63 protein-coding genes and 2 riboswitches (2 of these 65 only partly in view) are annotated in these 54,734 nt (G+C 77.5%); of the genes, 35 read left to right on the plus strand and 28 right to left on the minus strand.

Annotation, left to right across the window (positions count from 1 at the left end; genetic code table 11):
* Positions 1-1,134, plus strand: partial view of a DEAD/DEAH box helicase gene (locus ACI79E_RS01695; RefSeq protein WP_456930810.1) — the 3' portion only. Its footprint begins 1,455 nt before the window's first position; the window shows 1,134 of its 2,589 coding nt (coding positions 1,456-2,589); its start codon lies beyond the left edge, outside the window; its stop codon occupies positions 1,132-1,134.
* A gap of 124 nt (positions 1,135-1,258) precedes the next feature.
* Here ACI79E_RS01695 and ACI79E_RS01700 read toward each other — a convergent pair whose 3' ends face one another.
* The 7 genes from ACI79E_RS01700 to ssd all read right to left on the minus strand — a co-directional run bounded on the left by ACI79E_RS01700 (position 1,259) and on the right by ssd (position 6,235).
* Entirely contained in the window at positions 1,259-1,645 is a 387-nt protein-coding gene (locus tag ACI79E_RS01700) for an Rv3654c family TadE-like protein (RefSeq protein ID WP_456930811.1), read from the minus strand.
* Positions 1,642-2,070: a TadE family type IV pilus minor pilin gene (locus tag ACI79E_RS01705; protein ID WP_456930812.1), complete on the minus strand. Its 429-nt coding sequence runs from the start codon at positions 2,068-2,070 to the stop codon at positions 1,642-1,644. The genes ACI79E_RS01700 and ACI79E_RS01705 overlap by 4 nt, the downstream gene beginning before the upstream one ends.
* A gap of 2 nt (positions 2,071-2,072) precedes the next feature.
* Positions 2,073-2,351, minus strand: a complete 279-nt coding sequence (locus tag ACI79E_RS01710) for a DUF4244 domain-containing protein (protein WP_456930813.1) — start codon at positions 2,349-2,351, stop codon at positions 2,073-2,075.
* 128 nt (positions 2,352-2,479) lie between these two features.
* Positions 2,480-3,028: a type II secretion system F family protein gene (locus ACI79E_RS01715; RefSeq protein WP_456930814.1), complete on the minus strand. Its 549-nt coding sequence runs from the start codon at positions 3,026-3,028 to the stop codon at positions 2,480-2,482.
* Positions 3,029-3,192: 164 nt separating this feature from the next.
* The gene (locus ACI79E_RS01720; RefSeq protein WP_456930815.1) at positions 3,193-3,993 is read right to left on the minus strand and encodes a type II secretion system F family protein; all 801 of its coding nucleotides are present in this window, start codon (positions 3,991-3,993) and stop codon (positions 3,193-3,195) included.
* Positions 3,990-5,141, minus strand: a complete 1,152-nt coding sequence (locus tag ACI79E_RS01725; RefSeq protein WP_456930816.1) for a TadA family conjugal transfer-associated ATPase — start codon at positions 5,139-5,141, stop codon at positions 3,990-3,992. The genes ACI79E_RS01720 and ACI79E_RS01725 overlap by 4 nt, the downstream gene beginning before the upstream one ends.
* Positions 5,138-6,235 carry a septum site-determining protein Ssd gene (gene ssd / locus ACI79E_RS01730; protein ID WP_456930817.1) on the minus strand — a complete coding sequence of 366 codons (1,098 nt, stop codon included), beginning with the start codon at positions 6,233-6,235 and terminating at the stop codon, positions 5,138-5,140. Before ssd ends, ACI79E_RS01725 begins: the two co-directional genes overlap by 4 nt.
* A gap of 127 nt (positions 6,236-6,362) precedes the next feature.
* Here ssd and ACI79E_RS01735 point away from each other — a divergent pair, with 127 nt between their 5' ends.
* Positions 6,363-7,211 (plus strand): HAD family hydrolase, encoded by an 849-nt coding sequence (locus tag ACI79E_RS01735; RefSeq protein WP_456930818.1) that lies wholly within the window; start codon positions 6,363-6,365, stop codon positions 7,209-7,211.
* A 17-nt stretch (positions 7,212-7,228) separates the two neighbouring features.
* Here the strand turns inward: ACI79E_RS01735 and ACI79E_RS01740 are convergent, their stop codons facing one another.
* Positions 7,229-8,197 carry an aldo/keto reductase gene (locus tag ACI79E_RS01740; protein ID WP_456930819.1) on the minus strand — a complete coding sequence of 323 codons (969 nt, stop codon included), beginning with the start codon at positions 8,195-8,197 and terminating at the stop codon, positions 7,229-7,231.
* A gap of 90 nt (positions 8,198-8,287) precedes the next feature.
* A complete protein-coding gene (locus ACI79E_RS01745; protein ID WP_456930820.1) occupies positions 8,288-9,076 on the minus strand; it encodes an oxidoreductase in 789 nt (262 codons plus the stop codon).
* 135 nt (positions 9,077-9,211) lie between these two features.
* Here ACI79E_RS01745 and ACI79E_RS01750 point away from each other — a divergent pair, with 135 nt between their 5' ends.
* The 3 genes from ACI79E_RS01750 to ACI79E_RS01760 are packed head-to-tail and all read left to right on the plus strand — an operon-like array spanning position 9,212 to position 11,065.
* Positions 9,212-9,763 (plus strand): histidine phosphatase family protein, encoded by a 552-nt coding sequence (locus ACI79E_RS01750; protein ID WP_456930821.1) that lies wholly within the window; start codon positions 9,212-9,214, stop codon positions 9,761-9,763.
* A gap of 28 nt (positions 9,764-9,791) precedes the next feature.
* Entirely contained in the window at positions 9,792-10,313 is a 522-nt protein-coding gene (cobU, locus tag ACI79E_RS01755) for a bifunctional adenosylcobinamide kinase/adenosylcobinamide-phosphate guanylyltransferase (RefSeq protein WP_456930822.1), read from the plus strand.
* A complete protein-coding gene (locus ACI79E_RS01760; protein WP_456930823.1) occupies positions 10,310-11,065 on the plus strand; it encodes an adenosylcobinamide-GDP ribazoletransferase in 756 nt (251 codons plus the stop codon). The genes cobU and ACI79E_RS01760 overlap by 4 nt, the downstream gene beginning before the upstream one ends.
* 63 nt (positions 11,066-11,128) lie before the next feature.
* Here the strand turns inward: ACI79E_RS01760 and ACI79E_RS01765 are convergent, their stop codons facing one another.
* Positions 11,129-11,368, minus strand: coding sequence for a hypothetical protein (locus ACI79E_RS01765; RefSeq protein ID WP_456930824.1), 240 nt, complete (start codon positions 11,366-11,368; stop codon positions 11,129-11,131).
* A gap of 41 nt (positions 11,369-11,409) precedes the next feature.
* Positions 11,410-15,015 carry a cobaltochelatase subunit CobN gene (gene cobN, locus ACI79E_RS01770; RefSeq protein ID WP_456930825.1) on the minus strand — a complete coding sequence of 1,202 codons (3,606 nt, stop codon included), beginning with the start codon at positions 15,013-15,015 and terminating at the stop codon, positions 11,410-11,412.
* 54 nt (positions 15,016-15,069) lie between these two features.
* A riboswitch (cobalamin riboswitch) is annotated at positions 15,070-15,133 on the minus strand.
* Between the two features lie 133 nt (positions 15,134-15,266).
* Here cobN and ACI79E_RS01775 point away from each other — a divergent pair.
* Positions 15,267-15,437, plus strand: coding sequence for a hypothetical protein (locus ACI79E_RS01775; protein WP_456930826.1), 171 nt, complete (start codon positions 15,267-15,269; stop codon positions 15,435-15,437).
* A gap of 105 nt (positions 15,438-15,542) precedes the next feature.
* The gene (locus ACI79E_RS01780) at positions 15,543-16,325 is read left to right on the plus strand and encodes a PIG-L deacetylase family protein (RefSeq protein WP_456930827.1); all 783 of its coding nucleotides are present in this window, start codon (positions 15,543-15,545) and stop codon (positions 16,323-16,325) included.
* A 1-nt stretch (position 16,326) separates the two neighbouring features.
* Here the strand turns inward: ACI79E_RS01780 and ACI79E_RS01785 are convergent, their stop codons facing one another.
* The 3 genes from ACI79E_RS01785 to ACI79E_RS01795 are packed head-to-tail and all read right to left on the minus strand — an operon-like array spanning position 16,327 to position 17,868.
* Positions 16,327-16,713 carry a YunG family protein gene (locus tag ACI79E_RS01785; RefSeq protein ID WP_456930828.1) on the minus strand — a complete coding sequence of 129 codons (387 nt, stop codon included), beginning with the start codon at positions 16,711-16,713 and terminating at the stop codon, positions 16,327-16,329.
* Between the two features lie 29 nt (positions 16,714-16,742).
* Entirely contained in the window at positions 16,743-17,591 is an 849-nt protein-coding gene (locus ACI79E_RS01790) for a TIGR04222 domain-containing membrane protein (protein ID WP_456930829.1), read from the minus strand.
* Positions 17,539-17,868, minus strand: coding sequence for a tetratricopeptide repeat protein (locus tag ACI79E_RS01795; RefSeq protein ID WP_456930830.1), 330 nt, complete (start codon positions 17,866-17,868; stop codon positions 17,539-17,541). The genes ACI79E_RS01790 and ACI79E_RS01795 overlap by 53 nt, the downstream gene beginning before the upstream one ends.
* Positions 17,869-18,005: 137 nt before the next feature.
* Between ACI79E_RS01795 and ACI79E_RS01800 the strand changes: the two genes are divergently transcribed.
* The 6 genes from ACI79E_RS01800 (at position 18,006) to ACI79E_RS01825 (ending at position 24,683) form a co-directional block, all read left to right on the plus strand.
* A complete protein-coding gene (locus tag ACI79E_RS01800; RefSeq protein WP_456930831.1) occupies positions 18,006-18,704 on the plus strand; it encodes a DUF4383 domain-containing protein in 699 nt (232 codons plus the stop codon).
* Positions 18,705-18,740: 36 nt separating this feature from the next.
* Positions 18,741-19,898, plus strand: a complete 1,158-nt coding sequence (locus tag ACI79E_RS01805; RefSeq protein WP_456930832.1) for a precorrin-3B synthase — start codon at positions 18,741-18,743, stop codon at positions 19,896-19,898.
* Positions 19,898-20,536: a precorrin-8X methylmutase gene (locus ACI79E_RS01810; protein ID WP_456930833.1), complete on the plus strand. Its 639-nt coding sequence runs from the start codon at positions 19,898-19,900 to the stop codon at positions 20,534-20,536. The genes ACI79E_RS01805 and ACI79E_RS01810 overlap by 1 nt, the downstream gene beginning before the upstream one ends.
* Positions 20,537-20,592: 56 nt before the next feature.
* Positions 20,593-22,098, plus strand: coding sequence for a precorrin-2 C(20)-methyltransferase (locus ACI79E_RS01815; RefSeq protein WP_456930834.1), 1,506 nt, complete (start codon positions 20,593-20,595; stop codon positions 22,096-22,098).
* Positions 22,099-22,227: 129 nt separating this feature from the next.
* Positions 22,228-23,397 carry a pre-mycofactocin synthase MftD gene (mftD, locus tag ACI79E_RS01820; RefSeq protein ID WP_456930835.1) on the plus strand — a complete coding sequence of 390 codons (1,170 nt, stop codon included), beginning with the start codon at positions 22,228-22,230 and terminating at the stop codon, positions 23,395-23,397.
* A 59-nt stretch (positions 23,398-23,456) separates the two neighbouring features.
* Positions 23,457-24,683 carry an MFS transporter gene (locus ACI79E_RS01825; RefSeq protein ID WP_456930836.1) on the plus strand — a complete coding sequence of 409 codons (1,227 nt, stop codon included), beginning with the start codon at positions 23,457-23,459 and terminating at the stop codon, positions 24,681-24,683.
* An 85-nt stretch (positions 24,684-24,768) separates the two neighbouring features.
* On the opposite strand, the gene ACI79E_RS01830 is transcribed toward ACI79E_RS01825, so the two are convergent.
* On the minus strand, positions 24,769-25,260 hold the full coding sequence (locus tag ACI79E_RS01830) for an FBP domain-containing protein (RefSeq protein ID WP_456930837.1): 492 nt from the start codon (positions 25,258-25,260) through the stop codon (positions 24,769-24,771).
* A gap of 62 nt (positions 25,261-25,322) precedes the next feature.
* Positions 25,323-25,973 (minus strand): HAD hydrolase-like protein, encoded by a 651-nt coding sequence (locus ACI79E_RS01835; RefSeq protein WP_456930838.1) that lies wholly within the window; start codon positions 25,971-25,973, stop codon positions 25,323-25,325.
* A 93-nt stretch (positions 25,974-26,066) separates the two neighbouring features.
* Between ACI79E_RS01835 and ACI79E_RS01840 the strand changes: the two genes are divergently transcribed.
* On the plus strand, positions 26,067-26,459 hold the full coding sequence (locus ACI79E_RS01840) for a hypothetical protein (protein WP_456930839.1): 393 nt from the start codon (positions 26,067-26,069) through the stop codon (positions 26,457-26,459).
* Between the two features lies 1 nt (position 26,460).
* Here ACI79E_RS01840 and ACI79E_RS01845 read toward each other — a convergent pair whose 3' ends face one another.
* Positions 26,461-27,186, minus strand: a complete 726-nt coding sequence (locus tag ACI79E_RS01845) for a cobalt-precorrin-6A reductase (RefSeq protein ID WP_456930840.1) — start codon at positions 27,184-27,186, stop codon at positions 26,461-26,463.
* Positions 27,187-27,212: 26 nt separating this feature from the next.
* Here ACI79E_RS01845 and ACI79E_RS01850 point away from each other — a divergent pair, with 26 nt between their 5' ends.
* The gene (locus ACI79E_RS01850) at positions 27,213-28,304 is read left to right on the plus strand and encodes a cobalt-precorrin-5B (C(1))-methyltransferase (protein ID WP_456930841.1); all 1,092 of its coding nucleotides are present in this window, start codon (positions 27,213-27,215) and stop codon (positions 28,302-28,304) included.
* Positions 28,305-28,375: 71 nt separating this feature from the next.
* Here ACI79E_RS01850 and cobM read toward each other — a convergent pair whose 3' ends face one another.
* The 3 genes from cobM to def are packed head-to-tail and all read right to left on the minus strand — an operon-like array spanning position 28,376 to position 30,887.
* Positions 28,376-29,116: a precorrin-4 C(11)-methyltransferase gene (gene cobM, locus ACI79E_RS01855; RefSeq protein WP_456930842.1), complete on the minus strand. Its 741-nt coding sequence runs from the start codon at positions 29,114-29,116 to the stop codon at positions 28,376-28,378.
* Positions 29,113-30,333: a precorrin-6y C5,15-methyltransferase (decarboxylating) subunit CbiE gene (gene cbiE / locus ACI79E_RS01860; RefSeq protein ID WP_456930843.1), complete on the minus strand. Its 1,221-nt coding sequence runs from the start codon at positions 30,331-30,333 to the stop codon at positions 29,113-29,115. Before cbiE ends, cobM begins: the two co-directional genes overlap by 4 nt.
* Positions 30,330-30,887 carry a peptide deformylase gene (gene def, locus ACI79E_RS01865; protein WP_456930844.1) on the minus strand — a complete coding sequence of 186 codons (558 nt, stop codon included), beginning with the start codon at positions 30,885-30,887 and terminating at the stop codon, positions 30,330-30,332. Before def ends, cbiE begins: the two co-directional genes overlap by 4 nt.
* A gap of 52 nt (positions 30,888-30,939) precedes the next feature.
* On the opposite strand from def, the gene ACI79E_RS01870 reads away from it, so the two are divergent.
* The 5 genes from ACI79E_RS01870 (at position 30,940) to ACI79E_RS01890 (ending at position 36,826) form a co-directional block, all read left to right on the plus strand.
* Entirely contained in the window at positions 30,940-31,902 is a 963-nt protein-coding gene (locus ACI79E_RS01870) for a cobalamin biosynthesis protein (RefSeq protein ID WP_456930845.1), read from the plus strand.
* Between the two features lie 249 nt (positions 31,903-32,151).
* Entirely contained in the window at positions 32,152-33,603 is a 1,452-nt protein-coding gene (gene yczR, locus ACI79E_RS01875; protein WP_456930846.1) for a MocR-like transcription factor YczR, read from the plus strand.
* A gap of 209 nt (positions 33,604-33,812) precedes the next feature.
* Positions 33,813-34,568: an ANTAR domain-containing protein gene (locus ACI79E_RS01880; RefSeq protein ID WP_456930847.1), complete on the plus strand. Its 756-nt coding sequence runs from the start codon at positions 33,813-33,815 to the stop codon at positions 34,566-34,568.
* Positions 34,569-34,667: 99 nt separating this feature from the next.
* Positions 34,668-35,333, plus strand: coding sequence for a lysophospholipid acyltransferase family protein (locus tag ACI79E_RS01885; RefSeq protein WP_456930848.1), 666 nt, complete (start codon positions 34,668-34,670; stop codon positions 35,331-35,333).
* Entirely contained in the window at positions 35,330-36,826 is a 1,497-nt protein-coding gene (locus tag ACI79E_RS01890; protein WP_456930849.1) for a cobyric acid synthase, read from the plus strand. Before ACI79E_RS01885 ends, ACI79E_RS01890 begins: the two co-directional genes overlap by 4 nt.
* Here the strand turns inward: ACI79E_RS01890 and ACI79E_RS01895 are convergent.
* Entirely contained in the window at positions 36,823-37,212 is a 390-nt protein-coding gene (locus ACI79E_RS01895) for an acyl-CoA thioesterase (protein ID WP_456930850.1), read from the minus strand. The genes ACI79E_RS01890 and ACI79E_RS01895 overlap by 4 nt on opposite strands.
* A 34-nt stretch (positions 37,213-37,246) precedes the next feature.
* Between ACI79E_RS01895 and ACI79E_RS01900 the strand changes: the two genes are divergently transcribed.
* Positions 37,247-37,837 carry an MSMEG_1061 family FMN-dependent PPOX-type flavoprotein gene (locus ACI79E_RS01900; RefSeq protein WP_456930851.1) on the plus strand — a complete coding sequence of 197 codons (591 nt, stop codon included), beginning with the start codon at positions 37,247-37,249 and terminating at the stop codon, positions 37,835-37,837.
* A 31-nt stretch (positions 37,838-37,868) separates the two neighbouring features.
* Positions 37,869-38,294 (plus strand): VOC family protein, encoded by a 426-nt coding sequence (locus ACI79E_RS01905; protein ID WP_456930852.1) that lies wholly within the window; start codon positions 37,869-37,871, stop codon positions 38,292-38,294.
* Between the two features lie 34 nt (positions 38,295-38,328).
* Here ACI79E_RS01905 and ACI79E_RS01910 read toward each other — a convergent pair whose 3' ends face one another.
* Positions 38,329-38,523: a hypothetical protein gene (locus ACI79E_RS01910; RefSeq protein ID WP_456930853.1), complete on the minus strand. Its 195-nt coding sequence runs from the start codon at positions 38,521-38,523 to the stop codon at positions 38,329-38,331.
* A 188-nt stretch (positions 38,524-38,711) separates the two neighbouring features.
* Between ACI79E_RS01910 and ACI79E_RS01915 the strand changes: the two genes are divergently transcribed.
* Both ACI79E_RS01915 and ACI79E_RS01920 read left to right on the plus strand, forming a co-directional pair.
* Positions 38,712-39,332: a type II toxin-antitoxin system PemK/MazF family toxin gene (locus tag ACI79E_RS01915; protein ID WP_456930854.1), complete on the plus strand. Its 621-nt coding sequence runs from the start codon at positions 38,712-38,714 to the stop codon at positions 39,330-39,332.
* A 211-nt stretch (positions 39,333-39,543) separates the two neighbouring features.
* Positions 39,544-40,275 (plus strand): class I SAM-dependent methyltransferase, encoded by a 732-nt coding sequence (locus ACI79E_RS01920; RefSeq protein WP_456930855.1) that lies wholly within the window; start codon positions 39,544-39,546, stop codon positions 40,273-40,275.
* A gap of 103 nt (positions 40,276-40,378) precedes the next feature.
* Here ACI79E_RS01920 and ACI79E_RS01925 read toward each other — a convergent pair whose 3' ends face one another.
* The 5 genes from ACI79E_RS01925 to ACI79E_RS01945 all read right to left on the minus strand — a co-directional run bounded on the left by ACI79E_RS01925 (position 40,379) and on the right by ACI79E_RS01945 (position 43,701).
* Positions 40,379-40,630, minus strand: coding sequence for a hypothetical protein (locus ACI79E_RS01925; RefSeq protein ID WP_456930856.1), 252 nt, complete (start codon positions 40,628-40,630; stop codon positions 40,379-40,381).
* 64 nt (positions 40,631-40,694) lie between these two features.
* Positions 40,695-41,741: an LLM class flavin-dependent oxidoreductase gene (locus ACI79E_RS01930; RefSeq protein ID WP_456930857.1), complete on the minus strand. Its 1,047-nt coding sequence runs from the start codon at positions 41,739-41,741 to the stop codon at positions 40,695-40,697.
* 30 nt (positions 41,742-41,771) lie between these two features.
* On the minus strand, positions 41,772-42,857 hold the full coding sequence (locus ACI79E_RS01935) for an AbrB family transcriptional regulator (RefSeq protein WP_456930858.1): 1,086 nt from the start codon (positions 42,855-42,857) through the stop codon (positions 41,772-41,774).
* Positions 42,858-42,964: 107 nt separating this feature from the next.
* Complete coding sequence (locus tag ACI79E_RS01940) at positions 42,965-43,258, minus strand: transcriptional regulator (RefSeq protein ID WP_456930859.1); 294 nt, start codon at positions 43,256-43,258, stop codon at positions 42,965-42,967.
* A complete protein-coding gene (locus ACI79E_RS01945; RefSeq protein ID WP_456930860.1) occupies positions 43,255-43,701 on the minus strand; it encodes a hypothetical protein in 447 nt (148 codons plus the stop codon). Before ACI79E_RS01945 ends, ACI79E_RS01940 begins: the two co-directional genes overlap by 4 nt.
* Before the next feature lie 105 nt (positions 43,702-43,806).
* Positions 43,807-43,933: riboswitch (cobalamin riboswitch) on the plus strand.
* 73 nt (positions 43,934-44,006) lie between these two features.
* On the opposite strand from ACI79E_RS01945, the gene ACI79E_RS01950 reads away from it, so the two are divergent.
* Genes ACI79E_RS01950 through cobA form a run of 11 tightly spaced genes read left to right on the plus strand, consistent with a single transcriptional unit; the run spans position 44,007 to position 54,428 of the window.
* Positions 44,007-46,019 carry a putative cobaltochelatase gene (locus ACI79E_RS01950; RefSeq protein WP_456930861.1) on the plus strand — a complete coding sequence of 671 codons (2,013 nt, stop codon included), beginning with the start codon at positions 44,007-44,009 and terminating at the stop codon, positions 46,017-46,019.
* Complete coding sequence (cobO, locus tag ACI79E_RS01955) at positions 46,019-46,633, plus strand: cob(I)yrinic acid a,c-diamide adenosyltransferase (RefSeq protein ID WP_456930862.1); 615 nt, start codon at positions 46,019-46,021, stop codon at positions 46,631-46,633. The genes ACI79E_RS01950 and cobO overlap by 1 nt, the downstream gene beginning before the upstream one ends.
* The gene (locus tag ACI79E_RS01960) at positions 46,630-48,018 is read left to right on the plus strand and encodes a cobyrinate a,c-diamide synthase (protein ID WP_456930863.1); all 1,389 of its coding nucleotides are present in this window, start codon (positions 46,630-46,632) and stop codon (positions 48,016-48,018) included. The genes cobO and ACI79E_RS01960 overlap by 4 nt, the downstream gene beginning before the upstream one ends.
* Positions 48,005-48,697, plus strand: a complete 693-nt coding sequence (locus ACI79E_RS01965) for an energy-coupling factor ABC transporter permease (RefSeq protein ID WP_456930864.1) — start codon at positions 48,005-48,007, stop codon at positions 48,695-48,697. Before ACI79E_RS01960 ends, ACI79E_RS01965 begins: the two co-directional genes overlap by 14 nt.
* Positions 48,694-49,095, plus strand: a complete 402-nt coding sequence (locus ACI79E_RS01970) for an energy-coupling factor ABC transporter substrate-binding protein (protein ID WP_456930865.1) — start codon at positions 48,694-48,696, stop codon at positions 49,093-49,095. Before ACI79E_RS01965 ends, ACI79E_RS01970 begins: the two co-directional genes overlap by 4 nt.
* Positions 49,092-49,826 (plus strand): cobalt ECF transporter T component CbiQ, encoded by a 735-nt coding sequence (cbiQ, locus tag ACI79E_RS01975; protein ID WP_456930866.1) that lies wholly within the window; start codon positions 49,092-49,094, stop codon positions 49,824-49,826. Before ACI79E_RS01970 ends, cbiQ begins: the two co-directional genes overlap by 4 nt.
* Positions 49,823-50,662 carry an energy-coupling factor ABC transporter ATP-binding protein gene (locus ACI79E_RS01980; RefSeq protein ID WP_456930867.1) on the plus strand — a complete coding sequence of 280 codons (840 nt, stop codon included), beginning with the start codon at positions 49,823-49,825 and terminating at the stop codon, positions 50,660-50,662. Before cbiQ ends, ACI79E_RS01980 begins: the two co-directional genes overlap by 4 nt.
* 26 nt (positions 50,663-50,688) lie before the next feature.
* Positions 50,689-51,003 (plus strand): cobalamin biosynthesis protein, encoded by a 315-nt coding sequence (locus ACI79E_RS01985; RefSeq protein ID WP_456930868.1) that lies wholly within the window; start codon positions 50,689-50,691, stop codon positions 51,001-51,003.
* Entirely contained in the window at positions 50,996-52,075 is a 1,080-nt protein-coding gene (gene cobC / locus ACI79E_RS01990) for an Rv2231c family pyridoxal phosphate-dependent protein CobC (RefSeq protein WP_456930869.1), read from the plus strand. Before ACI79E_RS01985 ends, cobC begins: the two co-directional genes overlap by 8 nt.
* Before the next feature lie 44 nt (positions 52,076-52,119).
* Positions 52,120-53,172: a nicotinate-nucleotide--dimethylbenzimidazole phosphoribosyltransferase gene (gene cobT, locus ACI79E_RS01995; protein WP_456930895.1), complete on the plus strand. Its 1,053-nt coding sequence runs from the start codon at positions 52,120-52,122 to the stop codon at positions 53,170-53,172.
* Entirely contained in the window at positions 53,169-54,428 is a 1,260-nt protein-coding gene (gene cobA / locus ACI79E_RS02000) for a uroporphyrinogen-III C-methyltransferase (protein ID WP_456930870.1), read from the plus strand. The genes cobT and cobA overlap by 4 nt, the downstream gene beginning before the upstream one ends.
* Positions 54,429-54,441: 13 nt before the next feature.
* On the opposite strand, the gene arr is transcribed toward cobA, so the two are convergent.
* Positions 54,442-54,734 carry the 3' portion of an NAD(+)--rifampin ADP-ribosyltransferase gene (gene arr / locus ACI79E_RS02005; protein WP_456930896.1) on the minus strand. 139 nt of this gene lie beyond the right edge of the window, so 293 of the gene's 432 nt are visible here — the last part of the coding sequence; the start codon falls outside the window, past its right edge; the stop codon is at positions 54,442-54,444.

Raw genomic sequence — 54,734 nt, forward strand, 5'->3', positions numbered from 1 at the left:
GCCGCGGAGGCGCGGGTCGAGGAGCTGGTCGCCGAGGGCCTGCTCCGACGCCGTCCCACCGGCTGGTACTGGGCCGGCCGTGGCCGGCCCGACGTCGACATCCGGGGCAGCGGCCTCGAGCCGGTCACGATCATCGAGGGGGCGACCGGCCGGCTGCTGGGCACCGTCGACGGGGACGCGGCACACGCGACGGTGCACGCCGGCGCCCTGTACGTCCACCGCGGGGAGACCTACGTCGTCGACGAGTTCAGCGTCGACGAAGCCATCGCCGTCGTGCACGCGGAGAGCCCGGAGTGGACGACCGTCGCCCGGGACGTCACAGACCTGTCGATCGTCTCCACCGACCGCTCGCGTCGGCTGCGCACGGTCACCGCGCACACCGGGGTGGTCGACGTGACCAACCAGGTGGTCGCCTACCAGCGCCGCCGGCTGGGGACCGGTGAGGTGCTGGCGGAGTTCCCGCTCGACCTGCCCGCCCGCCAGCTGCGCACCCGGGCCGTCTGGCTCACCCTCGACGACCGGGCCGTCGCGCGGGCCGAGGTGGACGACGTCGGCCTGCCCGGGTCGTTGCACGCCGCCGAGCACGCCGCCATCGGGATCCTCCCGCTCCTGGCCACCTGTGACCGCTGGGACCTCGGCGGCGTCTCCACCGCGCTGCACCCGGACACCGGCGCGGCCACGATCGTCGTCTACGACGGCCATCCCGGCGGTGCGGGCTTCGCCGAACGCGGCTTCGCCGTGCTGCGGCGCTGGCTGCAGGCCACCCGCGCCACCGTCGCCAGCTGCGAGTGCGAGAGCGGGTGCCCCTCCTGCGTCCAGTCGCCCAAGTGCGGCAACGGCAACGACCCGCTGGACAAGGACGGCGCGGTGCGCGTGCTCGACGTCGTCCTCGACGAGCTGGCCGCCGCCGAGGCGCGGGACGAGCAGCCCGTGACCGGCGGGGTCCCGGCCGACCCCGCGAGCCCCGCGGCCGTGGAGGACGCGGAGGACGAGGAGGCACCGGCGCCGCCCGCTGCGGCGGCCTCGACGCCTCCAGAACCGGCACCCCGGGAGCCGGTCGCCGCGGCGCCGCGGCGCGACCAGCGCGCGCGGGACGAGCCCCCGGCGGCCGCAGCGGACGACCTGGTCTTCTGACGGGCCATCGACCGGGACCGCGACGTCCCCGACCCCAGGGGCCGAGGGGCCGCGGCCGCTGAGGGGCCACGGGACCGTGGGCGCTGGGACCGTGGGCGCTGGGGGCGCAGCGCCGAGGGCCCAGTCACGGCGGCGCCGTCGGGGCGTACGTGACCGGCCCGGCCCGCGCACGGGCGGTGGCCTGCCGGACCCCCAGGGGGCCCAGGCGCACCGGGACGCTGACGGCGACCTCGACCACCGCGGCGCCGTCCACCCCGCAGCTGGTGAGCCGCGCCGTGTTGGCCGCCGCCACCCGGGCGGCCACCGAGCAGGCATCGGGCCGGCCACGGACGGCCTGCTCGGCCGCCGCCAGGGCGGCCAGGTCCGCGGCACCGGTCGCGCGGTGCCGGCCCACCACCGCCGCGCCCACCAGCACGGCCGCCACCCCGACCGCGGCCAGCACCCCGGCGAGCGCGACCACCCACACGGTGGCCGAACCGCGCTGCCCGGTCAGTCGTCCCCCGCCGCTCACCCGCCGCCGCCCGGCACCGTTGCGCCCACGTTCCCGTCGGGCTCGCGCTGGGCGACGGCCGTCGCCGCCACCCGGACCCGGAACGGCACGGGCCCGAGCGGGGCCACCTGCGCCGCCACGGTGACCGCCACTGCCGGCCCGTCCTGGGCGATCGTGGCCCGGGCGCCGTCCGGAGCAGCGCGGGCGGCGAGGGCGACGACCACCGCGGCGTCCTCGCCGCGGGCCGCGGCCCGAGCTCCCTCGCGAGCGGCGTCGACGCACCGCAGCTGTGCCCCCACGACCGTCACCGCCGCCACCGCACCGGCGAGGACGAGCAGCAGCACGGGCAGGACGACGGCCGTCTCGGCGGTCACCATGCCCGCCTCCCGCCGCTCCGCCGACCGCAGCCGGACCGCGCGGCGCCGGTACCCCGCCAGGACGGACACGGTCAGGACAGGGTGGCCAGCGCCGAGGAGACCAGCTCCCCGAGCGCGTCGACGACCGAGCCGCCGGTCACCACCCGGTACAGGACCGCGGCGAAGGCGCAGGCCGCGACGGTGCCGACCGCGTACTCGGCGGTGCTCATACCGGCGTCCCCGGAGGCGCGGACCCGGCTCCAGCGCCCCCTCAGCCCGCGGCTCCCGGGGGCGACCTCCTCGGCGGTGGGTTCCGCCTCCTCCCCACCCGGGTCGACCGGGTCGGGACGTGCTGCCGGGCTGTCGTTCACGGGGACCTCCTTCGTGCGGCCCGCCGTCCGGACCGCTGCGTCGACGCTCGCAGCGCGCCCGGGCCGGTCCCAGGGACGGCGGCGATCTGTGGAGGGCGGCACTCCCTGTGGACGACGGCCACCACCGCTCACCCGAAGACGTCCGCGGCGATGCCGAGGACGAGGGGTGCCACGCCGAGGCAGACGAAGGCCGGCAGGAAGCACGCGCCCAGCGGCGCGAGGACCCACACCCCGGCCCGCCGCACGGCCGCGTCGGCGCGGCTGCGCGCCTCCGCGCGGGTGTCGGCGGCCAGTGTCTGCAGCGCGGGGACCACCGCCGAGCCCGACTCCCCCGCCCGGACCAGCACCCGGCCCAGGCCGGCCAGCTCTCCGGGGACACCGGCCCACGCCCGCCGCGGGGACGCGCCGAGCCGGTGCAGTGCGGCCACCTCGTGCAGTGCGGGCCCCAGGGGCGCGGGCAGGGTGGCGGCCACCGCCGCCAGTGCGCCGGCCAGGGGGAGCCCGGCGGCCAGGCAGACGGCGAGCAGGTCGCAGGCGATCGGCAGATCGCCGGCGAGGGCCGGGCCCGCCCGCGCGGCCCGGCCCTCGGCCCGGCGCAGGAGCCTCTCGGCCACCCCCGCGACCAGCACCGCCACGGCGACGCCCGGGAGGCCGCCCACGAGCAGTCCGGCGGCCACCCCGGCTCCGCCAGCCAGGAGCCACGAGCGACGGGCGCCGGCAGCGGGAGGAGGTGCCGGCGCGGTCCGGTCGGCGGACAGCGCCCGCACGCGGGCCACCACGTCAGAGCGCCCGGGTGACCCGACCAGCAGTGCGGCCGCCAGCAGCCCCACGACGAGCGCCGTCACCGGACCGCCCGCCGCACCAGTCGGGCCGACCACGCCACCCCGGCGCCCTCCAGCGACACGCCCAGGACGAGCAGCACCTGCCCGCTGGCGGTGGTGGTGAGCACCCGCCACGGGTCGGCGCCGATGCCGCTGCCCATGGCCAGGGCGAGCAGGGGGAGCCCGGCCAGCAGGGCGGCGCTGGCCCGGGGCCCGGCGGTGGCCGACCGGAGATCCCGCCGCTGACGGGAGCGGCCGCGCAGGTCGTCCTCGACCGCGCCGAGCACCGCCGCCAGCGAGCACCCCGTGCGCCGGCTCAGGCCCGCGGCAGCCGACACGCGCTGCAACGCGTCCTCGACCTCCGGGCCGGCCGGCACCCCGGCAGAGGAGCCGGCGCCCTCCGCCCCCACCACTGCCCGCGCCAGCGCCCGACCGCTCTCCTCGTCCGCGCAGGCGTCACCAGCCGCGGCGGTGGCCTCCGTCAGGGACCGCCCGCTGCGCAGTTCGGCCGCCAGGGCGGCCAGCGCCTCGGCCAGCGCGGCCAGCCGCAGCTCCTCCCGGGCCCCCGTGCGGCGGCGGTCGGCGGCTCGGGCGGCGAGCGTCGCCACCGCCCCGGCCAGGACGGCGACCAACGGGGTGCTCAGCAGGGCCGCGCCGGCCGCGGCTGCGGCGCCCCACAGGGCCGGTCGGGGCAGCGACGTCACCGTGGTCAGCAGGCGCACCCGGGGACCGGTCGATGCCACCCACCTCGCCCGCCGGCCCGCGGCGCTCGCCGGCCACAGCAGCAGGGCGGCGCCGAGCAGGAGCAGCGTGCCGGTCACCGTGGGACCCCGCCGGCCGGCCCGAGGAGTTCCTCCAGCCGGGCAGCGCCGGGGCACGGCCCGCCGTCGGCCCGCCAGCCGGCCTCGACGACGACGAGATCGCCGGCGCGGCGCACCACGCCGATCTCCGCCACGTGCCGCCCGGACGGCGACCGGCGCAGGTGCACGACCGCGGCGAGGGCGGCGGCGGTCTGGCTGTGCACCGCCAGCCGGTCGAGGCCTGCGGCGACGCCGAGCGCCTCCAGCCGGGCCGGCACCTCGGCCGGGCGGTTCGCGTGCAGGGTGCCCGAGCTCCCCTCGTGACCGGTGTTGAGGGCGGCCAGCAGGTCGGTGACCTCGGCACCGCGCACCTCCCCGACGACCAGTCGGTCCGGGCGCATCCGGAGCGCCTGCCGGACGAGGTCGCGCAGGGTGACCTCGCCGACCGCCTCGACGTTCGGCGGCCGGGTCGCCAGCCGGACGACGTGCGGATGGGCCGGCCGCAGCTCGGGGGCGTCCTCGCAGAGCACCAGCCGCTCGCCGGAGGGGACGAGGCCGAGCAGCCCCGACAGCAGGGTGGTCTTCCCCGAGCCGGTGCCCCCGGTGACGAGGAAGGCCAGGCGCCGGGTGACCAGCGCGCCCAGCAGGCCGGCGGACCGGCCGGGGAACGTGCCGCGGGCGGCCAGGTCGTCGAAGGTCAGCGAGGCCCGGCGCAGCACCCGCAGCGACAGGCAGGTGCCGCTGCCGGACACCGGTGGCAGCACGGCGTGCAGCCGGGTGCCGTCGGGCAGGCCGACGTCCACCCACGGGGCGGCGTCGTCCAGGCGGCGGCCCGCGGCGGCGGCGAGCCGCACCGCCAGCCGGCGGACGGCGTCCTCGTCGGGGAACCGCACGCCGGACCGCTCGAGCCCGCCGCCACGGTCCACCCACACCTCGTCGGGGCCGTTGACCAGCACGTCGGTGACCCCGGGCGAGCGGAGGAGGGGCTCGAGCGGCCCCGCCCCGGCGAGCTCGTCCACCGCCTCGCGGACCGCGCGCAGCACGTCGTCGTCGCCGAGCAGGCCACCGGACTCCTCCCGCACCAGCGCGGCGACCGTCGCGCGCGTCGGGGCGTCCGGTTCCAGCGCGAGACGGGCCCGCACCCGGTCGACCAGCGCTCCCCCGCTCACGCCGCCACCCCCGCCGGCCGCGGCAGCTCGACCAGCACCCGGCGGGCGAAGACGCCCAGCGGCGAGCGCGCGGTCACCAGGGGCGGCTGCCCCCGTTCCCCGCGGGGCACCGCGCTGCGGTCGGGACCGAGCTCGGCCAGCACCGGGCGACCCACGACGTCGGCGACCTCCCGCGTCGACAGGCCGCCGGTCACCCGGCGCACCACGGGGCGAGCCGCCGACCAGGGGGACGGGCGCCCGCCGGGACCGTGCTCGACCAGCAGGCGCGCCGCCGAGGCCGCCCGGAGCCGGGCCGGCACGACCAGCACCGCGAGGTCGGCCTCGGCCAGCAGCGACTCGGCCACCTCCGGGCCCGCGCCGCGGGCGAGGTCGACGACCACCGGCCAGCCCCCGGCACGGGCGGCCTCCACGACTGCCGCGAGCGCCTCGGCCGGGACCTCACCGGGCGACTGGCGCGAGGCCGCGAGCACCGAGACGCCCGCGACCTCGGGGAGGGCCGCCATGAGGGCGTCACCGGCGACCCGGCCCCGCAGCCCGACGAGCTCCGGCCAGCGCAGCCCCTCGGCCCGCTCGGCCCCGAGCAGGAGGTCCACCCCGCCGCCCCAGCCGTCGGCGTCGACCAGCAGCGCGCCGTCGGCGTCGCCCACCGCGGTGAGGGCGAGTGCGGCAGCGACCGTGCTCACCCCCGCGCCGCCGCAGCTGCCGCCGACCGCCACCAGGGACCCACGCTCGACCGGCCGGCGCAGGGCCGACGCCATCCGGGACAGCAGCCAGCTCTCGTCGGCGGGCAGCACCGCCACCCGCTCGGCGCCGAGCTCCACCGCTGCCGCCCACGCGGCGGCCGGCGGCTCGCCGGGGGCCACGACGACGACGCCGGGGCGGCGCGGCAGACCGCGCACCGGCCCCGTCGCGAGCACGTCGGCGCCGAGGACGACCAGCGGCGCCTCCCGGTGGGCCCGCCGCAGCGCCGGGCCGCCGGTGGCGACCTCCGGCTCGGCGCCGGCCGCGGCCAGCAGCCGGAGCAGGTCGTCGAGGAGGGTCTCGTCGCTGCTCACGACGAGGGGGCGGGCGGGCGCGGCGCGGAGGGCAGGCACGCCGCCGAGCCCAGTGGAAGAGGTACGGGGTGCGGGAGGTGTGCCTGGGATCTGTGGATGACCCGAAGGGGTGTGGACGGCGCGCGATCCCCGTCACGGTCGGCAGGTCCACTTACAGTCGTGAACCGTGACCCGCGCAGCGGCGTTCTTCGACCTGGACAAGACGGTCATCGCCAAGTCCAGCACCCTGGCGTTCGGCCGTCCGTTCTTCCAGGGCGGGCTGATCAACCGCCGGGCGGTGCTCAAGGGCGCCTACGCCCAGTTCGTCTTCTCCCTCTCCGGCGCCGACGCGCAGCAGATGGAGCGCATGCGGGCGCAGATCACCCAGATGTGCACCGGCTGGGACGTCGCCACGGTTCACGAGATCGTCCGGGAGACCATCCACGAGATCGTCGACCCGCTGGTCTACGCCGAGGCCGCCGACCTGATCGAGGAGCACCGGGCCGCCGGCCGGGAGATCGTCATCGTCTCGAGCAGCGGTGCGGAGATGGTGGAGCCGATCGGGCAGATGCTGGGAGCCGACCGGGTGGTGGCCACCCGGATGGTCACCGTCGAGGGCCGCTACACCGGCGAGATCGAGTTCTACGCCTACGGCGAGAACAAGGCCGTCGCCGTCCGCCAGGTCGCCGCGGAGAACGGCTACGACCTGGCCGACTGCTACGCCTACAGCGACTCGGTCACCGACCTGCCGATGCTGTCGGAGGTCGGGCACCCCACCGCGGTGAACCCCGACCGCGCCCTGCGCAAGGCGGCGGCCGAGCGCGGCTGGCCCGTGCTGGAGTTCAGCCGCCCGGTGTCCATGCGGTCGCGCTTCCCGGTGCCCACGACGCCGGTGGTGACCGGGGCGGCCATGGGCGTCGGCGCCGCGGTGGTCGGGCTGGCCTGGTACGCCCGGCGTCGGTCCCTGCGCGAGGTCACCGCCCGTCCGTCGGCGCCCGCTCCCCTGTCCGGCCGCCGGCGCCGTCGGGGCGCCTGACGGCGGACCCCGGGGGATCAGAGGGGCAGTCGCTCCCGCACCCGCTCGAGCAGGGTCTGCGCGGCGGACACGGGGGAGAACGCCCGCGCTGCCGCGGTGAGCGCCGCCTGCTCGTCCGGTCGGAGGCTGATCTCCGCGGCGGCGGCGTTGGCCTCGACCTGCGCGACGCTCGACGCGCCGGGGATCACCACCACCCGCGGCAGGCCGATCAGCCACGCCAGCGCGATCTGCGCCGGCGTGACGTCGTGGGCGGCCGCGACCTCACGGAGGACGCCGAGCAGCGGTTCCACCCGGCGCAGGTTCTCCGTGCCGAACAACGGGTTGGCCGCACGCACGCCCCCGGGCCGGTTCGCCACGCCGTAGCGGCCGCCGAGCAGGCCCTGGGCCAGCGGGCTGTAGGCCATCACCATGCGGTTCTCCCGTTCGGCGAACGGGACGAGGTCCTCGAGCGCGCCGGGCGCGGCCAGCGAGAAGTGCACCTGGTTGCTGACCACGGGGCGGCCCAGCGCGGCGTCGGCCGCCTGCCAGCGCTGGAGCGAGTAGTTGGAGACGCCGACGGCACCGATGCGGCCGGCGTCGAGCAGCGCCCGCATGCCGGGCATGATCACCGAGTCGGGAACCAGCGGGTTGGGCTGGTGCACCTGGTACAGCGGCACCCGGTGCAGCCTCAGCCGCCGGGCGCTGCCGGCCAGCCGGTTGCGGACCACCGGGGGGAACGGGGCGACGGGGAAGACCTTCGTCGCGACGACGACGCCGGCCCGATCGGCCCCCAGGGCGTCTCCGAGGATCCGCTCGCTGCGGCCGAAGCCGTAGACCTCCGCGGTGTCGAACAGCGTGATGCCGAGCTCACGCGCGCGCCGGACGATCGCCGCGGCCTCCCCGGAGGCGTAGGCGTCGCCGTACCCCCACTCGCGCGAGCCGAACTGCCAGGTGCCGAGGCCCACGCGGCTGACCGCGCCGAGCCCGTCGACGTCGAGGGTGCGCACGACCGCCAGTCTCGTCGCCCCCCGGGGACGGCGCAGGTGGACGACCGGTGCCGGTCACGGGCACGAGGCCGGCCGAGCGGGCAGCCCGCGTCAGCCGCGCAGCATGCTCTCGGCGATCGCGAGGCCCTCCAGGGCCCCGTGCTCGGTGGCGCGGCAGCAGTGCACCAGCCACGCCGCCACGCCCTCGGGCCGCCCCGAGGCGTAGCCGGCCACGGCCTGGGCGTACTCGTCGCGGCCGAGCTCGACGAAGCCGACCTCCGGCACCGACACCGCCTTGGGGTCCAGGCCGCGGGTGATGCCGGTCAGCCGGGCGGCCGCGCGGGCCACCACGCCGTCGGCGGTCCCGAAGGGAGCCAGGGCGGCCAGCTCCCCGTGGACCACCGCGGCGACGAGGACCGCCGGCACCGTGGACGGGCCGGTGACCAGTGCGAACAGCCCGCCCAGGCGGGGACCGGCGTGCGCCCCCGGCCGGCCGAGCTCGGCGCGGTCGACGAGGTCGGCGGCGGCCAGCACGTGCAGCCGCGCGAGCACCTGTCCGGGAGCACGCGACCAGGTGTCCTGCATCGACCCGAGGGCTGCCGAGGTGCGCAGCGAGCCCTGGACGACCGGGTCGTCCACCCGCCCGGCCCGCAGGTCGGCCAGCGGCACGTCGACACCGTCGAGGGCGGCCGAGGCCCGGGCGCCGCGCAGCGCCGACTCGGTGCTCACCTCGGCCGACCGGTTGCGCATGAGCCGGTGCCGCAGCAACCGGTCGATGCCCGACCGGGCGGCGTCGGCGGCCTCCCGCACGCCCGGCAGCTCCAGGAGCGGGGCCAGCGGATCGGGCCCGGACGGTCGGCCGACGGGCCGGGGCGCGCCGGGGCGGACGGGGATGGTCACGAGATCCTCCTGGGGAACGCTCGTCGGTCCCGTGACCAACGGTGCCATGGACGGGCCCGCCGGCCCGCCCACCGGGTCGACGGTACGAGGGAGCGTCCAGGGGCCTGCGGACGCCTGGCTACGCTGCCTCCCACCATGGCTCAGCCGCTGACCCTCCTCCTCGTCCGTCACGGGCAGAGCGAGTGGAACGCCGCCGGACTGATGCAGGGGCAGACGGCGCACGTGCCACTCACCGAGCTCGGGCACGCCCAGGCCGCCGCAGCGGCCCGGGAGCTGGCCGGCCTGCGGCCCGGTGCGCTGGTCTCCAGCGACCTGCAGCGCGCGGTCCAGACCGCCGAGCACTGCGCCGGCGCCACCGGCCTGCCGTTCACCACCACGCCGGCGCTGCGCGAGCAGGGCTACGGGGTGCTGGAGGGCCGGCCGTCCCGCGAGCTGTGGGACGTCGTCGACTGGACCGACCCCCACTGGGCCGCCGAGGGCGGGGAGAGCCTCGACGAGCTGCACGCGCGGGTGGGCGCGTTCCTCAAGCACCTCGCCGCCGAACCGCCCGCCGAGGTCATCGCCCTGGTGACGCACGGAGACACGATCCGGGCCGCCCAGGCCGTCGCCGCGGGCCTGGGTGCCGACGCGCTGCCCTCGATCACCCCCCACAACGGCACGGTGACCCGCCTCGAGCTCCTGCTGTGAACGGGCGGCACACGCCGACGGGGCCCGGGTGAGCAGGGTGCTGGTGCTGGGCGGCGCGCGGTCGGGGAAGTCCGCCCACGCCGAGGCGCTGGTGGCCGACGCCGCGGAGGTCACCTACCTGGCCACCTCTCCCCCGGTCCCGGACGACGCCGAGTGGGCGCAGCGGGTGGCCGCCCACCGGGCGCGGCGGCCGGTCGGCTGGACGACGGTGGAGACCACGGCCCCCAGTGACCTGCTGCGGCGCGGATCGGTCCTGGTCGACAGCGTCACCACCTGGGTGTCCGCCCTCATGGACGAGACCGGGGTGTGGGCCGACGAGCCCGGCGCCGCCGAGCGGCTGGCCGCCCGCTGTGACGCGCTGGTGAACGCGTGGGCCATGACACCGGCGCACGTGGTGGCGGTCTCCGACGAGGTGGGCCTGGGCGTGGTGCCCGAGACCCGCTCGGGCCGGCTCTTCCGCGACACCCTCGGCTCGGTCAACCAGCGGCTGGCCGGCACCGCCGACGAGGTGTGGTTCGTGGTGGCCGGGCTGCCCCAGCGGCTGCGATGAGGTGGACGGGGCCGTTCGAGTCGCTGGCGCTGCTCACCGTGGTGCGGGTCCCGGCCCCGGCGGCCGCGAGCACCCGCGGCGTCCTCCCGTGGGCGCCGCTGGTCGGCCTCCTGCTGGGCGGTGTCGCCACCGGGGTCGCCGTCGCCGGCACCCGGTTGGTCTCCCCGCTGACCGGCGCGGTCCTCGCGGTCGCGGTCCTGGCCGCGCTGACCCGCGGCCTGCACCTGGACGGGCTGGCCGACACCGCCGACGGGCTGGGCCCGCTGCGCGGACGGGAGCGCGCCCTGCAGGTGATGCACCAGGGCGACGTCGGCCCGTTCGGGGTCGTGACGCTCCTGCTCACCGTCCTGCTGCAGGTGGCGTGCGCGGCCGCCCTCCTCGCCGGCGACGCCGGGTGGGCGGCCCTCTGGACGGCGGTCGTCACCGCGCGGCTGGCCATGGCCCGGACCGGGCTGCCCGGCGTCCCGACGGCCGAGGGCTCGTCGCTGGGGCGGGCGGTCGCGGGCACGGTGTCGCGGCGGTGGCTGGGGGCGTGCGTCCTCGCCGCGGCGGCGTTGGTGGTCGCCGCCGCGGGCGGGGACCTCGTCCGGGCCGGTCAGCTCGCCGGGAGCGCCGCCGTGGGGCTGGTCGCGGCCGAGGTGCTGCTGCGCCGGGCCCGCGCCCGACTGGGCGGCGTCACCGGCGACGTCATGGGCGCGCTGGGCGAGACCGCGGCCGCGGCCACCCTGCTGGTGGCCGCGGCCCTGGCCTGAGGCGCCATCCCGTCCGGGGGTCCGCCGCGCGCCTGCGAGCGGTGAGCAGGACGGGGCCCTTCCTCAGTGCCGGCCCAGCAGACCGCCCATCAGCCGGCTGAGCCCGCCGGAGGCGGCGGTGGTCGGCCGGCCCCGGCCGGTGGTCCGTGCCGTCGTCCGGCCCATGCCGCGACCGGTCGTCGCGCGGCCCATCCCGCGGCTCATGCCGCGGCCGGCCGCCCCGCGGCCGGTGGCCCGACCCCCGCGGGCCGCGGTGCGCGCAGTGTTCTCTGCCGTGCCCATCAGTCGTCCGAGGATGCTCATGTCCCAGGTGTACCCCCGCGCGGCCGCGGTGATGCGTGGGTTCAGCTCCCGGCGCCCTGCTGGGCCGGGGTCTCCCCGCCCTCCAGGTCACCCTCGGTGTCGAGGTAGGCCTGCTGCAGCTCGGCCAGCAGCGCCGGGTCCGGCGCGGCCCACAGCTGCCGGTCGGCGGCCTCCAGCAGCCGTTCCGCGATGCCGTGCAGCGCCCACGGGTTGGCCCGTTCCAGGAACTCGCGGTTCTCCGGGTCCAGCACGTAGGTCTGGGTGAGCTTCTCGTACATCCAGTCGGCGACCACGCCGGTCGTGGCGTCGTAGCCGAACAGGTAGTCGACGGTCGCGGCCAGCTCGAACGCGCCCTTGTAGCCGTGCCGGCGCATCGCCGCCAGCCACTTCGGGTTCACCACGCGGGCGCGGAAGACCCGGGCGGTCTCCTCGGTCAGGGAGCGGGTGCGCACCGACTCCGGCCGGGTGGAGTCCCCGATGTAGGCGCGCGGCGACGAGCCGGTCAGCGCGCGCACCGTCGCGACCATCCCGCCGTGGTACTGGAAGTAGTCGTCGGAGTCGGCGATGTCGTGCTCGCGGGTGTCGACGTTCTTGGCCGCCACCGCGATCCGCCGGTAGGCCGACTCCATGTCCGGCCGGGCGGCGACGCCGTCCAGCCCGCGCCCGTAGGCGTAGCCGCCCCACACCGCGTAGACCTCGGCCAGGTCCGCGTCCCCGCGCCAGTCGCGCGAGTCGATCAGCGGCAGCAGGCCCGCCCCGTAGGCGCCGGGCTTGGAGCCGAACACCCGCGTGGTGGCCCGCCGGCGGTCGCCGTGCGTGGCCAGGTCGGCGTCCACGTGCGCCCGCACGAAGTTGTCGGACGCGGGCTCGTCCAGCGAGGCCACCAGGGTCACCGCGTCGTCCAGCATGGTCACCACGTGCGGGAAGGCGTCCCGGAAGAAGCCGGAGATCCGCACCGTGACGTCGATCCGCGGCCGGCCCAGCTCCGCCAGCGGCACCGGCTCCAGCCCGGTCACCCGCCGCGACGCGTCGTCCCACACCGGGCGGACGCCGAGCAGCGCGAGCACCTCCCCGACGTCGTCCCCGGAGGTGCGCATGGCCGAGGTCCCCCACACCGACAGCCCGACGGACGGCGGGTACGTGCCGGTGTCGGCCAGGTAGCGCGACACCAGCGACTCGGCCATCGCCTGCCCGGTCTCCCAGGCCAGCCGCGAGGGGATCGCGCGCGGGTCGACCGAGTAGAAGTTCCGCCCGGTCGGCAGCACGTTGACCAGCCCGCGCAGCGGCGAGCCGGAGGGCCCGGCGGGCACGTAGCCGCCGCCGAGGGCGTGCAGGACGGCGTCCATCTCGTCGGTGGTGCGCTCCAGCCGGGGCACGACCTCGTCGACGGCGAACCGCAGCACGGCCTCGACCGGCTCCGACGGCCCGCCGAGGACGGAGGCGACGACCGACGGCACCGCCGACGCCGTCCAGCCGGCGGCCTCCATGCCCGACACCAGCGCGTGCGCCCGCGCCTCGACGGCGTCGGTCTCCGCGCGGGAGGCCCCCTCGGCCAGGCCCAGGGCCTCCCGCAGCCCGGGCAGCGCCACCGTGCCGCCCCAGATCTGCCGGGCCCGCAGCATCGCCAGCACGAGGTCGACGCGGTCGGCGCCGGCCGGCGGGCTGCCGAGGACGTGCAGCCCGTCGCGGATCTGGGAGTCCTTGATCTCGCAGAGCCAGCCGTCGACGTGCAGGATCATCTCGTCGAAGTGGTCGTCCTCCGGGCGCTCGGTGAGCCCGAGGTCGGAGTCCAGGCGGGCCGCCTGCAGCAGCGTCCAGATCTGCGCCCGGACGGCGGGCAGCTTCGCCGGGTCCATCGCCGCGACGTTGGCGTGCTCGTCGAGCAGCTGCTCCAGCCGGGCGATGTCGCCGTAGGTCTCCGCGCGGGCCATCGGCGGCACCATGTGGTCGACGAGCGTGGCGTGCGCCCGCCGCTTGGCCTGCGAGCCCTCGCCGGGGTCGTTGACCAGGAACGGGTAGACCAGCGGCAGGTCCCCGATCGCGGCGTCCGGCGCGCAGGAGGCCGAGAGCCCTACGGTCTTGCCGGGCAGCCACTCCAGGTTGCCGTGCTTGCCGACGTGCACCAGGGCGTGCGCGCCGAAGACCGACCGCAGCCACCAGTAGGCGGCCAGGTAGTGGTGGGACGGCGGCAGGTCCGGGTCGTGGTAGATCGCGATCGGGTTCTCCCCGAAGCCGCGGGGCGGCTGCACCATCACCACGACGTTGCCCGCCCGGAGCGCGGCGAAGACGATCTCGTCGCGGTCCACGAACAGCCCACCCGGCGGCTCACCCCAGTGCGCCACCATCGCGTCGCGCAGGTCGGCCGGGAGCGTGTCGAAGTACGCCCGGTAGTCCGCCGCGGGGATGCGCACCGGGTTGCCCGACAGCTGCTCGGCGGTCAGCCAGTCGGCGTCCTGCCCACCGGCCGCGATCAGCGCGTGCACGAGCGCGTCGCCGTCCAGGTCGGCGACGCCGGGCAGCGCCGCCGGCCCGTCGAACGGGCCGATGTCGTAGCCCGCGCCCGCCAGCGCGGCGAGCAGGCGGACGACGGACGCCGGGGTGTCCAGCCCGACGGCGTTGCCGATCCGGGCGTGCTTGGTCGGGTAGGCCGACAGCATCACGACGACCCGGCGGTCGGCCGGCGCCACGTGCCGCAGCCGCGCGTGGGCCACCGCGGTGCCGGCCACGCGGGCGGCCCGCTCGGGGTCGGCGACGTAGGTGGTGAGCCCGTCGGCGTCGGTCTCCTTGAACGAGAACGGCACGCTGACCAGCCGCCCGTCGAACTCCGGGATCGCCACCTGGTTGCCGACGTCCAGCGGCGAGAGCCCGTCGTCGCTGGCCAGCCAGTCATCGCGGCCGGAGGTCAGGCACAGGCCCTGGAGCACCGGCACGTCGAGGGTGGCCAGCGCGCCGACGTCCCACGCGCCGTCGTCCCCTCCCGCGGAGACGGTCGCCGGGCGCGAGCCGCCCGCGGCGAGCACGGTGACCACGAGGGCGTCCGCGCCGCGCAGCGTCTCCAGCAGCTCCGGCGCCACCGAGCGCAGGGTGGAGGTGAACACCGGCAGCGCCCGCCCCCCGGCGTCCTCGATCGCGGTGCACAGGGACTCGACGAACGCGGTGTTCCCGGACAGGTGGTGCGCCCGGTAGTAGAGGACGGCGACGGTGGGGCCACTCCCCCGGCTCGGCCGCTCCAGCAGGCCCCAGTCCGGCGCGACCGACGGCGGCTCGAACCCCTCGCCGGTGAGCAGGACGGTGTCGGAGAGGAAGCGGTGCAGCTGGACGAGGTTGCCTGGCCCACCCTGCGCCAGGTAGCCGTGCGCCTCGGTGGCCACGCCCATCGGGACGGTGGACAGCGCCATCAGCTCGGCGTCGGGCAGCAGCTCGCCACCGAGGACGACGACCGGTGCCGGGCCGGCCAGCAGCGGCGCGAGCAGCTCCTCGAACTGGCGGCGCACGCCGAGCAGGCGGACGACGACCAGCTCGGCACCCTCGACCAGGGCCGTGACCCCGTCGGCGTCGAGGCGGGCCGGGTTGCCCAGCCGCCAGCCGGCGCCGCTGGCGCGGGCGGAGAGCAGGTCGGTGTCGCTGGTGGAGAGCAGGGTGAACACGGGACAGGTCCTCACTCGGGGTCCGCGCCCCGGGTCGTCGGGCACGGCAGCCGCGGTGTCTGGCTCGCCCCGGAGGGCTCACAGTGGCGGGACCGCGCCGGACTCGCACCGGCTTCCCTGCAGCACTGCCGTGATGCGGAGGGGACGCTACCGGCGCCCGTCGTCGCCCGGCACGGCAGCAGCCGGTCGAGGGCGTACCGCCGCCCGGTGGGGGTGGCCACCTTCGGGGACGTCGGGCAGGCTCGGTCGCCGTGGCCGACCCCGCCCTGCGCCCCGGGGCGTGCGACATCGCCGCCGACCGCGCCGCGACGCCCGGGCTGGTCGCGGACCTCGCCGCGGCCGGGGTGGCGGCGGAGGTGCGGGACGTCGGCCACGAGTTCCAGCGCGGCGCCCGCTCGCTGCTGCAGCCGACCCGGGGCTGACGGCGTCCACCCGGCCGGCTCCTGCGGGTGGCGACGCTCCGGCCCCCGTCGCTCCCGGGCGGTGCAGCGGCCGTCGGCGGCCGGGCCGGCCCTACCCTCCCGCGCATGGGTCCGCCCCCGGTGGCACCGTTCCCCCCGGACGCGTTCTCGCGCGTCCTCTGCGTGGTCGCCCACCCCGACGACGTCGAGTACGGCACGTCCTCGGCGGTCGCGGCCTGGACCGCCCAGGGGGTCGACGTCGCCTACCTGCTCCTCACCCGGGGCGAGGCCGGCATGGACGCCCTGCGGCCGGAGGAGACCGCGCGGTTGCGGACGGCGGAACAGGTCGCGGCGGCGGACGTGGTCGGCGTCAGCGACGTCCGGTTCCTCGACCACCCCGACGGCGTCCTGGAGTACGGGCTGGACCTGCGCCGCGACATCGCGCGGGTCATCCGCGGGTACCGGCCCGACGCGCTGCTCGTGGGGTCGTGGGAGGTCGAGTTCGTCGCCGGCCTCAACCAGGCCGACCACCGGGTGGCCGGCCTCGCGGCGCTGGACGCGCTGCGGGACGCCGGCAACCGCTGGGTCTTCCCCGAACTGCTCGACGAGGGGCTGGAGCCCTGGCCGGTGCGGTGGCTGCTGGTGGGTGGCGACCCCCGGCCGACGCACGGCGTCGACGTCACCGGCGAGCCGCTGGCCCGCGGCGTCGCCTCGCTGGAGGCCCACGGCCAGTACCTGGCGGGCATCCCGGGGCACCCCCCGCCGCGGGTGATGATCCCCGGGATCACTGCGCTGCAGGGCCCGGCCCTGGGCGTCGAGCACGCGGTGCTGTTCCGGGCCCACGACTTCTCCGCGCCGCCGCCGATCGCGCAGCAGGCGATGCGGGCGGCCGCCGAGCGGGTCGGCTGACTCAGCGCGCCAGCGCGGCGCAGACCCGCGCCCGCAGCCGCAGGTACTGGTCCGCGCAGCGCCGCGGGGGGCCGGGCGGGCGGACGACGACCCGCGGGGCCTGCACCACCTCGTGCGGCGCGAACTGCTCGCGGGTGAGGTCGACCTCCTCGCCGCCGGGCAGCCGGTTCCACCAGTGCACCCCCTGCCGGGACCCGTCCGGCCGCAGCACCTCGGCGATCAGCAGCTCCCCGCCCAGGAGGTCCTGCACCGTCAGGGCCGTCGCCCCGCACTGGCCGCGGGCCGGGTCCTGCTCGGACCAGTCGGCCGCGTCCACGTCGTCACAGGTCTCGCGGCACCACGCGGCCCGCACCGCGGGGACGACGTCGGCCAGGCTCAGCTCGCGCACGGGCGCATCCTGCCCGACCCCGCCGACGGTCAGCAGCCGCCGCCGTCGCCACCTCCGCCGGCCCCGCAGTCGCCGCCGAAACCGCCGCCGAGACCACCACCGCCGCCGTAGCCGTAGCCGCCGGCGTGGCCCGCGAAGCCGGCGCCACTGCCGAGGTACAGCCCGCCGCCGCGGACGCCGGTGGAGGGCGCGCCACCGCTCCCGGGGACCGGGGGGAGCGCCGGGCGGGGTGGGTCGACGAGCACGGCGCGCAGCTCCCGGTCCGGCACCGCAGCCGGCCCGGACAGCGCCACGAGCACGGCGGTGGTGCCGCCGGCGACGAGGCCGGCCGGCAGGTCGCGGCGCACGTCCCGCAGCGCGCGGCGTCCCGCCCGGGTCCGGGCCGGCATCCACGACCACCGGCGGCCGGCGGGGTCCCCCGCCCCGGGTGCCAGCAGGCCCGCGTCCTCCAGCTGCTGGCCGCAGGTCGCGAGGCGGCCGTCGGAGACCACCCGCCAGTACACCCCGTCGACCGACCGGCGCCCGCGGCCGGCGGCGTCCAGCACCGCCGCCTCCACCGGGTGGCGGGGGCGGTGGGACACGACGTGCAGCTCGCCGACGGGCTGGGCGACGCGCAGGCGGCCGCTCTCGACGAGCGCGACGACGGCGGTCTCGACGACCCGGCGCGGCCCGCCGGCCAGCCAGCCGATGCCGTACACGTCGAGGGCGAGGGCGGGGGTGCGCACACCGGTCATGTCGGCGTCCTCTCGCAGGGTGCGGCGCCCGTGGCGGCCCCGGGGAGGAACGGTCGCACGGACCGGGCGGGCCCGGCCAGTGCCCGCCGCGTCAGTCGGCGCCGAGGGCGTCGGCCATCCGGTGGTGCGGCACGGCCTCGTCACCGCGGCTCTGCCGCTCGAGCGTGCGCGCCAGGGCGCGGCGGGCCCACCCGTTGGCCGGCGCCGACTCGACCAGCCGGGTCAGCGCCTCCTCGGCGCGGCCGAGCTGCGCCGAGCCGAAGTAGGCCCGCGCCAGCAGCTCCAGCGCCGCCTGGTTGTCCGGCTCCGCCTCGACGACGGGCACCAGGACCCTCGCGGCCTCGATCGGCTGCCCCATGGAGAGGAACAGGTCGGCGCGGAGGAACTCGGAGTGCAGGTCGATCTCGAACGGACGGCTCATGCCCGGGTCAACCGCACGGCCGCCCCCGGGCTTCCCGGGGCGGCCCGGCCGGCGGAGGACGAGAGGACTCCCGACCGCATCCAGACCCGCACCGGAGGCGAAGAATGGACACCGTCCCTCGTCTCCCGGAGCCGACCATGGCACTGCGACTGCACCTCCCGCACCGCACGGACCACTCCACCGAGGACCGCCCGGGCCCCGGCGCCCGTGTCTTCGCCGTCCAACGCACCGGCGCCGTCCTCGTGGCGCTGTTCCTCCTGGTCTTCGGCGTCCTCGGCTTCGCCGGCGGCCTGGACTTCTTCTCCACCGACGGCGAGCGCATCCTCGGCCTGTCGTCCAACGGCCTGCTGTCGACGATCTCGGTCGTCGTGGCGGGGGTCCTGCTGCTCGCCGCGGCCCGCAGCCCGCGCACCGCCTCGACGGTGATGATCGTCGTCGGCGCGCTGTTCCTGCTCTCCGGCCTGGTCAACCTGGCGGTGCTGCGGACGTCGTTCAACATCCTCGCCTTCGAGTTCGAGAACGTCGCCTTCTCCTTCGTCGTCGGCCTGCTCCTGCTGGTGCTCGGGGCCTACGGCCGCATCGGCGGGCACCTGCCCGACGACAGCCCCTACGCCCGCCCGCACCCGGCGGTGGACCTGGTCGACGAACAGCCCTCCACCCCCGCGGAGTTCGAGGCCGAGCGGGCGATGCGCGACGCAGAGGTGGCCGTCGTCCAGCACGTGGCCACCGAGGACCAGCGGCGCCGGGTCGAGGCGATGGCCCGGGTGCACTCGCGGGTCGACCGCCGGCGGGTGTGGATGTCCTTCGACGAGGCCGGCGGACGCCGACTGCGCTGAGTCCGAGCGGGGGCGGGCCGTAACCTCGCCAGCGCCATGACCACCGCCCCCGCTCCCCGCCTCCGGGCCGACGCCTGCCCGGGGGCGCTGCAGACCCACGCCGCGGCCGACGGCGCGCTGGCCCGCGTGCGGGTCCCCGGCGGGCTGCTCACCGCCGGCCAGCTGCGGGTCCTGGCCGGGGCGGCCCGCGACCTGGGCGACGGCGCCCTGGAGCTGACCAGCCGGGGCAACGTGCAGCTGCGCGGGCTGGCCGGTGACGCCGGCGCCGAGCTCGGGAGCCGGCTGGCCGCGGCCGGCCTGCTGCCGAGTGCGACCCACGAGCGGGTGCGCAACGTGCTGGCCAGCGTGCTCACCGGGCGCTCCGGCGGGCACGTCGACGTCCGCCCGTGGGTGGCCGCACTGGACGCCGCGCTGTGCGCCGACCCCGCCACCGCGGCGCTGCCCGGCCGGTTCCTCGCCACCCTGGACGACGGCCGCGGCGACGTCACCGGCCTCGGTGGGGACGTCGGACTGCTGGCCCTCGCACCGGACGAGGTCGCCCTGACCCTCGCCGGGGCCGACAGCGGCCTGCGCGCCCGCCCCGCGGACGCCGTCGCGCTGGCACTGGCCGCCGTCCGGGCCCTCCTCGACGAACGCGCCGCGCAGGGCGGCACCGCCTGGCGGCTGGCCGAGCTCGACGACGGGCCGGCGCGGGTGGCCGCCCGCCTCGGCGCACCCGGACGACCCTCCGCGGAGGGCGGAGCGGGCCGTCCGCACCCTCCGCCGGCGGGGGCCGTCGGCCAGGACGACGGGCGGACGGCGCTGGTCGCCGTGGTCCCGCTGGGCCGGCTGACCGTCGACCAGGCCGACCGGCTGGCCGCCACCGCCGCCGGGCTCCAGCTCACCCCGTGGCGCAGCGTCGTCCTCGCCGACCTGCCCGACGCCTCGGCGGCCGCGGCGCTGACCGCAACCGGGCTCGTCCTCGACGCGGACAGCCCGTGGGTGCGGGTCACCGCCTGCGCCGGGCGCCCGGGCTGCGCGCGGTCGCTGGCCGACGTCCGGGCCGACGCCGTCCGGGCCGTGGCCACCGGCGCGCTGCCCGCCGACGGCGCACGCCAGCACTGGGCCGGCTGTGCACGCCGCTGCGGCCGCCCGCGCGGTGAGGTGGTCGACGTGGTGGCGACGGGGACCGGGTACCGGATCGGGAAGGCCTGATGCACGAGCACGAGCACGAGCACGAGTACGAGAAGGACGGCGCGGAGATCTACCGGCGCTCGTTCGCCACGATCCGCGCCGAGGCCGACCTCTCGGGCCTGCCCGACGACGTCGCCCGCGTGGCGGTGCGGATGGTCCACGCCTGCGGGCAGGTGGACCTCGTCGCGGACCTCGCGTACTCCCCCGAGGTCGTGGCGCGGGCGCGGGAGGCCCTGGACGCCGGGGCGCCGGTGCTCTGCGACGCGCAGATGGTGGCTGCCGGCATCACCCGCCGCCGGCTGCCGCAGGACAACGAGGTCCTCTGCACGCTCGGCGACCCGCGCACGCCGGCGCTGGCGGCCGAGCTCGGGACGACCCGCACGGCGGCGGCGCTGGAGCTGTGGCGCGACCGGCTCGACGGCGCCGTCGTGGCGATCGGCAACGCCCCCACCGCGCTGTTCCACCTGCTGGAGATGGTCGCCGCGGGCGCCCCGCGGCCGGCCGCCGTCCTGGGCATCCCGGTCGGTTTCATCGGCGCGGCGGAGTCCAAGGACGCGCTGGCGGCCAGCGACCTGGAGCACCTCGTCGTCCGGGGTCGGCGCGGGGGCAGCGCGATCACCGCGGCCGCCGTGAACGCGATCGCGAGCGACACGGAGTGAGCGGACCGGGGCGTGAGCACCGCAGCGAGGGACGAGCGAGGAGCGGGGCGCACGGAGTGAGCGGGACGCTGTACGGGGTGGGGCTGGGGCCCGGTGACCCGGAGCTGGTCACGGTCAAGGCCGCCCGGCTGATCGGCGCCGCCGACGTCGTCGCCTTCCACGCCGCGCAGCACGGCCGCTCGGTGGCCCGCGCCCTCGCCGCTCCCTACCTGCGGGAGGGCCAGGTCGAGGAGCTGCTGGTCTACCCGGTGACCACCGAGGCCACCGACCACCCCGGGGGCTACCAGGGCGCGATCGACGAGTTCTACGAGGCGGCGGCGGCGCGGCTCGCGGCGCACCTCGACGCCGGTCGCGACGTCGTCGTCCTGGCCGAGGGGGACCCGTTCTTCTACGGCTCCTACATGCACATGCACAAGCGGCTGGCGCACCGCTACCCGACCGAGGTGGTGCCCGGCGTGACCAGCGTGAGCGGGGCCGCCGCGGCGGTCGGCCGGCCGCTGGTGGAGCGCGACGAGGTGCTCACCGTGCTGCCCGGCACGTTGCCGGCCGACGAGCTCGCCGAGTGGCTGGCCACCACCGACTCGGCCGCGGTGCTCAAGCTGGGGCGCACCTTCCCGCAGGTGCGGGAGGCGTTCGACCGGGCCGGCGTGCTCGACCGCGCCCTGTACGTGGAGCGGGCCAGCACGGCGCGGGAACGCACCCTGCCGCTGGCCGACGTCGACCCTGCGACGGTCCCCTACTTCTCCCTGGCGCTGCTGCCCAGCCCGCTGACCGGCCCGCTGCCCGGGGCCGAGCAGCACGACGAGAGCGCGCCGCGCACCGGTGAGGTCGTGGTCGTCGGTCTCGGCCCGGGCCGGCGGTCGTGGACCACGCCGGAGGCCGCCGAGGCGCTGGCCGCCGCCGACGACCTGGTGGGGTACGGGCCCTACCTGGACCGGGTGCCGGTCAACCCCCGGCAGACGCGGTACCCCAGCGACAACCGCGTGGAGGCCGAGCGGGCCGCGCACGCCCTCACCCTCGCCCAGCGGGGACGGCGGGTCGCGGTGGTCTCCAGCGGCGACCCGGGGGTGTTCGCGATGGCCGCCGCCGTCCTGGAGGTGGCCGGCCGCCCCGAGTTCGCGGGCGTGCCGGTGCGGGTGCTCCCCGGCCTGACCGCCGCCCAGGCCGTGGCCGCGCGGGTCGGCGCGCCGCTGGGGGCCGACTTCTGCGTGCTCAGCCTCTCCGACGTCCGCAAGCCGTGGGACGTCGTCGTCGACCGGCTGCGCCACGCCGCGGCCGCCGACCTGGTCATCGCGCTCTACAACCCCCGGTCCAAGGCCCGCCCGCACCAGCTGGGCGAGGCCCGCGCGGTGCTGCTGGAGACCCGCGCGCCGGGGACCGTCGTCGTGGTGGGCCGCGACGTGGGCGGGCCGGAGGAGCGCGTCACCGTCACCACCCTCGGCGAGCTCGACCCGGAGACGGTGGACATGCGCTGCCTGGTGCTGGTCGGTTCCTCGCAGACCCGGGTCGGCCCCGGGGGCGTCGTCTACAGCCCGCGCACCCACCCGGCGGCGCAGGGCTGATCCTTCCGCGGGCGAGAAGGACCGCGTGACACTCAGTGCCACCGACTGGCAGCATGTCGCCGGACGTGGCGCGCGTCACCGGTTCCCCGGGCGCGCCGGCCGCTGGCTGACCGGAGCGCAGGAGGACCCATGGCGAGCACCAAGGACTGGTTCGAGACCGTCGAGGAGGCGCAGCACCGCGCGAGGAAGCGGCTGCCGCGGTCGGTGTACATGGCGCTGGTCGCCGGCACCGAGAAGGGGCTGACGGCGGGCGACAACGTCGCCGCCTTCGACGAGATCGCCTGGCGGCCGCACGTCGCCGGCCTGTCGGCCAAGCGGGAGCTGGCCACGACGGTCATGGGCCAGGAGGTGTCCATGCCCGTCCTCATCTCGCCCACCGGCGTGCAGGCGGTGCACCCCGACGGGGAGGTCGCCGTCGCCCGGGCCGCCCGGGCGGAGGACGTCGCGATGGGCCTGTCCTCCTTCGCCAGCAAGCCGGTCGAGGAGGTCGGCGCCGCCACCGACAAGCTGTTCTTCCAGATGTACTGGGTCGGCTCCCGGGAGACGATCCTCGCCCGGGCCGAGCGCGCCCGCGCCGCCGGCGCCAAGGGCCTGATCATGACCCTGGACTGGTCCTTCGCCTCCCGCCGCGACTGGGGCAGCCCGCCGATCCCCGAGAAGATCGACGTCAAGAACGCCCTGAAGTTCGCCCCCGAGGTGCTGCGCAAGCCGCGCTGGCTGGCCACGTACCTGCGCACCGGCTCGATCCCCGAGCTCAGCGTCCCGAACCTCGCCCTCGACGGGCAGGAGCCGCCGAACTTCTTCGGCGCCTACGGGGAGTGGATGGGCACCGCACTGCCCACCTGGGAGGACGTCGCCTGGCTGCGGGAGCAGTGGGGCGGGCCGTTCATGCTCAAGGGGATCACCCGGGTCGACGACGCCCGCCGCGCGGTCGACGCCGGCGTCAGCGCCATCTCCGTGTCCACCCACGGCGGCAACAACCTCGACGGCACCCCGGGCGCCATCCGGTCGCTGCCGGCCATCGCCGAGGCGGTCGGTGAGCAGGTCGAGGTGCTCATGGACGGCGGCGTGCGCCGCGGGGGCGACGTCGTCCGGGCGATGGCCCTGGGCGCCAAGGCCGTGATGATCGGGCGCGCCTACCTGTGGGGCATGGCCGCCAACGGTGAGCGCGGCGTGCAGAACGTGCTGTCGATCATCCGGCAGGGCATCGACGAGGCGCTGCTGGGGCTGGGGAAGTCGTCGGTGCACGACCTCACCCGCGACGACGTCGTCCTGCCGCCGGGGTTCACCCGCAGCTGAGACGCACGAACCACCGGGCGCCGGGAATGCGGGTCCGGCGGGAGGGCTTGCGCAGTTGCGTGCCCTCCCGCCGCCTGCCCCGGCCAGCCGCCTTCTGGACCGCCGCGACCCTGCTGGTGCTGGTGCTCGCGGCCTCGGGGGTGCCCTCGCCGCTGTACCGCGTCTACCAGGAGCGCTTCGGGTTCTCCGCCGGCGTGCTGACGACGGTCTTCGGCATCTACGCGATCGCGCTGCTGGCCGCCCTGCTGGTCGTGGGGCGGCTGTCGGACCACGTCGGCCGCCGTCCGGTGATCGCCGTCGGGCTGCTGCTGCAGATGCTGGCCAGCGTGCTGTTCCTCGCGGCGGACGGCGTGGGCTGGCTGCTGGCCGCCCGGGTGGTGCAGGGCCTGTCGGTCGGCGCGCTCACCGGCACGCTCGGCGCGATGCTGCTGGACCTCCAGCGCGGTGACCGGCCCCTGGCGGCCATGTTCAACGCCGCGTCGCCGACGATCGGCCTGTCCCTCGGCGCGGTCAGCGCCGGGGTGCTCGTCGAGTACGCCCCCCACCCGACCCGGTGGGTCTTCGCCCCGCTCGCCGTCGCCTTCCTCGTCGCCACCGCGGTGGTCGCCCTGCTGCCGGAGACCTCGCCGCGGACGCCGGGCGCGCTGGCCTCCCTGCGCCCGCAGGTGCGGGTGCCCCGCGTGCACCGCCCGGCCTTCCTCGTGGCCCTCCCCTGCCTGGTGGCCATGTGGGCGCTCGGCGGGCTCTACCTCTCCCTCGGGCCCTCGCTCGCGGTCGGCGTCTTCGGCGTCGAGGACCACCTGGTCGGCAGCCTGCTCATCCTCGCCATGCAGGGCACCGGCGCGATCGGCTCGATGACCATGTGGCAGGTCCGCCCGCACCGGTCGATGCTGATCGGCGCCCTGCTGTTCGTCCTCGGCGTGAGCACCGCCATCACCGCGCTGGGCACCGGCTCCCTGCTGCTGTTCTTCGTCGCCTCGGTGCTGTCGGGCTTCGGCTTCGGCTCGGCGTTCCTCGGCGCGATGGGCACCATCACCGCCGGCGTCGCGCCCGGCGACCGCGCGGGGCTGCTCTCCAGCGTCTACGTCGTGGGCTACCTCGCGTTCAGCGTGCCGGCGATCGTCGCCGGCCTGGCCGCCGGGGAGGTGGGGCTGCGGCCCACCGCCGAGGTGTACGGCGCGGTGCTCGTCGTCCTGGCGCTGACCGCGGTGGCCGGCCTGCTGCGCCGGCGCCGGGCCGAGCGCCGGCTCTCCGCCGTGGAGCGGTGCGAGCCGGTCACCGCCTGACGGAGGACCCCGCACTCCCCACCCCTCGCAGGGCCGGGGCGGGCCCCTGGACGGGGCCGGACCGGAGGACTGGTCGGCCTCCTGGTCAGCGGCGGACGGCGGCGACGAACCCGAGCACGCGCTCGCGCAGCTCCTCCGCCCGCTCGGCGACCACCTCGGCCGGGTCGCGGTCCTGCAGCCACGGCGGGATGTCGGTCCGGACCCGCTGCGAGCAGGCGAGGTCCGCGCAGATGTAGGTGCCGACGGTGTTGCCGTTGCGCCCGGCCTCGCCCACCCGCCGAGCGGTGAACAGCGAGACCGCGTCCCCCGGCTGGGCCGTCTGGCACAGCAGGCACATGGCCGCCGTCCGGCTGGACATGCGGGTGTCGGCGGCGCGGACGGCGATACCGAGCGGCCGCTCGTCGACCTCGAGCACCAGGTACCCCCGCAGCGGCGCCTTGGGGTCCCGCCAGCCCAGCACCTCCAGCTGCGCCCAGTCGAGCTCCGCGAAGCCCGGCGGCAGGGTCAGCCCGTCGGCCTCCCCGCGGGAGCAGTTGGCGAACGAGCGCCGCACCTGTCGTTCGGTCAGCGCCTGCACCGTTCCTGCTCCCCACCTCGTCGGACTGCCGGCGGACATCCTGCGTGACGACCGCCGGCCGGTCAGCCCATTTTCCGGTCCAGCGCCGTCCGGACCCCCGCCGGGGTGGCCACCACGACCGCGGCGCCGGCGCGCTCCAGCTCGCCGTCCTCGGCCGGGCCCCAGCCGGCGCCGATGCACGGCAGCCCGTGTGCCGCGGCGCCCAGCACGTCGTGCGCGCGGTCGCCGACCAGCACCGGGTCGCGGCCGCCCGGGTGGGCGGCCAGCGCGGCGGCGACCACCTGGTCCTTGTGCCGGACGGCGCCGTCGAGGGTGGCCCCGTGCACGCTCGCGAACGCCGGCAGCAGGCCGGTGTGCTCGAGCACCCGGCGGGCGAACGGCTCGGGCTTGCTGGTCGCCACGGCGAGGGTGGCACCGGCTGCGCGCAGGTCGGCCAGCAGCTCGGGGACGCCGGGGTACACGGTGACGTCCAGCAGCGCCCCCGCCGTGTAGTGCGCCCGGTAGGCGGCCACCGCCCTCGGGACGTCGGCCGGCGGGACGCCGAGGACCAGGGCGAAGCCGTCCTGCAGCGGCGGGCCCACCATGGCCCGCAGCTGGGCCGGCGTCGGCGCGGGCAGGCCGAGCGCCGCGGCCGCGGCCCGCACCGAGGCGGAGATGCCGGGCGAGGAGTCGACCAGCGTGCCGTCGAGGTCGAACAGGACCAGCCGATTCACAGGTAACCCCCAGCTCCGGGGACTGGTGCCACCCGGGTGGTGCTGCGATCTTCAAACACCCGTCCCGCCCGCGACCGCCCCCCGGAGGTCCCGATGACCCGGACCCGTGAGCATGCCGCCCCCACGGCCACGTCGACCCTCCGGCCGGTCCAGGCCGCGGCCGTGCTGTCGGTGCTGGTGCTGCTCTGGCAGTTCTTCTCCGCCGGCCGGATGATGGCCGGCACCGACGCCCTCGACGGGCACGGGGCCGGCGCGATCGCCCTGCACGTCAGCACCGGGCTGTTGCTGGCCGCGACCGCGCTGCACGGGCGCCGGACGACCCAGTGGTGGCCGGCCGTGCTCACCGGGGTCACCTTCCTGCTCACCTTCCTGCAGGCCTGGCTGGGCAGCCACGGCCAGATCGCGGCGCACGTCCCGGTGGCCCTGGTGGTCTCCATCGGCATCGTCTGGGTGACCGCCTGGGCGTTCTGGCCGGCCGACGTCTGAGTCACCGGTCCCGCAGCCAGGCCAGCGCCTCGGCGACCGTCGCCACCACGGGCACGCCGGGTGGCACCGGCGGCCGGCGGACGACGACCACCGGAAGCCCCAGCCGCCGCGCCGCGTCGAGCTTGGCCGCGGTCATAGCCCCGCCGCTGTCCTTGGTGACGACCACCTCGACGTGGTGCTCCCGCATGAGCGCGAGCTCCTCGTCGAGGGGGAACGGGCCGCGGGCCAGCACCACGGTCACCCGGTACGGCAGCGGGGGCGACGGCGGCTCGACCGCCCGCACCAGGCAGCGGCCGGTGAGCCCGGCGAAGGCCGCCAGCCCCTGACGGCCGGTGGTGAGGAAGACCGAGGCGTACCCGGCCACCGCCGCCGCGGCCTCGTCGAGCGAGTCCACCCAGCGCCAGTCGTCGCCGGGCCGCGGCGTCCACCCCGGGCGCTGCAGGCGCAGCAGCGGCGTGCCGGTGCGGGCGGCGGCCGCGGCGGCGTGCGCGGTCATCGTCGCGGCGAAGGGGTGGGTGGCGTCGACGAGCGCGGCGACGCCGTCCAGTGCCGCGGCCAGCCCGTCCACGCCCCCGAAGCCGCCGATGCGCACCTGCCCCGGTGGCAGCCGCGGCTCGGCGACCCGGCCGGCCAGCGAGCTGACCACGTCGACCCCCTCGGCGACGAGGTGCCCGGCCAGCCGCCGGGCCTCCCCGGTCCCGCCCAGCACCAGCACCCGGCCGGTCACGACGGCGTCCCGTGCATGCTGACCGCGTGACGGAGGCGGGGCGCGAGCGCGGCACGGGGCTGCGCTTCGGCTGGACGACCGGTGCCTGCGCGACCGCCGCGACCACCGCCGCCTACACCGCGCTGCTCACTGGCGAGTTCCCCGACCCGGTCACCATCGACCTGCCCAACGACCGGCACCCGGCCTTCGCCCTGGCCCGCGAGCACCTGATCCACGGCGCCGCCACCGCCGGCGTCGTCAAGGACGCCGGCGACGACCCCGACGTCACCCACGGCGCACTGGTGTCGGTGCGGGTCACCCACGGCGAGCCGGGCACCGGCGTGCTCTTCCGGGCGGGGAAGGGTGTCGGCACGGTGACCAAGCCCGGCCTGCCGCTGCCGGTCGGGGAGCCGGCGATCAACCCGATGCCGCGGCAGTTCATCCGCGAGCACGTGGCCGCGGTCGCCGCCCGGCACGGCGGCACGGGGGACGTCGTCGTCGAGGTGTCCGTCGAGCACGGCGAGGAGCTCGCGCGCAGGACGTGGAACCCGCGGCTGGGCATCCTCGGCGGGCTGTCCATCCTCGGCACCACCGGCGTCGTCGTCCCGTACTCCTGCTCGTCGTGGATCGACTCGATCCGCCGCGGCATCGACGTCGCCCGCGCGGCAGGACACACCCACGTGGCCGGGTGCACCGGCTCGACCAGCGAGCGGGTGGTCACCGAGCTGTACGGGCTGCCCGAGGACGCGCTGCTGGACATGGGCGACTTCGCCGGCGCCGTCCTGAAGTACCTGCGCCGCCACCCGGTGCCGCGGCTGACCGTCGCCGGCGGCATCGGCAAGCTGGCCAAGCTCGCCGACGGCCACCTCGACCTGCACTCGGGCCGCTCCCAGGTCTCGACGGAGTCGCTGGCCGCCCGCGTGCGCGACGCCGGCGGGCCGGCCGGGCTGGTCGACGGCGTGCGGACGGCGAACACCGCCCTCGACGCGCTGCAGCAGTGCCAGGCCGCCGGGCTCCCCCTGGGCGACCTGGTGGCGGCCGGCGCGCGGGAGACCGCGCTGGGCGTGCTGCGCGGGGCGCCGGTCGCGGTGGACGTCGTGGTCATCGACCGGGCCGGCACGATCGTGGGCCGCGCCTGAGCGAGGGCCCCGCTGCCCCCCACCACTCGCGCGCTCGGGGCGGGCCCCTGCAACCAGGCCGAGCTCTCGCATCAGCGGGGCCGGGTCGTCGAGTAGAGGTGGCTGTCGGGGAACTGCTCCGCGCCGAGCACCGGCCCCACCACCACGACCGCCGTCCGTCGCACCCCGGCCGCCTCGACCTGGGCGGCGATGTCGGCGAGCGTGCCGCGCAGCACCAGCTCGTCGTCCCGGCTGGCACGGGCGACGACGGCCACGGGGCCGTCCTGCCCGTAGTGCGCGGCCAGCTGCGGGGCGAGCTCGGCGATCCGCTGGACGGCGAGGTGCAGGACCAGGGTCGCGCCGGTGGCCGCGTACGCGGCGAGCTCCTCCCCCGGCGGCATCGGGGTCGAGCGCGCCGACGTGCGGGTGAGCACCACGGTCTGCCCCACCCCGGGCACGGTGAGCTCCCGCTTGAGCGCCGCGGCGGCCGCCGCGAACGCCGGCACCCCCGGCACCACCTCGTACGGCACGCCCGCGGCGTCCAGGCGGCGCATCTGCTCGGCCATGGCGCTGTAGATCGACGGGTCGCCGGAGTGCAGGCGGGCGACGTCGAGGCCGGCCTCGTGCGCAGCGACCAGCTCGGCGGTGATCTGGTCGAGGTCGAGCTCGGCGGTGTCGACCAGCCGTGCACCCGGCGGGGCGGTGTCGAGCAGCTCCCGCGGCACGAGGGCGCCGGCGTAGAGGCAGACCGGGGCCGCGGCGATGAGCCGCGCGGCCCGCAGGGTCACCAGGTCGGCCGCACCGGGGCCGGCCCCGATGAAGTGGACGGTCACCGCGTTGCGCTCCAGATCGTCACCGGCATCGCCGGCCGCCAGCCGGTGAAGGTCCCGACCGGCTCGGCGGCGGCCACCGACAGCCGGGTCAGCGCCCCGCCGACCCGCGCGCGCCACTGTGCCAGCAGCGCCTCGCTCTCCACCGTCACCGCGTTGACCACCAGGCGACCGCCGGGGCCGAGGGCGTCCCAGCAGGCGTCCAGCACGCCGGGCACCGTGGCCCCGCCCCCGACGAAGACGGCGTCCGGCCGCGGCAGGCCGGCCAGCGCCTCGGGCGCGCGGCCCCGGACGACCTGGAGCCCCGGGACGCCGAGCCGGGCGGCGTTGACCGTGACCCGCTCCGCGCGCTCCGGGTGCGCCTCCACCGCGACCGCCCGGCAGGACGGGTGCACCCGCATCCACTCGATCCCGATGGACCCGGCGCCGGCACCCACGTCCCACAGCAGCCCGCCGGGGAGCGGGGCCAGCCGCGCCAGCGTCACCGCGCGGACGTCGCGCTTGGTCAGCTGCCCGTCGTGCGCGTAGGCGTCGTCGGGCAGCCCCGGCACGGTCGGCAGCGGAACGGTGCCGGGGTCGGCGACGACCTCGACGGCGGTGAGCACCAGCGGGTCGGTCTCGGCGTGCGGCCAGCCCGCGGCGTCGCCCACGAACCGGCGCTCGTCCGGCGCGCCGAGCCGGGCCAGGGCCACGACCCGGCTCGCGCCGTAGCCCCGGTCGGTGAGGAGGGCGGCGACCTCGGCCGGCGTGCGGGTGCCCGAGCCGAGCACCAGCAGCCGGCGACCGGGGGTGACGTGCGGGACCAGGAGGTCGACCGGGCGCCCCACGACGGGGACCACCTGGGTCTCCTCGACCGCCCAGCCCAGCCGGGAGCAGGCCAGGGTCACCGAGGACGGGGCCGGCAGCACGGTCACCGCGTCCGCCCCGTGCAGCCGGACCAGCGAGGTGCCGACCCCGGAGAGCATGGGGTCCCCGCTGGCCAGCACGACCACCCGGCGTCCGGGATGGGCCTCCGGCAACGCGGCCAGGGCCGGGGCCAGGGGCGAGGGCCACGGGACCCGCACGGCGCGCACCGCGTCAGGGACCAGCGCCAGCTGCCGGGCACTGCCCCGCAGCACGTCGGCGTCCTCGACCGCCCGCCGCGAGCGGGGCGGCAGGCCGTCCCACCCGTCGGCGCCGACGCCGACGACGGTGACGTGCAACCCCTCGGGCGTCGTCACGCCGGCAGCTCACCGCCGGGGCCCGCGGCCTCCGCGAGCAGCCGTTCCCGCTGCTCCTCGGGCAGCAGGTCGACGTAGACGGTCCCGTCCAGGTGGTCCACCTCGTGCTGGAGGCAGCGGGCGGCCATGCCCGTGGCCTCGATCGACACCGGCCGGCCCGCCGCGTCGACGCCGTCCACCCGGGCACGGAAGGCGCGCGGCAGCTCGGCGTAGGGGCCGGGCACCGACAGGCACCCCTCCTCGGTGACCTCCTCGGCCGGCTCGCCCTCGCGCGGCTCGAGGACCGTCAGCTGCGGGTTCACCACGTAGCCGACGACGTCCTCCCCGGCGGCGTCGGGGCAGTCGATGACGAAGACCCGCGCGTCGACGCCGATCTGGTTGGCGGCCAGCCCCACGCCGTCAGCGGCCTCCATCGAGGCGAACATGTCCAGGACGAGGTGGCGCAGCCCCTTGCCGTACTCGGTCACCGGCGCGCACGGGCGGTGCAGCACCGGGTCGCTGCCGTAGGTGACGATCGGACGGGCAGTGCCGGGATAACGGCCGGGCAGGCGCATGGACGCCCATCCTAGGGACGGCGCCGGCCCGCCCGGTTGGCACGATGTGCCGGTGCTGCCACCCCGCGACCTGCCCACCGCTGCGGGGCTGGTCCTGGGCGCCGCGGCCGACCTCCTGCTGGCCGACCCGCGCCGGTGGCACCCCGTCGCCGGCTTCGGACGGGTCGCGGGCGCCCTGGAGGGCAGGGTGTGGCGGGACTCGCGGCCGGCCGGTGCCGGGTACGCCGCGGCGCTGACCGGCGGGGCCGCCGTCCTCGGGGTCGCCCTGGACCGGGCCACCCGCACCCGCCCGGTCACCCGCGGGCTGGTCACCGCCGTCGTCACCTGGACCGTGCTGGGGGGCACCTCGCTGGGCCGCGCCGCCACCGCGATGGCCACGACCCTGGACGACGGGGACCTCCCCGCGGCCCGCCGGCTGCTGCCCACGCTGGCCGGGCGCGACCCGGCGGGGCTGGACGGCGGCGAGCTGGCCCGGGCCACCGTCGAGTCGGTCGCGGAGAACACCTCCGACGCCGCCGTCGCCCCGCTGGTGTGGGGCGCGGCGGCCGGCCTGCCCGGGCTGCTCGCGTACCGGGCGGTCAACACCCTCGACGCGATGGTCGGCCACCGCTCGCCGCGGTACCGGCACTTCGGCTGGGCCGCCGCCCGCGCCGACGACGTCGCCAACTGGCTGCCGGCCCGCCTGACCGCCGCGCTCACCGTCGCGGCGGCCCCCGTGGCCGGGGGCTCGGCCCGCGGCGCCTGGGCGGCGTGGCGCCGCGACGGCGCCGCCCACCCGAGCCCCAACGCCGGCCGGTGCGAGGCGGCGCTGGCCGGGGCGCTGGGGCTGCGGCTGGGCGGCCGGAACGTCTACGGCAGCCGGGTGGAGGAGCGGCCGGTGCTCGGCAGCGGCCGGGCGCCGGCCCCGGGCGACGTCGGCCGCGCGGTGCGCCTGTCGCGCACGGTCTGGATCGCGGCCGCGGCCCTCGCCGCCAGCGGCCGGCTGGGCCGCGGGCCGCGGGCGCGCCGCGGCTGAGGCGGGTGCCGCGGCAACAGGCCGCGCGGCTCGGACAGCACCGGGAACCCGCCCGGGTCCACGCGGGCGTGGCTGGCCGGCGGGTCGGCCGGACCGCGGCCCCCGCGGACGGCGACGACGAGGGTGGTCACCGACAGCGCGGTGATCCCCAGCAGGACGAGCAGGACGACGGCAGCACCTGAGGTCATGCCGAGAGAGTGGCACTGATGGGACTGGTGGGAAGCGGTCCACTACGGCATGGTGGCCTGCATGCCACCGCGCTCGGACCAGTCCACTTCGGCGCACGAGCTGGCCACCCTGGTGGGCTCGGTGGAGGCCGCGCCCGGTCCGCGGTACGCCGCGCTGGCCCGCCGCATCCGCGAGCTGGTGACCACGGGGGCCCTGCCCAGCGGCAGCCGGCTGCCCGCGGAGCGGGAGCTGGCCGCCGCGCTGGGTGCCAGCCGGGTCACCGTGGCCTCGGCCTACCGGCAGCTGCGCGCCGAGGGGTTCGCGGTCACCCGGCACGGCTCGGGCACCGTGACCGAGCTGCCCGCCGCGAGCAGCGCGTGGCGGGCGCCGAGCACCGATCCCGAGCTGCTCGACCTCGCCCACGCCGCGCCCGAGGCGGTCCCGCAGCTGCAGGGGGCCTACGCCCGGGCGCTGGCGGCCCTCCCGGCGTTCGCGGGTGGGCACGGGTACGCGCCCAGCGGCCTGCCGGAGCTCCGGTCGGCCATCGCCGACCGGTTCACCGCCCGCGGCCTGCCCACCGACCCCGACCAGGTCGTCGTGACCGCCGGCACCGGCGACGCCACCGCGATCGTGTTCGAGACGCTGCTCCAGACCGGTGACCGCGTGCTCGTCGAGCACCCGACCTACCCCGGCGCCCTCGGGATGGTGGCCGCCGCCGGCGGCCGCTGCGTCCCCGCCCCGGTCGACGCCGCCGACCCCGACGGCCTGGTCGCCGCGGCGGCACTGGTCGCCCGGCAGAGCAGCCCGCGGATGGCGTTCGTCATGCCGGACTTCTCCAACCCCTCCGGTGCCCGGCTGTCCGCCGCCGGGCGGCGCCGGCTGGCCGCGACGCTGTGGCAGCACGGCGTCCTGACCGTCGTCGACGAGGTGACCGCCGAGCTGCACCTGGACGACGGCCCGCTGCCGCCGTTCGCCGCGGGCCTGCCGGACGCCGCGACGGTCACCGTCGGCGGGCTGTCCAAGGCCGTCTGGGGTGGACTGCGGATCGGCTGGGTCCGCACCGACGCCGCGCTGGCCGCCCAGCTCGGCGCCGCGCTCGGCCGGCGGCAGCTGTCGGTCGGCGTGGTCGACCAGCTCGCCGCCGCCGTCCTCGTGCGGCAGCTGGACGACGTCCTCGACCAGCGCCGGGCCGCGCTGCGCGAGCGACGCGACGTGCTGCTCGCCGAGCTGGCCCGGGTGCTGCCCGACTGGACGGCGCACCGGCCCTCCGGCGGGCTGTCCGTGTGGTGCCGCCTGCCACCCGGCCTCAGCTCCGCGGCGCTCACCGCGGCCGCCGCACCGCTGGGCCTGGCCCTCGCCGAGGGCCGGGCGTTCGGCACCGGGCACGCGTTCGACGACCACCTCCGGCTGCCGTTCACCCTGCCCCCGGACCGGCTTCGGGCGGCGGTGGACCTGCTCGCCCGGAGCGCCGCCGGCCTGCCCGCCACACCCGCCCGCGGGCGGGTCCCGGCCCGCCCGCTCACCGTCGTCTGACCGCACCGGGGGGCGGCACCGACAGCCCGTGGCGACGCGCTGCGGGACGCCGAACCGCCGTCGCCCGGCGTGCGCCTCCGGCTACGGCGTCGTACCGTCCCTGACACGAGGTCGGGTGACCGCGTGTCACCGACCCACAGCGGTGGTCGAAGCCACGGCCGTCGGCGCACAGCCGGACACCCCCGTCCGGCGACCCTCGTGGAGTCGACATGACAGTGACCCCGTCGCCCATGCTTTCCCCGGCCCGGCCGGCGCCCGCCCCGCCCACGTCGGTGCGGCCCACTCCCGGGCCCTCGGCGTCCCGGGGCGCCCGCAGCGCCCGCAGGCTGGCCGGTCGGTTCCGCTACGAGCGGCGCACCGGCACCTGGACGTGGTCCCCGGAGATGACCACGCTGCTCGACTGCGGCCACGGCGGGGCACACCCGTGCACCGAGCTGCTGGTGCGCTCGATGCACTCCGGTGACCGCCCGAACGCGCTCGCGGCGATCGCGTCGGCCTGCACCGACGGCCTGCCGTTCTCGATGCGGGTGCGGCTGCGCGGCCGCGGCGGCACGGAGCGCCCGGGCGTCCTCATCGGCGAGCCGGTGCTCGACCCGGCCGGGGCCGTGGAGGCCCTGGAGGGGCTGCTCGTGGAGGTCCCGGCCGAGCCGGTGCACCACCCGCACGGAGACGCCGGAGCCGACGGCGACCGCGTGCGCGCGCTGGAGACCGAGGTGGCCCAGCTGCGGACGGCGATGGGCAGCCGGGCGGCGATCGAGCAGGCCAAGGGCATCGTCATGCTGCTCACCGGCTGCGGCGACCAGGTGGCCTTCGACGTGCTGGCGCACATCTCGAGCAACTCCCACCGCAAGGTCCGCGACGTCGCCGTGGCGATCACCGAGTCGGCGGCCGGGCACGCGACGCTGCCGGACGACATCCGCGGTCTGATCCGCGACGTCTGCCCCCCGAGCCCGCGCATGCACTGAGCTGCCAGCCCTGGGGCAGGCCGCTCCGGGGCACACGGGAGAATGCCGCTGCCACCGGCGGCCGCCGGTGGTCCCCCGAGCCGAGAGGGGAAGCGCGGCGTGCTCTACCTCGTCGTCCGGTTCCTGCTGCGCCCGCTCTTCCGCATCGTGCTGCGCACCCACGTGACCGGCCGGGAGAACGTCCCGGCCACCGGCGCGTTCATCCTGGCCAGCAACCACCTGTCGTTCATCGACAGCATGGTCATCCCGCTCTCCGCGCCGCGCCGCGTGGGCTACCTGGCCAAGGCCGAGTACTTCACCGCGCCCGGCTTCGGGGGCTGGCTGTCCAAGACGCTGTTCACCGCACTCGGGGCGCTGCCGGTGCAGCGGCAGACGCACCGGGCCGCGCAGGAGGCGCTCGACACCGCCCTGGGGGTGCTCCGCCAGGGCGGCGGCTTCGGCATCTACCCCGAGGGCACCCGGTCCCGGGACGGCCGGCTGGCCCGCGGCAAGACCGGCGTGGCCTGGCTGGCGCTGACCGCCGACTGCCCCGTCGTCCCGGTCGCGGTGGCCGGCACGGACAAGGTGCAGCCGGTGGGTTCCCGCTGGCCCCGGCCGCACAAGGTGTCGGTCACGTTCGGCAGGCCCCTCACCTTCCCCGAGTACCGGGGGATGGCCGGCAACGGCCGGGCCCGCCGCGCCGTCACCGACCAGATCATGGAGGCGATCGCCGAGCTGTCCGGCCAGGAGAAGGCCGGCTGGGGCACCCCGCGCGAGACGGTGTGACGGGGGCGCTGCTCGTCGCCGGGACGACGTCGGACGCCGGGAAGTCGGTCGTCACCGCCGGCATCTGCCGCTGGCTGGTCCGCCAGGGCGTGTCGGTGGCGCCGTTCAAGGCGCAGAACATGAGCAACAACTCCGTGGTCACGCCCGACGGCGCCGAGATCGGCCGCGCCCAGGTGGTGCAGGCCGCGGCCGCCCGCGTGCCGCCCGAGGCCGCGATGAACCCGGTGCTGCTCAAGCCGGGCGGGGAGGACTCGAGCCAGGTCGTCGTCCTGGGCCGGCCGGTGGCCGAGGTGAGCGCCCTGTCCTACCGGCCGATGAAGGCCGCGCTGCTGGAGCAGGTGCTCGCCTGCCTGGCCGACCTGCGGTCCCGGTTCGACGTCGTCGTGTGCGAGGGGGCCGGCTCCCCCACCGAGATCAACCTGCGCGCCGACGACATCGCCAACATGGGCCTGGCCACCGCCGCGCAGCTGCCGGTGGTCGTCGTGGGCGACATCGACCGCGGCGGGGTCTTCCCCGCCCTCTACGGCACGGTGGCCCTCATGCCGCCGGCCGACCAGCGGCTGGTCGCCGGGTTCCTGGTCAACAAGTTCCGCGGCGACGTCCGGCTGCTGCGCCCGGGGCTGGACGCGCTGACCGGGCTCACCGGGCGGCCCACCCTCGGGGTGCTGCCGTGGCTGCCGGGGCTGGACCTCGACGTGGAGGACTCCCTGGGCCTGGGGACGGCGCGCCCGGTCGCCGGCCCGCCGCACGGGGAGGACGTGCTGCGCGTCGCCGCCGTCCGGCTGCCCCGGCTGTCCAACTCCACCGACCTCGACGCGTTGGCCGCCGAGCCCGGCGTCCTGGTCCGCTACGCCACGACCCCCGGCGAGCTCGCCGACGCCGACCTGGTCGTGCTGCCCGGCACCCGGTCCACCGTCGCCGACCTGCGGTGGCTGCGCGAGACCGGGCTGGCCGACGCCGTGGCGCGGCGGGCCGCCGACGGTCGACCCGTGCTCGGCATCTGCGGCGGGCACCAGATGCTGGCCCGCACCATCACCGACGACGTCGAGTCGCGGGCCGGCACCGTGCCGGGGCTGGGCCTGCTGCCGGCCGACGTCCGGTTCGCGCCCGAGAAGACCCTCGCCCGCCCGGCCGGGACGGCGTTCGGGCAGCCGGTGCACGCCTACGAGATCCACCACGGCGTGGTCACCGTCGACGGCGACGCCGAGCCGTTCCTCGACGGCGCCCGGCACGGCTCGGTGTGGGGCACGACCTGGCACGGGGCGCTGGAGAACGACGGGTTCCGCCGGGCGTTCCTCACGGAGGTGGCGCGGGTGGCGGGCCGCCGGTTCGTCGCCGCCCCGGACACCGACTTCGCCGCCGTCCGGGAGCAGCGCCTGGACGCGCTGGGCGACCTGGTCGCCGAGCACGCCGACACCGACGCGCTGTGGCGGCTGGTCGAGGGCGGCGCCCCGGCCGGCCTGCCGCTGCTGCCGCCCGGCGCCGGGGCCTAGACCGAGGTCAGCCGGGTCCGGACGTCGTCCGGCCACGGCGCGGCGCCGCCGTCGGTCACGCAGACGTACGTGGTGCGGACGACGCAGCACACCCGCTCGCCGACCCGCACGGTGAACCGGGCGGTGGCGCTGGTGCGGCCCACCGACTCCGTCTCGGCGTCCACGGTGACCGTGTCGCCCCACCGGGCCGACGAGGACCACTCCAGCGTGCTGGCCTTGACCAGCGGGTCGATGGCGCGCTCGGTCAGCTCCGCCCACGACAGCCCGGCCGCGGCCCACCAGGCGTTGGAGGCCTCGTCGGCCCAGGTCAGGTAGTGGGCGTTGAAGACGACGCCCTGCTGGTCGCACTCGACGTACCGCACCGGGGCGCTCCACCGTGCCGTCACGGGGCCGAACCGTAGTCCGGCTACGGTCGTCGGCATGGACAGCGTGCTGGACCGCTACCGCGACCCCTCCCAGTTGGTGCAGGACAAGGTGATCGACCACCTCGACCGCCACTGCCGCGCCTTCATCGAGCTGTCGCCGTTCGCGACGCTGTCCACCGCCTCGGCCGACGGCTGGCCGGACGTGTCGCCGCGCGGGGGTGACGCGGGCTTCGTGAAGGTGCTGGACGAGCACCGGCTCGCCCTGCCCGACCGGCCGGGCAACAACCGGGTCGACAGCCTGCACAACGTGGCGGCCAACCCCCGGGCGGCCCTGATGTTCCTCGTGCCCGGCATCGAGGAGACCCTGCGCGTCTACGGCACCGCCGCGATCGCCGCGCCGGAGGAGCTCGAGGTCGACCTCACCGAGTTCGGCCGCGCCCCGCGCTCGGTGCTCGTGGTCTCGGTGACGCGGGCCTACTTCCAGTGCGCGAAGTCGATCATGCGCTCGGGCCTGTGGGACCCGGCGCGCCAGGTGGAGCGCTCGGCCTTCGCGCCGATGCGCGAGGTCTTCGGTGACCACTGCCGGCTCACCACGCCGCTGCCGGACGACGCGGTCATGCGGGAGGGGCTGGCCCTGGAGCTCTGAGTCCGTCGGTGGGGCGTCCTACGGTGCGCCCATGGCGACCGACGTCCAGGTGGTGGTGGACAGCGCCGACCCGCACGGGTTGGCCGACTGGTGGGCCGAGGCGCTCGGCTGGCAGGTGGAGGAGCAGGACCCGGCGTTCATCCGCCGCATGGTGGAGTCCGGGGCGGCGAGCGAGGCCGACACGACGACCCACCGCGGCGCGCTGGTCTGGCGTGCCGGGGCCGCGGTGACCTCCCCCGACCCCGGGCGGCCGCGCGTGCTGTTCCAGCTCGTCCCCGAGGCCAAGACCGTGAAGAACCGCGTGCACCTGGACCTGCACGTGGGCGCCGAGCGGCGGGACGCCGAGGTGACCCGGCTGGTGGGCATGGGTGCCACCGAGCTCTACCGGGAGTCCCAGGGCCCGTTCACGTGGGCGACGCTCACCGACCCGGAGGGCAACGAGTTCTGCGTGGCCTGAGCCGGGCGGCCGTCGCGGGACGGCGCCGTCGGGGTCAGCTGGCGCGGAGGTCCCGGGCCAGCTTGCGGTAGGCGACGGTGCGCTCGACGGTGCGCCTGCGCCCGCGCCGCGACCGCTGGTCGCCGCCCAGGTGGCGGGCGTCCTCCACGAGCTGCAAGGCGGCCAGTACGCTGGCCTTCACCTCGCGCGCCCGTGGCGCGGCAGGTGGCACCGGTTCGGCCGAGGTCATCGCGGCCCCCTCTCGTCGGAGGAGCCCCCTGACCCGCCCCGTGCCCACATGGTGCCCGTCCCTCGGCAGGTCGAACCCTCCTCGTGACCAAATGGTGCCGATGTGTCACACGTGACACACGAGGCGCGCGGACGTCGCGCAGGCAGCCCCCGTCCCGACACCGCACCGCGCTCCGTACGGTGCCGGGCATGACGGGATCCGGGTTCGGCCGACGCCTCTCCGAGAGCCTCCGGGCGGCGCTGCTGCCGGCCATCCGGGCCGCGCTCCGGCCCGCCGCGCGACCGGCTCGGCCGGGGGCCCGCCGTGCCCGCCGGGCGCCGGCCGCGCCGGGCCCCACCGCGCCGGCTCCTGCCGCGCCGGCGCCCGGTGGGCCGGCGCCCCGCGCGACGTCCGCCGGCGTGCGCGACCTCCCGTGCTCGCTGGCCGACGTGCGACTCGGGTACGCCCCGCGCGACGACGCCTCGCCCGACCCCGGCGAGGTGGTGTGGGCCTGGGTGCCCTTCGACGAGGGCGACGGCCGCGGCAAGGACCGGCCGGTGCTGGTCATCGGCCGGCGGGGTGCCGACCTCGTCGGCCTGATGCTCTCCAGCCAGGACCACGACCGGGACGCCGAGGACGAGGCCCGGTTCGGCCGGCGGTGGATCGACGTCGGCTCCGGGGCGTGGGACCCCCAGCGCCGTCCCAGCGAGGCCCGGCTGGACCGGCTGCTGCTCGTGCCGCCGGACGCCGCCCGCCGGATCGGCGCCGCGCTCGACCGGCGCCGGTTCGACGAGACGGTGACCGCGGTCCGCAGCCTGCACCGCGGCTGACACCGATCCCGTGCGGCCTGGCGGCCGCCGGGTGCGGTCGGGTGCCGAGCGGCGCCGAGTGGCGTCGAGTGGCGTCGCGTGCCTGCGGATCGCAGGCGCCGGTCAGCACGCGCCGTGAGCCCCGCCCCCACCGGCGGCCGCACGACCTCGCCGACGCCTGGGGCGGGAACCCGGTCGCCCGCACCGCCGTGGGCGCGGCACGCTGCACCGGGTGGACGCCGCCGAGGTCTTCTGGGCCCTGCACAGCGACCTGCCCCGCGAGGGGGTGGGTTCCGACGCGACCACACGGCACCTGCTCGGCCTCGCCGGTCCGCTGCCCGCGGGACCGAGAGCGCTCGACATCGGCTGCGGTCCTGGGCGGGCGTCGCTGGTGCTCGCCGCGGCCGGCGCCCGGGTCACCTCGGTCGACCTGCACGAGCCCTTCCTGCGGCGGGCACGAGAGGCGGCCGCAGCCGCGGGCCTGACCGGCCGGATCGCCGTCGAACGGGCTTCGATGGAGGCACTCCCCCACCCGGACGGCGCCTTCCACCTGCTGTGGTGCGAGGGAGCGGCCTACCTCATGGGTGTCGACGCGGCGATGAGCGCGTGGCGGCGGCTGCTCGCACCCGGCGGCGTCCTCGTGCTCACCGACGCGGTGTGGACGACGGACACCCCGTCCCCGGAGGCCGCCGCGTTCTGGGCCGCGTACCCGGCGATGCGGGACGTCCCGGCCACCGTCGCCGCGGCACGGGCAGCCGGCTACGACGTCCTCGCCACCCACCTGCTGCCCGACTCCGACTGGGCCGACGAGTACCACGGCCCGCTGGCGGCGGCGATCGACGCCTGGCCGGACCCCGACGAGCAGACGGCGGCGGTCCTGACCGCCGCCCGGGTGGAGATCGACGTGCGGCGCCGGCACCCGAGGGAGTTCGGCTACGCCGGCGTCGTGCTGCGCCGCCGATGACAGCCGGCCGGCCGCGACGTCCAGCCGGCGCGGGACCGTCACCCGGCGACCGTGGCACCGGCGGCAGCGCCGCTCGTCAGCGACGGGGGTGACGGATGGGAGGTCAGTCGGCGACGGACTCGTCGCGGACCGACTGCCGGGGGCGCACCGTGTAGACGCCGGCCGAGCCGTGCAGCGTGGTCAGGTCGTAGCGGTGCACCACCTTGGGGCCGCCGTGGAGGTGCACGTGGGTGATGGTCGGCAGCGGCTCACCGTGCCGCGCCTCACGCACCTCGACCCGACCGTCCAGCGGGCCACCCACGAACAGCAGCACGGCGTCCTCCGTGCTCGTCGTCTCCTCGGACAGCTCCCTCACCTCCCTGACGCCCCGGTCGAGGGTAGGCGTGTCCGGGCCGGGAGGTCGCTCCCTGGACGGGTGATCAGGCCGACGCCGTCACGCGCGAGGCCAGCTCCGCCCGCACGATGGGGGCCACCTCGGTGCCGAGGAGCTCGATCGACCGCAGGACCTCGCGGTGCGGCGCGGCCCCGAGCGAGGACTGCATGAGGAAGCGGTCGTGCCCGAACAGCTCGTGTTGGAAGAGGATCTTCTCCGCCACCTGCTGCGGGCTGCCGACGACGACCGCGCCGTGCAGGCCGGCCAGCGCGTCGAAGTCCGGCCGGGTCATGGGCCCCCAGCCGCGCTCCCGCCCCAGCTGGGTCATGACCTCGGCGTAGGTGTCGTAGAAGCTGTCGGCCGCGGCCTGCGAGGTGTCGGCGACGAAGCCGTGCGAGTTGATCGAGACCGGCAGGGGGCCGTGCCCGTACTGCGCGGCGGCCCGGCGGTGCAGCTGCGCCAGCGGCGCGAACCGGGCGGGCTCGCCGCCGATGATGGCCAGCGCCAGCGGCAGGCCCAGCGCCCCGGCCCGGACCACCGACTGCGGGTTGCCCCCCACGGCCACCCACACCGGCAGCGGGTCCTGCACCGGGCGCGGGAAGACCGGCTGGTCGTGCAGCGCCGCCCGGTGCCGCCCGGACCAGGTCACCCGCGGCGACTCCCGCAGCCGCAGGAGCAGGTCGAGCTTCTCGGCGAAGAGCTCGTCGTAGTCGTCGAGGTCGTGGCCGAACAGGGGGAAGGACTCGATGAACGACCCGCGCCCGGCCATGACCTCGGCGCGGCCGTGCGAGAGCAGGTCGACGGTGGCGTACTGCTGGAACACCCGGACCGGGTCCTCGGAGGAGAGCACGGTGACCGCGCTGGTCAGCCGGATGCGCGAGGTCCGGACGGCCGCCGCGGCCAGCACCGTCGCCGGGGAGCTGACCGCGTAGTCCGGCCGGTGGTGCTCGCCGACGCCGAAGACGTCCAGCCCCACCTGGTCGGCGAGCTCGATCTCCTCCAGCAGGTCCGCCAGCCGCTGCTCGGGACTGGTCGTCGTCCCGGTGTGCGGGTCCCGGAGGACGTCGCCGAACGTGTAGACCCCGAGCTCCACTGCCACTCCCTGCCGTCGTCGGTTGAACGGTCAACCACCGCCCGCGTCCCCCGGATTCCCGGTGCGACGCAGCCACCGGGCGAGCAACGGCGCCGACAGCAGCATCACGAACAGCCGCAGCACCTGGACGGCCAGGACGAAGGTGGCGTCGGCCCCACCGTCGCGGGCGGTCGCCAGCACCGCGTAGAGCCCACCGGGGGTGGTGGCCAGGTAGGCGTCCAGCGCGCTGGCGCCGGTCGTCACCGTGAGCACCGCGCCGAGGCCCGCGCAGGCGGCGATCAGCCCCAGGATGATCGCCAGCGCCAGCGGCAGCGCCCGCCCGATGGTGCGCAGGCTCGCGCGGGTGAAGTTCAGCCCCACCATCAGGCCGATGACCAGGAACGCCGCCAGTTCCAGCGCCGCGGGCACCTGCGCGCCCCCGGCCAGGCCGCTGAGGTCGAGGCCGGCCGCGACCAGCATGGGGCCGAGCAGCGCGGGCACCGGGATCCGCAACAGCCGGGCCAGGGGCAGCCCCACCACCACGCAGGCGACCGAGAACAGCAGCCCGGCGGGCCAGCCCGGGCCACCCTCCTCCGCGAGGGTCCCGCCCGACCCGGGCTCCGCGCCGAACACCGCCGTCGCCGCCACCGGCATGAGGACGACGATGATCAGCACCCGCAGGTACTGCAGCACCGCGACCATCCGGTCGTCCGCCCCCAGCTCGCGGGACATCGCGGTGATGCCCGACGCGCCCCCGGCGATCATCGCGAAGGCCCCGGTCACCGGGCTGATCCCCGGCTGCAGGCGCATGAGCAGGCCGGCCAGCACGGTGAGCGCGAGCGTGGCGACGGTGACCAGCAGGACCGGCAGCCAGTCCCGGCTGATCGCGGCCAGGGTGTCGAGGTCGACCAGCGCCCCGACGGAGACGCCGATCAGGGCCTGCGCGGCGGTCACGCCCGGACGCGGGACGGTGAGCCGGCGGCCGATGGTCAGCCCGCGGACCAGCCCGGCGAGCAACCCGCCGAAGAGGGACGGCGAGGGCAGGTCGAGCGCGTCGAGGACGACGGTGGCCGCGAGTGCACCGGCGACGACGAGGGCCGCGTCCACCAGCCACGCGATCCGCCCGGTCCCGCCCACGCGCGTCACTCTGCCGGTCGGTCCGGCCCCGCCAGGGGGCGGGTTCCGGGATCGGGTCGCCGTGCACGGCCCCGTCCCGAGCGGGCGGGGCACGGGGACGGGCCCCTTCAGAGGCCGGCGATGCGGCGCAGCTCGGCGACGTGCGCGTCGAAGGCGGCGCGGCCGGCCCTGGTGAGCGCGAGGCTGGTCCGCAGCCGGGAGGCGCGGGTGGCCTTGTGCACGGTCACGTAGCCGGCCTCCTCCAGCTGCTTGACGTGCTTGGAGAGCACCGAGTCACTCACCCCGACTTGGTCCCGCACGGTGGCGAAGTCCATGGTGTCGACGGCGGCGAGCAGGCCGCAGACCTGCAGCCGGGGCGGCGGGTGGATGACCGCGTCGAAGCGGGGGGCGACGGTCGTCACCGCTCGCCCCGCAGCTCGGCCGCGTACGCGCGGCTCCACAGCCGGCCGAACACGACGACCGCGACGCCGAGCACGGCCCCGGCCACCACCATCGCCCAGTGCTGGTCGTACCCCTCGGCCAGCACGAAGGCGGGGACCAGGACGACCAGGACGACCGCGCCCCACTGCACCAGGGCCCGGGGCGTCACGTTCACCCAGATCCCGGTGATCCGCCGGTAGGCCGAGACCAGCGCACCCAGCCCGGCGCCGAAGAGGACCAGCGCCGGGAACGTCACCCACAGCGAGTCGAAGGCGTAGGACGCGAGGAACGCGAACAGCAGCAGCCCCAGCGTGACGTCGTACCACCACGGCGGGACCACCCGGTCGGCGAGCGCCGCGCGGTCCGCCTGGAGGGCGGCCAGCTGGGCGACGGCGGTGTCCCGGTCGATGTCGTTGCTTTCCATGTCGGAAAGTGTGGCCCGCCACTTTCCGATCCGTCAAGAGACACGGGACTGTCGGCGCGCCGACGGGTCGTGGTCTGATGACGCCGCCACACGCGACGGCAGTGGAGGAAGCCCGGTGAGATTCCGGCGCGGTCCCGCCACTGTGACCGGGGAGCCCGCCCCCACGTTCGGCCACTGTCCCCCCGGGGACGGGAAGGTCGGGGGCGGACGACGATCCGGCAGCCAGGAGACTCCCGCCGTCGTCCCTGCCACCTCCGGGCGTGGACACCCGGGGAGAGGACGCGTGCCATGCGCGGTCGACCCGCATGACCTACCCCTTCGGCGCTGTCGTCGGCATGGCCGACATGCGGCTGGCCCTCCTGCTCAACGCCGTCTCCCCGGCGGTCGGGGGTGTGCTGGTCCGGGGTGAGAAGGGGACGGCGAAGTCGACGGCGGTCCGCGCGCTGGCCGCCGTCCTGCCCCCGGTGGACGTCGTCGCCGGCTGCCGGTTCGCCTGCGACCCCGCCGCCCCGGACCCGGCGTGTCCCGACGGCCCGCACGGCACCGCCGCTCCGGCGCAGACGCGCCCGGCCCGGCTGGTCGAGCTGCCGGTCGGGGCCTCGGAGGACCGCGTCGTCGGCTCCCTGGACCTCGAGCGGGCGCTCACCGAGGGCGTGAAGGCCTTCGAGCCCGGGCTGCTGGCCGCCGCGCACCGCGGCGTGCTCTACGTCGACGAGGTCAACCTGCTGCACGACCACCTGGTCGACCTGCTGCTGGACGCCGCGGCGATGGGCACCGCCTACGTCGAGCGGGAGGGCGTCTCGGTGCGGCACGCCTCCCGGTTCCTGCTGGTGGGCACGATGAACCCCGAGGAGGGCGAGCTGCGCCCGCAGCTGCTCGACCGGTTCGGCCTCACCGTGGAGGTCGCCGCGCCCCGCGACCCGGAGGAGCGCGCCGAGGTGGTGCGCCGCCGGTTCGCCTTCGACGCCGACCCCGCCGGGTTCACCGCGCGGTGGGCCGCCGAGGAGTCCGCCCTGGCGGCCCGGATCGCCGCCGCCCGCGCCCGCCTGCCGCACGTCGTCCTCTCCGACGACGCCTTGCGCCAGGTGACCGCCGTCTGCGCGGCCTTCGACGTCGACGGCCTGCGCGCCGACCTGGTGACCGCGCGCGCCGCGATCGCCCACGCCGCCTGGTGCGGCCGGGACGAGGTCACCGAGGACGACGTCCGGGTCGCCGCCCGCCTCGCCCTCCCCCACCGCCGGCGGCGCAACCCCTTCGACGCCCCGGGGCTGGACGAGCAGACGCTGGACCAGGCGCTCGAGGACGCCCGCCCCGAGCCCGAGGACGACGGCCCCGACGACGACGGCCCCGGCGGCGACGGCAGCCCCGATGACGGCCGAAGTGGCCACGAAGGCCCCTCCGACAGCGGCCACAGTGGCCACGAAGGCCGCTCGGACGACCCATCCGAGGGGCCGGACGGGAGGTCGGCCTCCGGCGGGGCGGCGCCGGAGCGGGCCGCCGTCGCGCCCGGCGACCCCTTCCGCACCCGCCGCCTGGAGGTGCCCGGCATCGGCGCGGGAGCGGCCGGCCGGCGGTCCCGGGCGCGCGCCGAGGGCGGCCGGGTGGTCGGCTCGACCCGCCCGCCCGGCACGGTCACCCGGCTGCACCTGCCCGCCACCGTGCTCGCCGCGGCGCCGCACCAGGTCGCCCGCGGCCGCACGGGGCCCCGGCTGCACCTCGAGCGCGGCGACCTCCGCCAGGCCACCCTCGAGGGCCGCGAGGGCAACCTCGTCCTCTTCTGCGTCGACGCCAGCGGCTCCATGGGTTCCCGCTCGCGGATGGCCGCGGTCAAGGGCGCCGTCCTGTCGCTGCTGCTGGACGCCTACCAGCGGCGGGACAAGGTCGGCCTGGTCACCTTCCGCGGCTCCGGCGCCGAGCTGGCCCTGCCGCCCACCTGGTCGGTCGATGCGGCCGCCGCGCGGCTGCGGGAGCTGCCCACCGGCGGGCGCACCCCGCTGGCGGCCGGCCTGCTGCGGGCACACGAGACGCTCCGGGTGGAGCGGGTGCGCGACCCGCAGCGGCGTCCGCTGCTCGTCGTCGTCACCGACGGCCGGGCCACCGGGGCGCGCGGCGGCGCGCACGTCGCCGACGCGCACGCCGCCGCCGGGTTGCTGGCCGCGGCCGGGACGGCGGCGGTCGTCGTCGACTGCGAGTCCGGGCCGGTGCGGCTGGGCCTGGCCGGGACGCTGGGCACGCACCTGGGCGCGACGACGCTGCGGCTCGAGGAGCTCGCCGCCGAGTCGCTGGCCGCCACGGTGCGGACGGCGAGGGCCGCCTGATGCCGCAGGGACGGGTCGCGGTCACCCCGGACGACGGACTGACCACCCGCCAGCGGCGCACCCGCCCGCTGCTGGTGGTCCACACCGGGGAGATGAAGGGCAAGTCCACGGCCGCGTTCGGCATGGCGATGCGGGCGTGGAACCAGGGCTGGCCGGTCGCGGTGTACCAGTTCGTCAAGAGCGCGAAGTGGCGGGTGGGCGAGGAGAACGCGCTCACCGCGCTGGGCCGGCTGCACGAGCAGACCGGCGAGGGCGGCCCGGTGGTCTGGCACAAGATGGGCGCGGGCTGGAGCTGGTCGCGCCGGCAGGGCACCGAGGTCGACCACGCCGCGGACGCCGCCGAGGGCTGGGCGCAGGTCAAGCGGGACCTCGCCGCCGAGGCGCACCGCTTCTACGTGCTGGACGAGTTCACCTACCCGATGACGTGGGGCTGGGTGGACGTCGACGACGTGGTGGCGACGCTGCGCGACCGCCCCGGCACCCAGCACGTGGTGGTCACCGGCCGGAACGCCCCGCCGGCGCTGGTCGAGGCCGCCGACCTGGTCGTGGAGATGACCAAGGTCAAGCACCCGATGGACGCCGGCCAGAAGGGCCAGCGGGGGATCGAGTGGTGACCGGCGGGGTCCCGCGCGTCGTCGTCGCCGCGCCGGCCAGCAACACCGGCAAGACGTCGGTCGCCACCGGCCTGGCCGCCGCCCTCACCGCCCGCGGCCTGGCGGTCTCGCCGCACAAGGTCGGCCCCGACTACATCGACCCCGGCTACCACGCGCTGGCCGCCGGCCGCCCCGGCCGCAACCTGGACCCGGTGCTCGTCGGCGAGGAGCGGGTGGTGCCGCTGTTCCTGCACGGGGCGCGCGCCGCCGACGTCGCGGTGGTCGAGGGGGTCATGGGGCTGTTCGACGGCGCCACGCACCCCTCGGTCGAGCCGGGGTTCGCCTCCACCGCGCACGTCGCCCGGCTGCTGCGGGCACCTGTCGTGCTCGTCGTCGACGCCTCGGCGCAGGCGCAGTCCGTGGCCGCGCTGGTGCACGGTTTCGCCACGTTCGACCCGACGGTGCGGCTGGGCGGCGTGGTGCTCAACCGGGTCGGCAGCGACCGGCACGAGGAGATCCTGCGCGACGCGCTGGGCGCCTCGGGGGTGCCCGTGCTGGGGGCGATCCGCCGGCTGGACGCCCTGGCGACGCCGTCCCGGCACCTCGGGCTGGTGCCGGCGGCCGAGCGCTCGGCGGAGGCCCTCGCCACGGTCCGCGCCCTCGGCGAGGCGGTCGCCGCGGCCGTCGACCTGGACGCCGTGCTGTGCCTGGCGCGGTCGGCCCCGGCGCTGGACGCCGACCCGTGGGACCCGGCCGCGGAGGTGACCCCCGTGCCGGGCCGGCCCCGGATCGCCGTGGCCGGCGGCGCGGCCTTCACCTTCGGGTACGCGGAGAACGCCGAGCTCCTCGCCGCCGCCGGCGCCGAGGTGGTGACCGTCGACCCGCTGCGCGACGAGCACCTGCCCGCGGGCACCACCGGGCTGGTCGTCGGGGGCGGCTTCCCCGAGGTGCACGCCGCGGACCTGTCGGCCAACAGCGCGCTGCGGGCCGACGTCGCGGCGCTGGCCGCCCGCGGCGGGGCGGTCGCCGCCGAGTGCGCCGGGCTGCTGTACCTGGCCCGCAGCCTCGAGGGGCTGCCGATGTGCGGCGTCCTGGACGCCGACGCGGCGATGTCCCCGGGGCTGACCCTGGGCTACCGCGCCGCCGTGGCGCTCACCGACTCCGTGCTCGCCCCGGCGGGCACGCGGGTGCGCGGCCACGAGTTCCACCGCACCGTCGCGACCCCGGCCGCGGGCGCGACACCGGCCTGGCGGTGGGCGGGTGCCGGCCCGGAGGGGTTCGTCTCCGGTGGCGTGCACGCGAGCTACCTGCACCTGAACTGGGCCGGGTCCCCGGCCGTGGCCGAGCGCTTCGTGGCCGCCTGCGCGGCGGCCGTCCGGGAGGGGGCGGGGCATGCACATCGCTGAGGGGTTCCTGCCACCGGCGCACGCCATCGGCTGGACCGTCGCCGCCGCCCCGTTCGTGGTGCACGGCGCGCGGGCGGTGGCCAGGGAGGTGCGCGAGAACCCGGAGTCCACGCTGCTGCTCGGCGCCGCGGGGGCGTTCACCTTCGTGCTCAGCGCGATCAAGCTGCCGTCGGTCACCGGCAGCTCCAGCCACCCGACCGGCACGGGGCTCGGCGCGATCCTGTTCCGGCCACCCGTGATGGCCCTGCTGGGCACCGTCGTCCTGCTGTTCCAGGCCCTGCTGCTGGCCCACGGCGGGCTCACCACGCTGGGCGCCAACGCCTTCTCGATGGCGGTGGTCGGGCCGTGGGTGGGCTACGGCGCCTACCGGCTGACCCGCCGGCTGGGCGGTGGCCTCCTGGGCGGGGTCTTCGCCGGCATGGCGGTCGCCGACCTCGCCACCTACGTCACGACGTCGCTGCAGCTGGCGCTGGCCTTCCCCGACGCGCAGAGCGGCCTGGCCGGCGCCGCGGCGAAGTTCCTCGGCGTCTTCGCCGTCACCCAGGTGCCGCTGGCGCTGGCCGAGGGGCTGGTCGGGGTGCTGCTGTTCCGGGTGCTCACGGTCAACGCCCGCCCGGAGCTGGAACGGCTGGGCGTCCTCCCCCGCCCGGCGACCGCGCTCGAGGAGGGCCCGCGGTGAACCGCCGCCACCTGGGCACCGCCCTGCTGGTCCTGGGCGTCGTCGTGCTCGTCGCCGTGCCGCTGCTCCTGCACGCCGGCAGCTCGGAGTTCGGCGGCACGGACGGCCGGGCCACCGAGCTGATCGAGGAGTCCGGCTACACGCCGTGGTTCGCACCGGTCTTCTCCGCCGGCTCCACCGAGGTCGAGTCCGGGCTGTTCGCCCTGCAGGCGGCCGCGGGGGCGGGGGTGCTCGGCTACGTGCTCGGGCGCCTGCGCAACCGGCGGGCCCTGCGCGAGGCGCTCGCGGCGGCCCGGACGGCGACCGCGGCCGGGACGGCGACCGCGACCCGCACGGACGCCCCGGCGCAGGGGGACGCCGCGGCCCGCCCCGACACCCCGGAGACGCCGCGCCCGTGAGCTCGCTGGCGATCGACGACGCCGCCTGGGCCAGCGCCTGGCGCCGGCGGGCACCCGGCGACAAGCTGCTGCTGTCGCTCGGGCTGGTGGTCTGCGCGCTGGCCCTGCCGGCGTGGCCCGGCAGCCTCCTCGTCGGCCTGACCGCCGTCGCCCTCGCCCTCGGCCCCGCCCGGGTGCCGGCCCGCACCTTCGGCCGCGTGGTGCGCTGGCCGCTGGGTTTCGTCGCCGTCGGCGCGCTGACCTCGGTGGTCTCCGTCGGCGACGGCGGGCTGGGCTGGGCACCCGACGCCGCGGCCCGGGCCGGCGCGCTGGCCGGGCACGCCCTGGCCGGCGGCGCCGCGGTGCTCCTGCTGGCCACGACCACGCCGGTGTCGGACCTGCTCCCCGCCCTGCGCCGGCTGCGGGTGCCGGCCGCCGTCGTGGAGGTCGCCGCGGTCACCTACCGGCTGCTGTTCGTGCTGCTGACCAGCCTGGCGGCCGTCCGCGAGGCGCAGACCGCCCGGATGGGCCACTCCTCGGTGCGCCGTTCCTACCGCTCCTCGGGGGTCCTCGCGGCCGCCGTCCTCACCCGGTCCTGGGACCGCGCCCGCCGGCTGCAGGAGGGCCTGGCCGGCCGCGGGATGGAGACCGGCCTGCGGGTGCTGCCCGAGGCGCTGCCGTCGTCCCGGCCGTTCCTCGCCGCGACCGCCGCCGGCCTGGCGGCGCTGGTCACCGTGGGGCTGCTCGCATGAGCCACCGCACGCTGACCGCCGCGGGGCTGGTCGCCGGCTACGAGCGGGGCCGGCGGGTGCTCGACGGCGCCGGGCTCACCGTCCCCGCCGGACGGCGCCTGGCGCTGCTGGGCGCCAACGGGTCGGGCAAGACCACGCTGCTGCGCTGCCTGTCCGGCGCCCTCGAGCCCACCGCCGGCACGGTCGCGCTGGACGGGGAGCGGCTGCGGCACACCCGGCGCGGGCTGCGGGCGCACCGGCAGGAGGTGCAGCTGGTCCTGCAGGACCCCGACGACCAGCTGTTCAGCGCCTCCGTCGCCCAGGACGTCTCCTTCGGCCCGCTCAACCTGGGCCTGCCCGAGGACGCCGTCCGGACCCGCGTCGCCGAGGCCCTCGAGCTGCTCGGCGTCGCCGGTCTGGCCGGGCGCCCCACCCACCAGCTGTCCTACGGCGAGCGCAAGCGGGTGGCGATCGCCGGCGCGGTGGCGATGCGGCCCTGCGTGCTGCTGCTCGACGAGCCGACCGCGGGGCTGGACCCGTCGGCGGTCGCCGAGGCGCTGCGCGCGCTGGAGCGGCTGCGGGCCGCCGGCTCCACCGTGGTCATGAGCACCCACGACGTCGACCTCGCCCTGCGCTGGGCCGACGAGGTGGCCGTCGTCGTCGACCGCACCGTGGTGCAGGGCCCGCCCGCCCGCCTGCTCGCCGACGACGCGCTGCTCGCCCGCGCCCGGCTGGACCGCCCGTGGGCGCTGGCCGTCGGCGCCCGGCTGCGCACGCTGGGCCTGCTGCCCGACGGCGCCCTCCCGCGGGACGCCGACGAGCTGCTGGCCGCGCTCCCCGAGGGGGTGGCCCCGTGATCGTGGGCATCGGAGCACGTCCCGGCGTGAGCGCGGCGGAGGTCCTCGCCGCGGTGGACGCCGTCCTGCCGGCCGCGGCCGACGACGTCCGCCTGGCCACGCTCGACGTCCGGGCCGCCGAGCCCGGGCTGCGGACCGCCGCGGCCGCACGCGGCTGGCCGCTCACCGGGCACCCGGCGGCCGCGCTGGCCGCCGTCGGCGTCCCCGCCCCGTCCGCGCGGGTCGCTGCTGCCGTGGGGACGCCGTCGGTCGCCGAGGCGGCGGCCCTGCTCGGCGGCGGTCCCCTGCTCGTGGGCCGGACGGTCGTCGGCCGGGTGACCGTGGCGGTGGCCCGTGGATGAGCCCGACCTGGACCACCACGGCGACGCCGAGCTCGCCCCGGGCCTGACCGACCTCGCCGTCAACGTGCGCGCGGGCACCCCGCCGCCGTGGCTGCGCGCCGTCCTGCTGGCCGCCCTCGACGACGCCGCCGCCTACCCCGACGCCGGCCCGGCCCGTGCCGCGGTCGCCGCCGCGCACCGCCGGCCCCCCGGGGAGGTGCTGCTCACCGCCGGTGCCGCGGAGGCGTTCACGCTGGTCGCGCGGGCGCTGCGGCCGCGGCGGGCGGTCGTCGTCCACCCGTCGTTCACCGAGCCGGAGGCCGCGCTGCGGGCGGCCGGCCACCCCGTCGAGCGGCTGCTGCTGCCCGCTCCCGAGTACCGCCTCGACCCCGCCACCGTGCCGCGGGACGCCGACCTGGTCGTGCTCGGCAACCCGACCAACCCCACCTCGGTGCTGCACCCGCGCGAGGACGTCGCCGCGCTGGCGCGGCCGGGCCGGGTGCTGGTGGTGGACGAGGCGTTCGCCGACACCGTGCCCGGGGAGCCGGCGTCGCTGGCCGGCCTCCGCGACCTGCCGGGGGTGCTCGTGGTGCGCAGCCTGACCAAGACGTGGGGGCTGGCCGGGCTGCGGGTCGGCTACGCGCTGGGCCCGCCGGACCTGGTGGCCGCGCTCGCCGCGCACCAGCCGCCGTGGCCGGTGTCCGCCCCCGCCCTGGCCGCGCTCGCCGCCTGCACCACGGCTGCCGCCCGCGCCGAGGCCACCGCGGTGGCCCACCACCTGATCGACCACCGCGAGGTGCTGGTGCAGGCCCTGCCGCCCGGGGTCGAGGTGCTCGGCACGCCGCGCTCGTCGTTCGTGCTGCTGCGGGTGCCCGGCGGGGAGGCGGTGCGGTCGGAGCTGCGGCGACGGGGCTGGGCGGTGCGCCGCGGCGACACCTTCCCGGGCCTGACCGCCGACCACCTGCGGGTGGCCGTCCGCGACCCGGCGACCTCGCGTGCGTTCACCGCCGACCTCGCTGCGATCCTGGAGGGGATCCCTCCCGCGCCACCGACGCCGCGGGGCCAGCCCCGCCAGCCCGAGGAGATCCGCTGAGCACCGACCCGACCCCGTTCGCCGGCACCCTGCTGGGCGACACGATCGCCGCGGTCGCACCCCGCGACGCCGCGGCCGAGCGCGCCGCCCGGGACCGGCTGGACCGGATGACCAAGCCGCCGGGCTCGCTCGGCGTCCTGGAGGACGTCGCCGCCCAGCTGGCCGGCACCGCGGGCGCCTGCCCCCCGCCGCTGCCGGTGCCCGCCGCCGTCGCGGTGTTCGCCGCCGACCACGGGGTGCACGCCCAGGGGGTCACGCCGTGGCCGCAGGAGGTCACCGCGCAGATGGTGGCCAACCTCGCCCGCGGGGGCGCGGTGGTCAACGCGTTCGCCGCGCAGCTGGGGGCCGACGTCGTCGTGGTGGACGTCGGGGTGGCCACCTCCTACGCCGTCGAGCCCACCCCCGCGCTGCTGCGCCGGAAGGTCCGCACCGGCACCGCCGACCTCGCCACCGGCCCGGCGATGACCGTCGACGAGGCGCGACGGGCGGTGGAGGTCGGCATCGGGGTGGCGACCGGGCTCGCCGCCGACCACGGCAGCCTCGTCACCGGCGACATGGGGATCACCAACACGACCGCGTCGGCGGCGCTGGTCTGCGCGTTCACCGGCGCGGGCCCGGCCGAGGCGACCGGCCGCGGCACCGGCGTCGACGACCGGACGCTGGCCCGCAAGGTCGAGGTGGTGACCCGGGCCGTCGCCCGCGTCCCCGAGCGGCCCACCACGCCGGAGACGGCGCTGGCCGCCCTCGCCGAGCTCGGCGGGCTGGAACACGCCGCGCTCGCCGGCTTCGTCCTCGGGGCCGCGGCGGCGCGCGTGCCGGTGCTGCTGGACGGCGTCATCGCCGGGTCCGCCGCGCTCGTCGCCGCCGCGCTGTGCCCGACCGCCCTGGACCACGCGCTGGCCGGGCACACCTCCGCCGAGCCCGGGCACGGCCTCGCGCTGCGCGCCCTGGGCCTGCGCCCCCTGCTCGGCCTGGACCTGCGCCTCGGCGAGGGCACCGGCGCGCTGCTGGCCCTGCCACTGGTCGCCAGCGCGGCCCGGGCGCTGCACGACGTCGCCACCTTCGACTCCGCCGGCGTCACCGGGAAGGACGCGTGAACGCCACCCCGGTCGACCCCGCCAGCGGGGTCGTCTACCCGGTCGGGCTGCGGCTGCTGGACCGGCGGGTGGTCGTCGTCGGCGGGGGCCAGGTCGCCCACCGCCGTGTCGCCGGGCTGCTGGAGGCCCGGGCACTGGTCACCGTCGTCAGCCCGGAGGTCACCCCCGCCCTGGAGGCCCTGGTCGGGCCCGGGGCGGTGACCTGGGTGCGCCGCCGGTACGAGCCCGGCGACCTCGAGGGCGCCTGGTACGCCGTCGCCGCCACCGACGACCCCGCGGTCAACGCGGCGGTCGCCGAGGAGGCCGAGCGGTCCCGGCTGTTCTGCGCACGCGCCGACGACCGCGCCGCCTCCAGCGTCTGGACCCCCGCCGTCGGCCGGCAGGGCGACCTCGTCGTCGGCGTCCACGGGGGCGGCGACCCGCAGCGCGCCGTCGGCGTCCGCGACGCGGTGGTCGCCGGGCTCACCGACGGCAGCATCCGCGACCGCGCCGCCCGCGCGACGCCGGAGGGCCGCCCGGGCACCGTCGTCCTGGTCGGCGGCGGCCCCGGCGACCCGGGGCTGATCACCGTCCGCGGCCAGCAGGCGGTCTCGCAGGCGGACGTCGTCGTCGCCGACCACCTGGCGCCGCAGTCGCTGCTGGCCTCGCTCCCGCCGGACGTCGAGGTCATCGACGCCTCCAAGCTGCCCCGCGGCCGCTACATGGCCCAGGAGCAGATCAACGCGCTGCTGGTGGAGCACGCGCGGGCCGGGAGGCGGGTGGTGCGGCTCAAGGGCGGCGACCCGTTCGTCTTCGGCCGCGGGATGGAGGAGCTGGCGGCGTGCGCGGCCGCCGGCGTGCCGGTCGAGGTGGTGCCGGGGGTGACCTCGGCGATCGGGGTCCCGGCGCTGGCCGGCATCCCGGTCACCCACCGCGGGCTCACCCACGAGTTCGTCGTCGTCTCCGGGCACGTGCCCCCGGGTCACCCGTCGTCGCTGACCGACTGGACGGCGCTGGCCCGGCTGCAGGGCACCCTGGTCGTGCTCATGGGCGTCGACACGGCCCCGGCGATCGCCGCGGCCCTCGTCGAGCACGGCCGCGCCCCGGACACCCCGGTGGCCGTCGTCGCCGACGGGTCGACCCCGACCCAGCGGACGGTGCGCACCACCCTGGCCGGGCTGGCCCGCACGCTGGCCGACGAGGGCATCCGCCCGCCCGCGGTCTGGGTGGTCGGCGAGGTCGTGACGCTGGCCGCCGAGCTCGGCCCGCAGCGCTGACGCGGGCCTGCGCCTAGTCCTCGATGACGTCCAGCCCCTGCTCCCGCAGCCGGGCCAGGGAGTCGAGCATGCCCTCCAGGACCTCGGGGGCGTGCCCCTGCCAGTCGTCCACCTCGCCGACGACGCGCAGCGGGTGGCGGGTGCGGTAGGACCGGGTGGGGTTGCCGGGGAACCGCTTGTCGGTCACGTTCGGGTCGTCCTCGAAGGGGCCCAGGGGCTCCACGACGTAGACGTGTCCCCGCTCGCCGCTCCCGGCCAGCGCGGTCGCGAGCTCCGCACCCCAGGCGGCGGTCTCCACGAGCGCGG

The organism is Geodermatophilus sp. SYSU D00079, assembly GCF_054050635.1.

Excerpts from the sequence above, each read along its gene's own strand:
- ACI79E_RS01750 (WP_456930821.1), top strand. The coding sequence starts at position 9,212 with ATGGCTCAGCCGCTGACCCTCCTCCTCGTCCGTCACGGGCAGAGCGAG.
- ACI79E_RS01760 (WP_456930823.1), top strand. The coding sequence starts at position 10,310 with ATGAGGTGGACGGGGCCGTTCGAGTCGCTGGCGCTGCTCACCGTGGTG.
- ACI79E_RS01765 (WP_456930824.1), bottom strand. The coding sequence starts at position 11,368 with ATGAGCATCCTCGGACGACTGATGGGCACGGCAGAGAACACTGCGCGC.
- ACI79E_RS01780 (WP_456930827.1), top strand. The coding sequence starts at position 15,543 with ATGGGTCCGCCCCCGGTGGCACCGTTCCCCCCGGACGCGTTCTCGCGC.
- ACI79E_RS01795 (WP_456930830.1), bottom strand. The coding sequence starts at position 17,868 with ATGAGCCGTCCGTTCGAGATCGACCTGCACTCCGAGTTCCTCCGCGCC.
- ACI79E_RS01800 (WP_456930831.1), top strand. The coding sequence starts at position 18,006 with ATGGCACTGCGACTGCACCTCCCGCACCGCACGGACCACTCCACCGAG.
- ACI79E_RS01805 (WP_456930832.1), top strand. The coding sequence starts at position 18,741 with ATGACCACCGCCCCCGCTCCCCGCCTCCGGGCCGACGCCTGCCCGGGG.
- ACI79E_RS01810 (WP_456930833.1), top strand. The coding sequence starts at position 19,898 with ATGCACGAGCACGAGCACGAGCACGAGTACGAGAAGGACGGCGCGGAG.
- mftD (WP_456930835.1), top strand. The coding sequence starts at position 22,228 with ATGGCGAGCACCAAGGACTGGTTCGAGACCGTCGAGGAGGCGCAGCAC.
- ACI79E_RS01840 (WP_456930839.1), top strand. The coding sequence starts at position 26,067 with ATGACCCGGACCCGTGAGCATGCCGCCCCCACGGCCACGTCGACCCTC.
- def (WP_456930844.1), bottom strand. The coding sequence starts at position 30,887 with ATGCGCCTGCCCGGCCGTTATCCCGGCACTGCCCGTCCGATCGTCACC.
- yczR (WP_456930846.1), top strand. The coding sequence starts at position 32,152 with ATGCCACCGCGCTCGGACCAGTCCACTTCGGCGCACGAGCTGGCCACC.
- ACI79E_RS01880 (WP_456930847.1), top strand. The coding sequence starts at position 33,813 with ATGACAGTGACCCCGTCGCCCATGCTTTCCCCGGCCCGGCCGGCGCCC.
- ACI79E_RS01900 (WP_456930851.1), top strand. The coding sequence starts at position 37,247 with ATGGACAGCGTGCTGGACCGCTACCGCGACCCCTCCCAGTTGGTGCAG.
- ACI79E_RS01905 (WP_456930852.1), top strand. The coding sequence starts at position 37,869 with ATGGCGACCGACGTCCAGGTGGTGGTGGACAGCGCCGACCCGCACGGG.
- ACI79E_RS01910 (WP_456930853.1), bottom strand. The coding sequence starts at position 38,523 with ATGACCTCGGCCGAACCGGTGCCACCTGCCGCGCCACGGGCGCGCGAG.
- ACI79E_RS01915 (WP_456930854.1), top strand. The coding sequence starts at position 38,712 with ATGACGGGATCCGGGTTCGGCCGACGCCTCTCCGAGAGCCTCCGGGCG.
- ACI79E_RS01945 (WP_456930860.1), bottom strand. The coding sequence starts at position 43,701 with ATGGAAAGCAACGACATCGACCGGGACACCGCCGTCGCCCAGCTGGCC.
- ACI79E_RS01950 (WP_456930861.1), top strand. The coding sequence starts at position 44,007 with ATGACCTACCCCTTCGGCGCTGTCGTCGGCATGGCCGACATGCGGCTG.
- cobO (WP_456930862.1), top strand. The coding sequence starts at position 46,019 with ATGCCGCAGGGACGGGTCGCGGTCACCCCGGACGACGGACTGACCACC.
- ACI79E_RS01965 (WP_456930864.1), top strand. The coding sequence starts at position 48,005 with ATGCACATCGCTGAGGGGTTCCTGCCACCGGCGCACGCCATCGGCTGG.
- ACI79E_RS01980 (WP_456930867.1), top strand. The coding sequence starts at position 49,823 with ATGAGCCACCGCACGCTGACCGCCGCGGGGCTGGTCGCCGGCTACGAG.